A 57241-nucleotide genomic window follows, 5' to 3' on the forward strand; every position below is an offset into this window, starting at 1 on the left:
TCGGTGTGTTCGTTCCCCTTTGTTTGTGTGAACCCCAACCCTTGGGTCATGGGAAGGGTTTGGACCGGGTGATCTATCACCGGGTCCAACGGTCGACCGTAGTGGGTGTCAGACGCCGTTGGTGTTGATGAAGCGCGGCCCGTAGAAGACTGGCTCATTCAGATCGGTGTAGCGGCCAAGAGCCTTGCACTCGTCCGGGTACAGACGTTCGAGCGCCTGTACGGCGGTCTCCGGAACCTGGTGGCGCATGATGTTGAAGCAGGACCGTACGCGCATCTGGTCCATCTGCGTCACCGCGGCGCCGAGGGAGGGCCACCATGTCTCGACGGGGCCGTTCCAGGCCCGGTCCAGGGCGTCCATCATCAGGGTGTAGGCGTCGTCGAATCCCTCGAGCTCCTTGCGGACCTCGGCCGCGTCGGGGTCGAAGGCCAGGAGCTTGGCGTATCCGTCGGCGGGGACGGCGAGGGTGTTGATGACGACCGGCCACACGATCTCTTCACCCCGGAAGAACTCGGGCTCGTTCTCCGGGGAGATCGTGAGCTCAGGGTCGGGTGTCAGGTAGCGGCGGCCGTAGCGCAGTTCGGCGAAGCGGGCGTAGTGAGAGCCTTCCTTCTGGAAGTCCTCACCGGCTGCGACGGTTCCTTCGCCTTCGCCTTCGCCCTGTTCGGTGATGATGTCGAGGCCGTGGTGGAACCTTTCCACCGGGTCGACGCCTTCCTCCGGGGTGAAGGTGAGGTAGCCCAGGTTGCCGCCGACCTGGTTGGCCGGGCCGCCTGCGTCGACCGCACGGCGCAACGCGTCCTTGTGGGTGTCGATGGCTTCCCGGATGGCGTCGTAGAAAGCACCGATGGTGGGGTAGGGGGTGCTGCGCTGGCGGGAGTTGAGCATGAACGCCGGGGCTTCCAGGCGCATGAAGTTCTCCAGCGAGCGCGGGGAGAGCTGGGCGAGGATGACCGGGAGGTCGGGAGCCACCCCACCGGGCAGGCCCCGCGTCGCGTACTTCGGCGCGAGCGTGCGGACACGCGGGCTGCCGCCGAGGGCGGCGACCATGTTGGCGGCGATGGCCATGTGGACCATCTCCTCCATCAGCACACTGCGGATGGTGTTGTACGAGGGGTAGTTCTGCACCTCCAGTGAGTACATGGCTGCGCAGTACAGCGGCATCGTCGAGTGCTCCAGGGCCACGGCGGTCTGAAGCGCTCCGCGTATCCAGTCGACGTCCCGCAGTGCGACGGGGGTGACCTGACCGGTCATGGGTGGCCTCCTGCCGGTTTCAGAGACTGTCGTCGGTCTTGGCCGGGAACAGCATCGGCTGGAACAGGTCCTGGAAGGAGGCCTCCAGTTCGGGGTGGTGGTAGAACTCGGGACCCTGCTCTTCGAAGATCGCGTCACTGATGCCGCCGTAGGTGTCGAACATCATCGCGACGATGGTGCCGACCTCCCGGCCGAAGTAGTGGGCGACCAGAGCGACGGTGCCGCCGTTGATGCCGTAGGAGCCGGTGAACGTCCAGATACGGGACGACGGGTTGGCCACCCACATGCGCCGGTTCTCCGGCACGTTGAAGCCTTCCTCGCGCATGCCGCGGCCGATCGCGGCGACGGAGGTGATGTGCTCGTCGTTGACGATGCCGGCGCGGACGATCGCCCCGACACCGGAGCAGTTCGCGGCGATTATCTTCCCGGCTTCGTGGTGCCGGCGAATCGCCTTCAGGACCCGCTCGTCGGAGAGGATCGCGCCGGAGCCGACGCCGCCGGGGATGTAGAGAATGTCGAACAGGTCGTCCTCGGTGAGAACGCCGTCGGCGACGACGTTGGTGCCCATCTGCATCTTGATCACGCCCGGCTCCAAGGAGACCAGCCGCACGTCGAGGTCGCGGGGAGCGGCTTCGCGCTGCCACGGGGCGATGGAGCCGTTCAGGACCATCGCCGTGCCCTTGAAGATCTCGGTCGGGGTGAGGCAGTCCTGCTCGGAGACGGACTCGTAGCCGAGAATGCCGATGGAGTTGATCTGTGTGGTGATGGTGCCGGGCACCTGCTGCGGTTCGGGCCGGCGTCCACGCATGGGAGTGGGAGTGCTCACGGTGTGTCACCCTTCGCTGAAGTGAGGCCGGAGGTGTCCGGTCGTGAACCGGCCCCCGTGTCCTGCACATTCACACCGGCCGGCGCCCGGGTTCAAATAAGCGCCTGGGCAGGGAGACATCACCGCCTCGTAGAACACCTGCGCCCTTATCTCGGGGCGCCCGGTTCCTTATTTGGATCTCCCCTCGCGCCTGCCTAGGTTCGTAATCGGCCGGGGACACCGAGCCACGAAGGGGGATCCATGTCCGAGCTGACGCAAGGCCAGATAACCACCCAAGACCCACAGCACGACTACGCCGTCCGTATCGACCCGGGCCCGCGGGACTTCTCAGCCCTCAACGAAGTCGTCCGCAAGGGCTCCCGGATCGGGAACGAGCGCCTGGAGGGCGACGACCACCTCAACGAGGTCATCCCCAAGCCGTGGGGAATGGAGTACCGCATCTACGTGGACGACTTCATCGACGTGTGGAACCTGAAGATCGAGCAGGGCCAGTCCACCTCGATGCACGTCCACCCCCGCAAGCTCACCTATCTGCTGTGCCTCGCCGGACAGGGCGTCACGGACACTCTCACCGAGCAGTACCCCGTCGGCGCCGGCACCATCCTGCGCATCGGCGGCGGCGCTTTCCACTCCACCCGCAGCGTCGGTCCCGGCCCCCTGTGGCTGGTGGAGGTCGAGGCCCCGCGCAACAAGTTCGACCTGATCCGGCTGCGCGACAACTACGCGCGGGAGAACACCGCCTACGAGACCGAGCACGCCGAGGCGCCGGACCTCCCGGCCCAGCCCGTCTCGTACCTGCCGCAGGCCCGGTTGCGGGAGAAGTCCCCCGGCGGTGAGTTCGCCTTCGGGATCCGCGCCGGCATGGACGTCTTCTACCGCCGCCAGCAGCAGGACCTCTTCCACGTCCCGCTCGGCCTGACCGGTGTCGTCACCGGAGAAGTGGACATCCTCGCTCCCGCCCAGGGCGATGCCCGCCGCCCGGCGCTCGATCAGTACTACCTCTCCCTCTCGCTCGCCTGACCAGCCCCCACTTTGCCCTGCATCTGCCAGAACGGAGTACACCCATGCCCAGCGCCGCGATCATCACCGGACCCGGCTTCCAGGACCACGACGTCGTCTACACCTACTACCGGCTCCTGGAAGAGGGCTGGAACGTGGACGTCGCCACCAAGAACGGCGCCGACGTCACCGGCAAGTACGGGATCCCGCTGCCGATGGACAAGACCGCCAAGCCGCTCGTCGCCTTCGACCAGCTCGACGCCGCGCACTACGACGCCGTCATCCTCACCGGTGGCCACGAGGCCCCCGACCGCGTCCGGCAGGACGCGAACGTCCTCGACTTCGTCCGCGCCATGGACAGGCAGGAGAAGGTCGTCGCCGGCCTGTGCCACGGCCCGTGGATCATGGTCTCCGCCGGAGTCCTCAAGGGCCGCACCGCCTGCGCCTACATCGGCCTGCGTGACGACGTCATCAACGCCGGCGCGAACGTCGTCGACTCCGACGTGATCGTGGACGGTCACATCATCACCTGCTCCTACTACGCCTACGTCGGCCGCTTCATGCGCAAGGTGTTCGACACCGTCGCCGACAAGGCCGGCAAGGCCGGGGTGGCAGCGGCATAGCCACGTTCCCCCGGAAGCCCGGCGCATCAGGAACCGGGGGAGCGCTGCCACTACCTGGGCGCGGGGCGCCGGGAGGCGAATTCCCCCGGCCGGAAATCCCGGCGTCCCGCGCGTCCACTCAAGCCCATATCTCGGGGGAGCCTCGTGCTGATACTCGACTTCGACGGCGTCATCGCCGACGCCTTCACCGAATGCGCCATCGTCACCTACTACGCCGACCAGGACCCTGAGCAGGTCGCGCTCATACCCCTCGAAGAGCTGGCCGCCGGCGTCCCCAGGGGATTCCTGAACCGCTTCGGCCTGGTGCGCAAGTACGCCCGGCTCCTGGAAGACTTCATGGTCGCCCGCGACCCACAGGCCGAAAGCATCACAGGCATCGGCGACTACGAAGCCCTCCTCGCCCACATCCCGCCCAAGCAACTCGCCTCACTCGCCAGAGGCGCCACCACAGTACGGGCCGCCCTGCGCGCGGCACAGGGCCCGGAGTGGCGGGCCATGCACACCCTCTACCCCGGCATCCGGGACCTGCTGGAACGCCACCGGGGAAGAGGAACCTCGATCGTCACGGCGAAGGACGCCGACTCGGTACGGGAGATCCTGGAGCACCACCGGCTCCAGGCCGCAGTGGTGGAGGTGATCGGCGAATGCTCCGACAAGCGCTCTGCCGTACTGGATCTGGCCGCCGGCGACGGCATCCAGCCCGATGCGGTCACCTTCATCGATGACCACATCACCAACGCCCTCGCCGTACGCGACACCGGCGCCCGGTCCTTGTGGGCCTGGTGGGGCTACCACACCCCGGATCACATCGACCGGGCCATCCAACGGCGCCAGCGCCGTGTCTACCTTCCCGAACTGGCCACCCTCACGGCCTGACCCTGAAAGGACCCTGTCATGCCGAAGGTTCTCTTCGCCCTCACGTCCAACGACCGGCTCGGCGACACCGGCCGCAAGACCGGTTTCTACGTGCCCGAAGTCGCTCACCCTGCCCAGGTCTTCGAGCAGGCCGGATGGGACATCGCGTTCGTCTCCGTCGAAGGCGGCCCGGCGCCGAAGGACGGTGTGAAGGAAGGCGACACGATATCCGCCGAATTCCTCGACAAGTACGCTGAGAGCCTCGCCGCCACACCTACGGCGCACGGGCTCAAGGCCGCGGACTATGACGCGATCTACTACGCCGGCGGCCACGGGACCATGTGGGACTTCCCGCACGCCACCGACCTTGCCCGGCTCGCCGCCGACATCTACAACCGTGGCGGTGTCGTCGCCGCCGTCTGCCACGGCCCCGCCGGACTCCTCCCCATCACCCTGGAGGACGGGCGCCCGCTGGTCGAGGGCAAGCAGGTGTCCACCTTCACCAACGAGGAGGAGGCTGCCGTCAGCCTCAGCGACGTTGTGCCCTTCCCCCTGGAGACCGCCCTCATCGACAAGGGCGCCAAGATCACCAAGACCGGCAACTTCGCCGAGCACGCGGTGGCTGATGGCCGCCTGGTCACTGGCCAGAACCCGGCCTCCGCGGCGAAGGTCGCCGAGCTGACCATCCGTCAGTCGACGGTCGCCACCGTCTAAGCTGCAAGGGACCGATAGAACGCCGCCGGTGGGCGGTGTCACTCCGCATGACCAGCGGAGCGACACCGCCCACCAGGACACGCAGAGTGATCATGTACGTTCAGAAATCACGGGGGATGGTTTGGACCACGCCGCCCGGCGCGTCGCATCCCCCTACCGGTCACGGGGGGCCGGACGACATGCAAATGGGATGGTTGCAAACCTTCATAGCCGTGTACCACAAGGGATCGTTCACCAAAGCCGCCGCACATCTGGGCATCACGCAGCCTGCCGTGACCCAGCAGATCCGCGGCCTCGAAGCGGAACTTGGCAAAGCTCTGTTCGACCGCACGCCGCAGGGCGCTGTACCGACCGTGGAAGGCGAGGCTCTCGCGCACGACATCGAGGGCCCCATCACCGGTCTGACCGCCGCGATCAGTCGGCACTTCGATGTCTCTCCGTCCAACCGGCCGATACGACTGGGCGGGCCGACAGAACTGATCATCACCCGCGTTATGCCCTCCATCGGCCGGCTTATCGCCGATGGGCTGGACATGAGGGTCACCCTCGCGGAATCCTCCAGGCTTCTCGACGACCTCAAGGCAGGTCACCTCGACATGGTGGTCTCCACCATCCAGCCACGCTGCCGCGGCCTGGACGGCACCGCACTCACCGACGAAGAGTTCGCCCTCGTCGCCTCCCCAGCGGTCGCGGACAGCCTCCCGGCCGGAAGCCTCGCCGTGGACGGGCCACGTGCGCTGGAGAAGCTGCCAGTGATCTCCTACGCCGAGAGCCTGCCGATCATCCGCAGCTACTGGCGCACCGTCTTCGACAGTCCGCCCCCCGGGCCGCCGGCCGCCGTCATCCCCGATCTGCGTGGGGTGATCTTCGCCGTCATCGCTGGGGCCGGGATCTCCGTCGTCCCTACCTACTTATGCGCCGAGGAGATCGCCGCAGGCAAGCTGGTGATGCTGGTGGAGCCGGAACTTCCGCCCATCAACACTTTTCACTTGGCCATCCGCTCCGGCACGCTCACGGATCCACGCCTCGCCCGGCTTCACGCTCACCTGATCACCGAAGCACCGAAATGGACTGACGTCCACAGCTGAACCACCCCGCACGAGCCGCAGCCGGCCAGCACGGTCCGGCAGGCGCTGCACCCCCTTCGGGGCGCTCGTGCGGACCGAGGGGGGCGCCCGGCGAGTGCCCGGCGCCCCCTCGTGGAGTGGTGTCGTCAGCTCGGGTTGGTTTCGATGACGGCCACCCGGTCGGTCTTGCTCTTCAGGGCCTGGCGCAGGGCGCCGTAGACGTCCTCGGGGGTGACGGGCGTCTTCTTGCCGTTGGCGCGGGTGATGAGCACGCCGTCGAACGTCTGGCCGTAGAGGCCCTTGAGGGCGTTCAGGTCGGGCTTGTCGACCAGCTTGCCGCCCACGGCCGTGACACCGAGGAACTTCCAGAGCGATTTCTCCGGGCTGAACGCGATGCTGTGCGCCGGGTCCGTCTGCACGGTCACCTTGGCCGACATCGCCGGCTCGGCGAACTCCTTCATGATCCGGTCGACCTCGGCCTTGGCGACCGTCGGCTGCTGGGTGGTCGTCGGCACGTTCACCGCGGTGGCGGTGCCCGTCTCCACCTGGGTGCGGTACGCCGCCTGCACCGCCTCGGTCGACTTGGCGACGTCGATGCCCTTGCCCGCCTTGCCGTAGACCGGCACGGCCCTGCCGGACTCGAACTCGATCGTGCCCTCGGTCACCGATCCGGCGCCGCCCGCCGCGTCCTCCAGGGCGGCGTGCAGCTTCTCCTCGTCGACCGGCATGACCGGGTCGACCACCCGCTTCTGGCCGAAGAGCGAGCCGATGACGGAGACCGGGTTGTAGTCGCTCGTGGCCGCCGCGCTGGCGGTGGCCTGCGAGTCGAGCTGGAGCCCGGCCTGGTCGGGCTTGAGGGAGACGGTCTCGCCGCCCACCGTGAGCTTCAGCGGCTTGCCCGCGCGGGCGGCGAGGGTGTCGTCCAGCTTCTCGACGGCGTCGTCGCGGGTGCCGCCGCCGATGTCGACGCCGAGCACGGTGGTGCCCTTGGGCACGTCGGAGCGGTTCATCAGCAGGCCGGCGCCGTAGGTGACACCGGCGACCACGACCAGGCCGCCGACGAGCAGCGGCAGCTTGCCGCGCCCCTTCTTCTTGGCGGGCTTGGCGGAGCTCGCCGGGGGCGTGGAGACCGGTTCGGGCAGCTTGGGGGGCGTGTGCGGCAGGGGTCCGTCGCCGCCGGGGCCCTGGAACGGCGCGGTGCGCTCGCTCGGCACGACGGGGATGCCGCTGGTGACGGTGTTGCCAGAGATGTTGTCCGGGTTGCCGTAGCCCGGAGTGCCCGGCTCGGGGGCCGGCTTCTGCGGGGTGAGGATCGCGGTGTCGTCGCTGAGCCCGCCACCGGGGCCGGTACCGGGGCCCTGCGTCCTGCCGGGGGCGCTGGGCCCTCCAGGTCCCCGTACGCCGGTCGGCGCGGGCCCGCGCTGTGCCGGGGGCGCTCCGGGCCCCGCGGCCGCCCCGGGGGCGCCGAAGTCGCCGAGATCGCCGAGGTCGCCCACCGGGGGCGGCGAGAGCCGGCCCTCGCCGGTGACCGGGCCGCCGGTCGGACCCGCGGGGCCCGAACCGCCGCCGTAGGGGGACTGCCCGTTCGGGCCTGCGCCCTGGGCGCCCGGTCCGTCGCCGGAGAAGTACGGCAGGTCGTCGCGGCGCGGCTCGCCGCCGGGGCCGGTGCCGGGGCGGGCGCCGTTGCCGCCGAGCGGTCCGGCCGCCAGCGCCTCGGTCACGTCGAAGGAACCGGTGCCTCCGCCGTGGCCGGGCGCCACGGGACCGCCGGTCGCCCCGGGGAGACCGGCGCCGTTCGTGGAGCCGGGCCGGGCGCCGCCGGGCACGTTCATGGAGCCGACGACGCCACCGGGACGGCCGCTGCCGCCCCCCGGCCGCGCACCGCCACCCGGCCGCGCACCGGCACCGGGCGCCCCGCCACCGGACGCGCCCGCGCCGGGTGTGCCGGCCGGGGCACCGGTCGCGGGGGCCGAACCCCCGGGCAGACCGGCGCCGTTGGTGGAGGCGCCGCCCTGAGTGCCCTTGCCGGGACCGGACTTGCGGGGCGCGAACCAGTCGCTGGTCGGCTTCTCCTCGGCGGGCCCGGCGGGCTCGGCGGGAGCCTCGGGCGCGCTCGTGGGCGCTGCCGCGCTCGGCGCGGGCTGCTCGGCCGTCGTCTCCGCGTCGCCCGCGCCGCGCTCGGCGTCCGTGACGGGCTTGCGGACGACGACCGGCGGGATGGGCCGCGACCCGGGGATGTTGATCCGGATACGGGTCGTCAGCGTCGTCTCGGTCTTGCGCTCCTCCGGTCGCGCGGCCGAACGGCCCGCGTCCGCACCGGCGTCGGAAGCCGTGGGTGTCCCGTAGGGCGGGGTGCCCGACGGGTACGCGGCTCCGCCGCGCCCGTGGGGCCCGGAGGACGAACTGTCAGTTTCACGACTCAAGGCAGGTTCTCCCGGTTGGCTCCGCCGCCCGTCACCCCTTCAGAGCGGGCGGCTCGGCGGCGCGCACCACCATACTGGCCACTTCTCACGCGTATCCCGTGACCGCCGGGGAAACCCACACCGGACTCGCACGCGCGCACAACGGCGAAGTAGTACGTCACTTGCCATGTCGGACAGCGTCGCCGTCCGGTTGCCGTACCGGCGCCAGGGTGGCGCACATCACAGCAACGGCGATCCCGCCGAGCAGGAAGAGATAGGAGCCGCTGCCGGCGGCGAACACGAAGTCGCCCTCCGGACGGCTGGTGGTGAGCAGCACCACGGCGAGCGCCCAGCCCGCGGCCGGCGCGACGGCGCCGCCCCGGCGTCCCACGGCACGGCCCGCCCCGAGACAGAGCCCGGCCTCGGCGGCCAGGGCCAGCAGCAGCCCGCCGGGGAACCAGGCCGGCTGCAGCAGCGCCCCGGCGACGCCGATGACGGCGCCGAGTACGAAGAGCCCCACGTAGAGGGCGGCGCGGCCGAGCGAGGGCGGGCGCAGGGGCTGGGCCAGCGCGGAGGTGGTCGGCGGGGTGCGTCCGCTCACGACGCCTCCTCGTTCTCGATGGCGCTGATCCCGGCGAAGAGATCACTTTCGACCCCGGCACCGCCCCGCTCGCCGCGCACCAGCTCGTAGTACTCGGTGGTGAGGACCGGCTGGGCCAGGTCGTTGGAGAGGACGAAGTACGGTTCGGCGACCGTGATCTGCGTGGCGTGGGCGCGCATCGCGGCGGCCTTGGCGGCGGCGTACGCGGTGCCCTCGCCGCGGATCTCGGTGGTGATCTTCCCGTCGTCGACGACGCCCGGGACGTCCTCGACGCCGGCCGCCCTGTCGAACGGCGTGCCCGGCAGGTCGGCACGGAGGCGGGTGAAGCCGTCCTCGGCGAAGGAGCGCGGGACGCGGTTCCAGTACACCTTCTCCACCGGGCAGCCCGCCTCGGCCGCCAGTTCCACCGACCGCATGGCGATGCGGTGGGCCTGGATGTGGTCGGGGTGGCCGTAGCCGCCGTCGGGGTCGTAGGTGACGAGCACCTGGGGGCGTACCTCGCGGATCACCTCGACGAGGAGTGCGGCGGCCTCGTCGAGGTCCGCCTGCCACAGGCAGCCGGGGTCGTCGTTGTCGGGCAGGCCCATCATCCCGGAGTCCGCGAACCGGCCCGGCCCGCCGAGCAGCCGGAAGTCCTCGACGCCGAGCGCGCGCATGGCGTCCGCCAGCTCGCCCCTGCGGTGTCCGCCCAGGGCGGCACCGGACAGGTGCGAGAGCTGCGGCGGGATGACCTCCCCCCGCTCACCGAGGGTGCAGGTCACCAGCGTCACGTGGGCGCCTTCGGCGGCGTACCTGGCCATGGTGACGCCGTTGTTGATCGACTCGTCGTCCGGGTGCGCGTGCACCAGCAGCAGACGCCGGGCGGGCTGTTCCTTCATGCCCCCACCCTATGAGGCCCGCCCGTCAGAAGTTGATGCTGCCGATCATCCCCGCGATGTTCGTCGTCAGCTCACTGATCGTGGGCGCGACGGTCGAGGAAGCCAGGTAGAAGCCGAGAAGCATGCACACCACCGCGTGCCCCGCCTTCAGACCGGATTTCTTGACCAGCAGGAAGACGATGATCGCCAGCAGCACAACCGCCGAAATCGAGAGTGCCACGGCGGCTCACCTCCAATAAGCCCAGGGACATGAGGGGGTCGGTCGCAGTCGGAGCTTGGGACAGTGCACGCAGATAAATCCACGCGGCGGGCACCTGGTTGATACCCACTATGCGCTAGTGATCATAACTATCCGTGCGCGCGCATCTCTCGGCGCACGGCCGCACAAGGGGGCGCATGGCCAATATGGTCGAGGCATGACGACCGAGTCCGACTCCTTCCCCAAACGGCACGCCCGCACCCAGCGGTTCACGCTCGGCGCGCCGCGTTCGTTCACCGTGGCGCCCGACGGTTCACGGGTCGCCTTCCTGCGCTCCGGCACCGGCACGGACCGGGCCAACTCCCTCTGGGTTCTCGACATCGACGAGGGCACGGAGCGCGTCGCCGCCGACCCGCGAGCCCTCCTCGGCGGCGCCGAGGAGGCCCTGTCGCCCGAGGAACGGGCACGGCGCGAGCGCAGCCGTGAGGGAGGTGCGGGCATCGTCGGCTACGCCACCGACTCGGCGGTCGAGCTGGCCTCCTTCGCCCTCTCCGGGCGGCTGTTCGCGGCCGAACTGCGGGCCGGCACCGCCCGCGAACTGTCCACGCCCGGACCGGTCATCGACCCCCGCCCCTCCCCCGACGGCCGGCACATCGCCTACGTCGCGCGGGGCGGCCTGCGGGTCGTGGGCGCCGAGGGGGACGGGGACAGGGCCCTGGCCGAGGCGGACGGCGAGGGCGTCACGTACGGGCTCGCCGAGTTCGTCGCCGCCGAGGAGATGGGCCGCAGCCGGGGCTTCTGGTGGAGCCCGGACTCGGACCGGCTGCTGGTGGCGCGGGTGGACGACACGCCCGTGCAGCGCTGGTGGATCTCCGACCCGGCCCGCCCCGAGCGTGATCCACAACACGTGCCGTACCCGGCGGCGGGCACCGCCAACGCGGACGTACGGCTGTTCGTCCTCGGCCTCGACGGGGGGCGCACGGAGGTTCTGTGGGACCGGGCACGGTACCCGTATCTGGCGCGAGTGCACTGGTCAGCGTCGGGTGCGCCGCTCCTTCTCGTACAGGCGCGCGACCAGCGCAGCCAGTTGTTCCTGGCCGTGGACACCGTCTCCGGGACGACCCGGATGGTGCACGCCGACGAAGATCCAATTTGGCTGGAACTCTTCCCCGGCGTGCCCTGCTGGAGCCCGTCCGGACAGTTGGTGCGGATCGCCGACGAGGGCGGTGCGCGCGTGCTGGCGGTCGGTGAACGGCTGCTGACCGGGGGCCAGTTGCACCTGCGGGCGGTGCTGGACGTCGGCGACGACGACGTGCTGGTCTCGGCGTCGGCGGGCGCGGAGGCGGCCGATCCGGAGACGGGCGAGGTGCACGTCTACCGGGTGAACGAACTCGGCGTGGAGCGCGTCTCGCAGGAGCCCGGCGTGCACACGGCGGTGCGCTCCGGGGACGTGTCCGTTCTCGTCTCCGCGACGCTGGAGCGGCCGGGGGCCCTGGCGCGGGTTCTGCGGGACGGCAAGACGGCGGCCACCGTCACCTCGTACGCCGAAGACCCCGGTTTGTCCCCGCGCGTGACCCTCACCCGAGGGGGCGCACGCGCTGTCCCGTGCGCCGTGCTTATGCCAACGGACTACCACGGTGACACCCTCCTCCCGGTGCTCCTGGACCCGTACGGTGGCCCGCACGGCCAGCGGGTGGTCGCGGCGCACAACGCCCACCTCACCTCGCAGTGGTTCGCCGACCAGGGGTTCGCGGTGATCGTCGCCGACGGGCGGGGCACGCCGGGACACTCCCCCGCCTGGGAGAAGTCCATCAAGGACGACGTGGCCGCGGTCGTGCTCCAGGACCAGGTCGACGCGCTCCAGGCACTCGCCGCCGACTTCCCGCTGGACCTGAACCGAGTCGCCGTGCGCGGCTGGTCCTTCGGCGGCTATCTCGCGGCACTGGCGGCCCTGCGCCGGCCCGACGTCTTCCACGCCGCGGTGGTCGGCGCGCCGGTCACCGACCTGCGGCTCTACGACACCCACTACCAGGAGCGGTACCTCGGCGACCCCGGCGAGCAGCCGGACGTCTACCGCCGCAACTCGGTGATCGACGACGCCGGACTGGTGGACGCCGCCGAGCCGCACCGCCCGATGATGGTCATCCACGGGCTGGCGGACGACAACGTGGTGGTCGCGCACTCCCTGCGCCTGTCCTCGGCCCTGCTGGCCGCCGGGCGCCCGCACGAGGTGCTGCCGCTGTCCGGCGTCACGCACATGACCCCGCAGGAGTCGGTCGCCGAGAACCTGCTGCGGCTCCAGGTCGACTTCCTCAAGCGGTCGCTGCCCGCGCCGTCGTAACGTCGTCCCTCACCCGTCCGTCTCCGGCGGAACCACCTGCTTCTCCTCCGCGAAGTGGCACGCCGAGTCGTGGGCCGCGGGTCCGGTGGCCGAGCGGAACTCCGCGGGGACGGCGAGGGCCGGCACCTCCAGCGCGCACCGCTCCTTCGCCTTCCAGCAGCGGGTGCGGAAGCGGCAGCCGGATGGGATGTTCGTCGGGGACGGGACGTCGCCGGCCAGGATGATCCGCTCCCGGTGCTCCCGGGCCTCCGGGTCGGGCACCGGTACGGCGGACAGCAGGGCCTGGGTGTAGGGGTGGGTCGGGTGGTCGTAGATCTCGGCGTCCCGGCCGGTCTCCACGATGCGGCCGAGGTACATCACCCCGACCCGGTCGGAGATGTGGCGGACGATCGACAGGTCGTGCGCGATGAAGATGTAGGACAGGTCGAACTCGTCCTGGAGGCGGCCCATCAGATTGATCACCTGGGCCTGGACGGAGACGTCGAGGGCCGAGACCGGTTCGTCGGCGACGATGATCTCCGGGCGCAGGGCGAGGCCGCGCGCGATGCCGATGCGCTGGCGCTGGCCGCCGGAGAACTGGTGGGGATAGCGGTTGATGTACTCCGGGTTGAGGCCGACCACGTCCAGCAGGTGCTGGACCCGGGCCCGCCGGTCGCCCTTCGGCGCCACCTCCGGGTGGATGTCGTATGCCTCCCCGATGATGTCGCCGACCGTCATGCGGGGGTTGAGGGAGGTGTAGGGGTCCTGGAAGACCATCTGGATGTTGCGGCGCACCGCCTTGAGGGCCTTCCCGGACAGCTTGGTGATGTCCTCGCCCTTGTAGCGGATCTCGCCGGCCGTCGGGCGCTCCAGGTTGACCAGCATCTTGGCGACCGTGGACTTGCCGCAGCCGGACTCGCCGACGATGCCGAGGGTCTCGCCGCGGTCGAGGTGGAAGTCGACGCCGTCGACCGCCTTCACCGCGCCGACCTGCTTCTTGAAGAGGATGCCGGTCGTCAGCGGGTAGTGCTTGACGAGGCCGGTGACCTGAAGGATCGGCTCAGCCATGCAGGCACTCCCTCCAGAAGTGGCAGGCGCTGCCCCGCTCCGCGTCGGACTCGGTGACGTCGTACAGCGGTGGTACGTCGGTGCGGCAGACGTCCTGGGCCATCGGGCAGCGCGGGTGGAAGGCGCAGCCGGGCGGGATGCGGGTGAGGTTGGGCGGCAGGCCCTTGATGGCGTACAGCTCCTGGCCCTTCTGGTCCAGGCGCGGGATCGACTCCAGGAGGCCGCGGGTGTAGGGGTGGGCGGGGTTCTTGTAGATGTCGTGGACCGGGGCGGTCTCGACGATGCGGCCCGCGTACATGACGGCGATCTTGTCGGCCACGTCGGCGACCACGCCCAGGTCGTGGGTGATGAGGATCAGGCCCATGTGCAGCTCGCGCTGGAGTTCCGCGAGCAGGTCCATGACCTGGGCCTGGACGGTGACGTCGAGGGCGGTGGTCGGTTCGTCGGCGATGATCAGCTTGGGTTCCAGGGCCATCGCCATGGCGATCATGATGCGCTGGCGCATGCCGCCGGAGAACTGGTGCGGGTACTGCCGCACCCGCTCCTTCGCGGCCGGGATGCGGACCCGGTCCATCAGCTCGACGGCCTTGGCGTGCGCGTCCTTGCGGGACATGCCGCGGTGCACGGTGAACATCTCGGCGAGCTGGGCGCCGACGGTGAGGACGGGGTTCAGCGACGACAGCGCGTCCTGGAAGATCATCGCCATCTCGGCGCCGCGGACCTTCCTGCGCTCCTCCTCCTTCAGCTTCAGCAGGTCCCGGCCCTCGAAGAGAACCTCGCCCGAGGTGATCCGGCCCGGCGGGATGTCGAGGATGCCCATGATCGTCTGGGCGGTGACGGACTTGCCGGAGCCGGACTCGCCGAGGACGGCCAGGGTCTCGCCCGCGTCCACGCCGTAGCTGACGCCGTTGACGGCTCTGGCGACGCCGTCCCGGGTGTGGAACTCCACGTGCAGGTCGCGCACTTCGAGCAGCATGGCGCCGGCTCACCTCAGCTTCGGGTCGAGGGCGTCGCGCACCGCGTCGCCGAGCATGATGAACGCGAGGACGGTGATGGCCAGCGCGCCCGACGGCCACAGCAGGGCGTGCGGGGCGTTGCGGACGTAGGGGGCGGCGGCGGAGATGTCGATGCCCCAGGAGACGCTGGGCGGCTTCAGGCCGACGCCGAGGAAGGACAGGGTCGCCTCCAGGGAGATGTAGGTGCCGAGCGCGATGGTCGCCACGACGATGACCGGGGCGACGGCGTTGGGCGCGATGTGCCGCAGCAGCAGCCGGGAGTTGGAGGCGCCGAGGGCACGGGCGGCGTGGACGTAGTCGTTCTGCTTGGCGGTGATGACGGAGCCGCGGGCGATGCGGGAGATCTGCGGCCAGCCGAGCAGCACGATGAAGCCGATGACGGGCCAGACGGTGTTGCTGGTGATCACGGAGAGCAGCACCAGGCCGCCGAGGACGACCGGGATCGCGAAGAAGATGTCGGTGATCCGGGACAGCACCGCGTCCCCGCCCCCGCCGAAGAACCCGGCGAGCCCGCCGAGCACGCTGCCGAGGACGGCGACCCCGAGCGTGGCGAGGACGCCGACCGTCACCGACGTACGGGCGCCGTAGACGGTGCGGGTGTAGACGTCGCAGCCCTGGCCGTTGAAGCCGAAGGGGTGGCCGGACTGGGAGCCCTCCTGCGCCTTGGCCAGGTCGCACTTGAGGGGGCTGCCGGACGCGATCAGCGACGGCCAGATGGAGATGACGACCAGGAAGAGGATCACCAGGGCGGAGATGATGAAGACGGGGTTGCGGCGCAGGTCGTGCCAGGCGTCGGACCAGAGGCTGCGGGGCTTGTCGTGCGGGCTCCCGCCGTCCGGGCCGGGGGCCTTCTCCAGCGTCACCGCCTCGCTCGCGCCGAGGTCCATGGTGCCGCCCATGCCGGTGCCGGCGATGGCGCGTTCGGGCTCGTACGGCTCCTGTTCAGGCATAGCGGATCCTCGGGTCGAGTACGGCGTACAGGAGGTCGACGACGAGGTTGGCGACGAGGAAGACGAGGACCAGGACGGTGACGAAGCCGACGACGGTCTGCGTGTTCTGGCGCAGGATGCCCTGGTAGAGCTGGTAGCCGACGCCGTGGATGTTGAAGATCCGCTCGGTGACGATGGCGCCGCCCATCAGGGCGCCGATGTCGGTGCCGATGAAGGTGACGACGGGGATCAGGGAGTTGCGCAGCAGGTGCCGGGTGATGACCCGGTGGCGCGGCAGGCCCTTGGCGATGGCGGTGCGGACGTAGTCGGAGCGCCGGTTCTCCGCGATGGAGGTGCGGGTCAGCCGGGTGACGTAGGCCAGGGACACCGAGGCGAGGACCAGGCCGGGGACGATCAGCTCGTCGAAGGGCGCCTCGGAGGAGACGGCCGGGTCGATCCAGCCCCACTTGACGCCGAGCAGGAGCTGGAGCAGCAGGCCGGTGACGAAGGTGGGCACGGAGATGACGACCAGGGTGAGCAGCAGCACCCCGGTGTCGACGGGGCGGCCGCGGCGCAGGCCGGTGACGACGCCGAGGACGATGCCGACGACGATCTCGAAGAGGATCGCGATGATCGTGAGCCGGATGGTGACCGGGAACGCCGTCCCCATCAGCTCGGTGACCGGCTGTCCGTTGAAGGCGGTGCCGAAGTCGCCGGTGAAGACGTTGCCCATGTAGGTCAGGTATTGCTGCCACTCGGGCTTGTCGAGGCCGAACTCCTTCCGCAGCTGGGCCGCGGTGGCCGGGTCGCACTCCCGGTCGCCGCAGAGCCCCGCGATGGGGTCGCCCATCACGTTGACCATCAGGAAGATCAGCAGCGTGGCCCCGATGAAGACCGGGATCATCTGGAGCAGCCGCCGGACGACGTAGCGTCCCATGGCGCCCCCTCAGCTCACCTTGATCTCGTTGTACACCGGGACGCTGAACGGGTTGAGTTCCACGTTGGAGAGCCGGTCCGAGTAGCCGGCGCTGCCGTTCTGGTACCAGAGCGGGATGGCGGCCATGTTGTCGCGGACGACCTCCTCGGCCTGCTGGAAGGTCTTGATGGCCTCGGCGGTGTCGGTCTGGCCGTTGGCCTTGTCGACCAGGTCGTCGAACTCCTGGTTGGACCACTTGCCGTCGTTGGAGGAGGCGTTGGTGTAGTAGAGCGGCTGGAGGAAGTTCTGGATGAGCGGGTAGTCCATCTGCCAGCCGGCACGGAAGGGGCCGCTCATCTTCCGGTCGGTGATCTGGTTGCGGAAGTCGGCGAAGGTGCCGACGGGGTTGCCGACGCAGGCACGGTCGTTGTCCAGGGCGTTGTTGATGGAGTTGCAGACCGCGTCGATCCACTGCTTGTGGGAGCCGGTGTCGGCGTTGTACGTGATCTTGACCTGGCCGCCGGGGAGCCCGCCGCCGTCCCTGACCAGCTTCTTCGCCTCTTCGGGGTTGTAGTCGCAGGCGTCGCCGCAGAGGCCGGCCTTGTAGCCGCCGTCCTCGCCGAGGACCGGTGAGGTCCAGTCGGTGGCCGGGGTGCGGGTCTGCTGGAAGATCGTGTCGGTGATCTGCTTGCGGTCGATCGCCATGGACAGGCCCTTGCGGACCTTCTCGGACCCGGACTTGTTCCAGTCGTCGTCGTAGTACGGGAAGGCGAGGGTCTGGATGATGCCGGCCGGGGTGTTGATGTACCGGTCGCCGAGGTCGCTCTCGACGTTCTTGAGCTGGGCGGCCGGGACGTCGTCGACGAGGTCGAGGTTGCCGGCCATCAGGTCGGTGTAGGCCGTGTTGTTGTCGGTGTAGACCTTCAGGTCGACGCCGCCGTTCTGGGCCTTGTCGGGACCCGGGTACTGCTCCCAGGTGCGCAGGGACATCTGGGAGCCGCGGGTGTAGTTGTCGACCTGGTAGGGGCCGTTGCCGACGGGCTTCTTCAGCCAGGCGTCGTGGTCGTCGAAGAACGACCGGGGCAGTGGCGCGAAGGCCGGGTAGCCGAGGGTGTCGGGGAACGTGGAGAACTTCTGGCTCAGCTTGATGGTGAAGGTCAGCTCCCCGGTGACCTTGAGCCCGGAGAGCGTGTCGGCGCTCTGCTCGCCGCCGTCCTCGGGGTGCACCTTGTCGTAGCCGTCGATGTACGCGAAGAAGTAGGCGTTGCGCTGGTTGTTCCTCAGGCTCGCGCCGTAGTTCCAGGCGTCGACGAAGGACTGGGCGGTGACCTTCTCGCCGTTGCTGAAGGTCCAGCCGTCCTTGACGGTGACGGTGAAGTTCCGCGAGTCGGAGGTCTCGATCTTCTCGGCGAGCATGTCCTGCGCCTCGCCGGTCTTCGGGTCGTACTTCTTCAGCCCGCGGAAGATCATGTCGAGGACCTTGCCGCCCTGCACCTCGTTGGTGTTGGCCGGCTCCAGCGGGTTCTGGGGGTCGCCCCACGAGGAGCTGAGCACGGCGCCGCTGTCCCCACCGCTGTCCCCGCCCCCGCCGCCGCAGGCCGTCGCCGCGAGGGCTACCGCCGCCGCGCACGCGGCCCATCTGGCGTGCGTCGCTCCGCGCATGGAGTGCCTCCTCGTGCCCTGACTCGTCCGCTGGTGCGTTCCCGGTCAGCTTCGGGGGGCTGGCGGCACGGCGCACACCCGTACGGTCCGTACGGGTTGCGGATGTCCGCCGGACGGGTGCCGGCGGTGGGCGGGCACGACGAAGGCGGGGCCGGAAGTGGTGCTCCCGTCCCCGCCTCTGTCGCCGGTTCAGCTCTTGGAGACCGCCGCGCCGCCGTCGGCGCCGTCCTCCATCGCCTTCAGACCCGGGTCCATGACGATGTCCACGTCGCGGGCCTCGGTCGTGGGCTCCTCCGGGAAGTGGCAGGCCGTCAGGTGGCCCGAGCGGTTGCCGGAGAGCTGCACCAGCGGCGGCTCCTCGGTGGCGCACTTGTCCTGCGCCTTCCAGCACCGGGTGCGGAACCGGCAGCCGGACGGCGGCGCGATCGGCGAGGGGACGTCGCCCTCCAGGCGGATCCGCTCCCGCTTGTCCGCGTCCAGGTCCGCCTCCGGCACGGCCGACAGCAGCGCGTGCGTGTACGGGTGGCGGGGCCGGTTGTAGAGCGAGTCGCGGTCCGCGATCTCCACGACCTTGCCGAGGTACATCACCGCGACGCGCTGCGAGAAGTGCCGCACGATCGCCAGGTCGTGGGCGATGAACACGAACGCGATGCCCATCTCCCGCTGCACTTCCTGCAGCAGGTTGACCACCTGGGCCTGGATCGACACGTCGAGGGCCGAGACCGGCTCGTCGGCGACGATGAGCTTCGGCTGGAGGGCGACGGCGCGCGCGACGCCGATGCGCTGACGCTGACCGCCGGAGAACTCGTGCGGGAAGCGGTTGTAGTGCTCCGGGTTGAGACCGACGATCTCCAGGAGCTCGCGGACGCGCTTCTCCCGGCCGCCGGGCGGGTTGATCCCGTTGATCTCCATCGGGCCCGAGATGATCGTGCCCACGGTCTGCCGCGGGTTCAGCGACGCGTACGGGTCCTGGAAGATCATCTGGATCTCGGACCGGATCGGCGCCAGCTGTCGCCGGTTGGCGCGGGTGATGTCCTGGCCCTTGTACTCGATCGTGCCCTGCGTGGGCTCGTAGAGACGGGTCAGCAGCCGGCCGGTGGTCGACTTGCCGCAGCCGGACTCGCCGACGAGGCCCAGGCTCTCGCCGGGGTAGACCTCGAAGTCGACGCCGTCGACGGCCTTGACGTGGCCGACGGTGCGTTTGATCGGGAAGCCGCCCTTGATGGGGAAGTGTTTCGTCAGGCCCCTGACCTGGAGAAGCGGCGCGGTGTCGCCGTCCCGCTGCTGCGGGAACGAGTCGGCCACCGCCGTGGTGGTCTTGGTGTTGTCGCTCATGGTGATGCCCCAGTCGCCGGTTTCCGCTCAGCCCAGCCGGGGCTGAATCTTCTCGATGAACACCTGCTGCCGCTGGTCTCCCGTCAGGTGACAGGCGGCGGCGCGGCCCTCGGGGAGCACCGGACGCTCACCGGAGCACCGGGTGCCGGAGACCAGGTCGGTGAAGCCGCACCGCGGGTGGAAAGCACATCCCGAGGGCGGGTTCATCAGCGAGGGCGGCGCCCCCGGGATCGGCATCAGCGGCTCGTCGATGTCCGAGGAGAGGCTCGGCATCGATCCCAGCAGACCCCAGGTGTACGGGTGCTGCGGCGACTTGAGCACCTCGCGCACCGAGCCGCGCTCGACGGCCCGGCCCGCGTACATGACCAGGATGTCGTCGGCCATGTTGCCGACCACACCGAGGTCGTGGGTGATCATGATGATCGCGGAGCCGAACTCCTGCTGGAGGTCCTTGAGCAGGTCGAGGATCTGCGCCTGCACCGTCACGTCGAGGGCCGTGGTCGGCTCGTCGGCGATCAGCAGGTCCGGGTTGCAGGAGAGCGCCATGGCGATCATGGCGCGCTGCCGCATACCGCCGGAGAACTGGTGCGGGTAGTCGTCGACCCGCTTCTCCGGGTTCGGGATGCCGACCTTCTGGAGCAGGTCGATGGCGCGCACCCGGGCGTCCCTCTTGGACGCGCCGTTGTGCTTCATGAACGGCTCGCCGATCTGCCGGCCGACCGTGTAGTACGGCGACAGCGCGGTGAGCGCGTCCTGGAAGATCATCGCCATCTTCTTGCCGCGCAGCTTCTCCAGCTGCTTCTCACTGGCGTCGGTCAGCTCCTGGCCGTCCAGGGTGATCGAGCCGTCGATGGCGGTCTTCCGGCGGTCGTGCAGGCCGAGGACGGCCAGGTTGGTCACCGACTTGCCGGAGCCGGACTCGCCCACGATGCCGAGGGTCTTGCCGCGCTGCAGGTCGAAGGAGAGTCCGTCCACCGCCTTGACGACGCCGCCCTCGGTGGAGAAGTGGACCTTGAGGTCGCGCACCGAGAGAAACGCGTCCCCCGCGGCGGCGGCCGGGGCCTCTTCGGGCTTGGTCTGAGTGGTCACGGTGGTTCTCCTAGGACAGGCGCACGCGCGGGTCGATGACGGCGTACAGGGCGTCCACGATCAGGTTGAAGACGATGATGAGCGCGGCGCTGACCAGCATGACGCCCATCAGCATCGGCAGGTCCTTGTTGGTGACGGAGTCCAGCGCGAGCCGGCCGACCCCGGCCAGGCCGAAGGTAAGCTCGGTCACCATGCCGCCGCCCATGAGGGCGGACAGGTCGATGCCGAGGATGGTGACGATGGGGACCAGCGAGCCGCGCCACGCGTAGCGGAAGAAGGTGTAGTTGCCCGACATGCCCTTGGCCCGGGCCGCCTTCACATGCTCTTCCTGTAGCTGCTCGATCATCGACGAGCGGCTCATGCGGGTGTAGTTGGCGGTGAAGATGGTCGCCATGACGAGCCATGGGATCAGCAGGCCCGCGAACCAGCCGGCCGCGTCCTCCGAGATCGGCACGTACTTCGGCTTGTCCAGCCAGCCGGTGCTGTAGACCAGGGCCAGCAGCACGAGCGGGCCGAGGAAGTAGATCTGCAGGGAGCTGATGACCAGCGAACCGGAGCTGAACACCTTGTCGATCCACGTACCGCGGTTCCTGGCGGCCAGCATGCCCGCACCGAGACCGACGATGAGGAAGACCACGAGGCTGCCGAGCGTCAGCGACACGGTCAGCGGGAAGCGGTCCATGATCGTGTCCCAGACGTTCTGGTCATTGGCGAACGAGACACCGAAGCACGGGGCGTCGCAGTGTCCGACGGCGAAGTCACGGCCGGTGAAGATACCGATCAGGAAGTTCCAGTACTGGACCGTGACCGGCTGGTCGAGGCCCATGTTCTTGTGGATGATCTCCAGCGCGTCCGGAGTGCAGTTCTTGCCACACGCCAGCAGGGCCGGGTCCTGCGGGATCGCGAAGAACATGAAGAAGGTGAAGGCACTGATCAACACCAGGATCAGCACCGCGCCGAAGGACCGGCGAATGAGGAATTGAAGCATGGCAGACAGCTGCTCTCAGGACTGCGGCAGTCGGATGGGGAGGTCTGGAGGGATCCGGGCCCGGTGGGGGCGCTCCGCCGCGCGCCCCCACCGGTTTCCCGACCGAACGGACTACTTCTTGAGGAAGATCCGGGTCACGTCCACGTAGCTCGAGTCCGAGCTGTAGCGGATGCCGCCGATGTTCGAACCGAAGATCTGGAAGACCTTGGTGTAGTACAGCGGGGCGGCCGGGTTCACTTCCTTGGAGATGTACTCGTTCAGCTCGGCCCAGGCCTTGGTGGCCTCCGCCGGGTCGGCGACCTTCTGGATGCGCTTGATCTCGGAGTTCACGTGGTCGTCGTTGATGTGCGAGTAGTTCGACGCGCCGTCCTGGATCTGCGTGCCGTCGTACACCGGCGGGATGACCGTGGAGGCGGACGGCCAGTCCTGGCCCCAGCCGGTCATGTAGAGGTCGTAGCCGTTCTTGACCTTGCCGACCTGCTCGTACCAGGTGGCGGAGTCGATCTCCTTCTTCTGGATGTCCAGACCGATCTTCTCCAGCGCGGTGGCGATCAGGACGGCCTGCTTCTGGCGGACCGGCGTGTTGCCGTAGGCGTAGACGAGGCTCTTGCCCTCGAAGCCGCCTTCCTTGATCAGCTTCTTGGCGGCCTCGATGTCACCGTTCGGCTTCTTGGCGCGGTTGAACGGGTCGAACTCGCCGTCGTAGCCCGGAGTCGTGGGCGACATCAGGGAGTTGGCGACCTCACCACCGTAGGCGCCACCGTCGGCCTTGAAGACCGAGTCGGAGGGCAGCGCCAGGGTGATCGCGTCACGGAGCTTCTTGTCCTTGATGCGGTCCAGGTTGAAGTTGAGCTGCCACACGTAGGGGGCGTAGCCCTGGATCGTGCGGTTCTGCATCGCCTGCTTGTCGCCGACGACCTTCTGGAGCTGGGTGGTGGCGACCTGACCCGTGAACATCATCGCGTTCTTGGCCTCGCCCTGGTCGGCGAGGAGGGTCTTGGTCTGGTCCTCGTCGTCGTGGTTCATCGAGATGTTGAACCCGTCGACGTACTGGTGGCGCACCGAGTCGGACTTGGGGTCCCACTGGGTGTTCTTGACCAGCTTCATCGACTTGCCCGGCTTGAAGTCGGCGATCTTGTACGGGCCGACGGCGACGGGGGCGGAGTCGTACTTCTCCTTGGTGTCCGTCTCCTCCGGCACGACGCTGTAACCGGGCATGGTCAGCATCTGCGGGACGTCCGGGCGGGCTTCCTTGAAGTGGAAGACGATCGTCTTGTCGTCCGGCGTCTCCAGGACGGTGTCGGGCAGGTGCTTGCCCTTGTCCGGACCCGAGTAGGCGTCGCGGTAGGTGGTGCCGTCACCGGACAGCCACTGCTGGAGGTAGGTCGGGCCGTCGGTGATGTAGTTCGAGTACAGGCGCTCGACCGTGTTGCGGATGTCCGCGGCGTTGATCGGGTTCCCGTTCGCGTCCTTCAGGTTGTCCTTCAGGGTGTACGTCCAGGTCTTGCCGCCCTCGGAGGACTTGCCCGCGTCGGTGGCGAGGTCGCCCACGACGGTCAGGTTGCCGTTCTCGTCCTCGCTGTACTGGGTCAGGCCGCGGAAGATGAGGCGGCTGAGCAGCTTGCCGTCCGAGACGTAGATCTGACCCGGGTCCAGGTGGGAGAAGTCCGCCTCCTGGTAGACGGTGGCGACGCCGCCCGCCTTCGCGCCCTCGACGTCGGGAGCCGGACCGGTGGACGCCGCGGCGTCACCGATCTTGACCGGCTTCGACTGCGACTTGGCGTCCTCCTTCTGCTTGCTGTTGTCCTTGGAGGAGCTGTCGCTGCCACCACCGCAGGCGGTGAGAGTCAGTGCGCCGGCGGCGACCGCGACGATGGCGGCCGTGGCGGTGCGGTTACGGAAGATGCTCATAGGGACGAATCCACCTGCCTGTGAGTAGTGAGCACTGCTGGTACTTGGCCGGGGCCGGGCTGAGCGGCACCGAACCGGCCGGGCGAGGATGTGGGGGGATATCCCCTGGATCTCAGCGGTTCGTCTTGGGATCGAAGGCGTCCCGCACCGAGTCACCGAGGAGGTTGAAGGCCACAATGAAGATCACCATGGCCACTCCGGGGAAGAGCATGTAGTACGGATCCTGCTCGACGATGTTGGCGCCGATGGCGAACATCCGTCCCCAGTCCGGCGTGGGCTCGACGTACCCCACGCCCACGAAGGACAGGAACGCGATGCTGAGGATGGTGCTCGGCAGCGTGAGCGTCGCCTGTACCAGCGTCGGAGTGACGATGTTGGGCAGCAGTTCCTTGCGGAGGATGCGCCAGGGCGAGGCCCCGGAGATGCGCGCCGCCTCGATGAACTCCCGGTCGCGCAGGGACATCGTGGCGCCGCGGACGATGCGGGCCATGCTCATCCAGCCCAGGAAGGACAGCACGATGATGATCGCGGCGGCGCGCACGTAGGTGGGCGTCTCCTTGTCCGGGGCGACGAACACCGTGGTGATGACGGGCATCGCCGCGACGAAGAACAGCTGGCTGGGCAGGGCCATGAAGAAGTCGGTGATCCGGCCGAGCCAGTAGTCGATCTTCCCGCCGAAGTAGCCGCCGGCGAGACCGATCAGGACACCCAGCACCGTCATGATGAGGGTGGCGGCCAGTGCCGTGGCCATCGAGTTGCGCATGCCGTACAGCAGCTGGGTGAACACGTCCCGGCCCAGGCCCGGTTCGATACCGAACCAGAAGTCGCCGTCGATGCCGCCGAACGGCGCGGCGGGCATGGTGAACATGTCCAGCAGCTCGGGGTTCTCCTGCCCGTACAGCGTGTACGGGTCCTTGCCGTACACCATCGAGATCAGCGGCGCCGCCGCCGCGATCACGAAGAAGAACAGGACGACGAAGGCAGAGATCACACCGGCGCGGTCGCGCTTGAAGCGCGCCCACATCAACTGTCCGGGCTTGCGCCCTTCCGGTTCCTTGGTCTCCGGGGCGTCACCCTGCGGCGCGCTCTCTTTGTCCAAGACGGAAGAGGCTTCAGCACCCTCAATCTCGATTGGACTCGTCATGATTCGTCCATTTCACAGGTTGGAGGTCGTCGGGAGTGCACGAGGTCCGACGGCCTTCGCACGGCGTACGTCTTTCGCAGCGCGCGAGGGGAACAACGACTCAGGGGCGGCACCGCCCCCTGGAGAACCCTGGCTCGCGGTCGGAACCACCGACCGACGGCACGCGTCGTCAAGGAAGTTGGCGACGCCTGGCCGCTGCCGCATCAACCGTGACGGCACGGAACGTACCCGCGGGGCCTACACCTGCCATCGGGAACGATGCGACCCATATGGCGCTTGTGGCACCTCGCATGGGTTCCTCCTCATGAATCCGCTGGTTCACCGCAAAGAGGAGCACACGACACATCCCGGCCACTCACCGGTGACCGGAGATCGCCTGGCGCCCTCGCGCTCGCGAGCCTGCGCCCCGTCAGCGCGTGACCCGTTTATCCGAGCTCTACGCGCCTAACTATCTGCCATCCTCCGGGGAACGAACCACAGGTTCGAGGTCTCGGTTCGATCACAGATAGGGGCCAGATCTTTCAAAATCCGGACAAAGGGTTTGGTGCGAGATCGCTGCGAAACGGACTTGTTACACATCTAACGGGAGTCACTGTCCGTATAACGGACGTCCGCGCGACGGAAATTGATTGCGTGTGACCCTCGGGAGGTGCAAGCTGACAGACAGCTCTGTCTCGCGTCGGACTCGACCCTCGTCCTTGAGCGCGATGCCCCGGGTGCTCCCGCGCAGGTTAGTGCCGGCCGGCCCGCCCGGAGTCGGCCCGCGGCAAAATCGAGGGTTTTCCCTACCTCATTCTCTCGGCCTCTTCTCTTCGGCCATACGAAACGGCACCGGACACCACGTGAGCCGTGGTGTCCGGTGCCGTTCCGGTGCTGTTCCGCGTCGGGAGATCAGCCGTGCTTGGCGCGGCTCGCGGCGCGGGCGCGCTCGCGGGCGTCCAGGTTCACCTTGCGGATGCGGACCGCCTCCGGGGTCACCTCGACGCACTCGTCGTCGCGGCAGAACTCCAGCGACTGCTCCAGCGAGAGCTTGCGCGGCGGGACGATCGCCTCGAACGAATCGGCCGAGGCCGACCGCATGTTGGTGAGCTTCTTCTCCTTGGTGATGTTGACGTCCATGTCGTCGGCGCGGGAGTTCTCGCCGACGATCATGCCCTCGTACACCTCGGTGCCGGGGTCGGTGAAGAGCACGCCGCGCTCCTGGAGGTTCGTCATCGCGAACGCGGTGACGGCACCGGAACGGTCGGCGACCAGGGAGCCGTTGTTGCGGGTCGTGAGGGTGCCGAACCAGGGCTCGTGGCCCTCGTGGATGGAGTGGGCGATACCCGTGCCGCGGGTCTGGGTGAGGAACTCCGTCCGGAATCCGATCAGACCGCGGGAGGGCACCACGAACTCCATGCGGACCCAGCCCGAACCGTGGTTGGACATGTTGTCCATGCGGCCCTTGCGTACGCCCATGACCTGCGTGACGGCGCCCATGTGCTCCTCGGGCACGTCGATCGTCATGCGCTCGACGGGCTCGTGCGTCTTGCCGTCGACCTCCTTGGTGACGACCTGCGGCTTGCCGATGGTCAGCTCGAAGCCCTCGCGGCGCATCTGCTCGACCAGGATGGCCAGCGCCAGCTCACCGCGGCCCTGCACCTCCCAGGCGTCGGGGCGCTCGGTGTCCAGGACGCGGAGCGAGACGTTGCCGATCAGCTCGCGGTCCAGGCGGTCCTTGACCTGGCGGGCGGTGACCTTGCGGTCCTTGACGGCCGCCTTGTTGTCCGCGCCCTTGCCGGTGGCGCCGCGGCCGACCAGCGGGGAGGTGTTGGTGCCGATGGTCATGGAGATCGCGGGCTCGTCCACCGTGATCAGCGGCAGCGGGACCGGGTTCTCCTGGTCGGCCAGGGTCTCGCCGATCATGATGTCCGGGATACCGGCGACCGCGCAGATGTCACCCGGGCCGGCCTTCTCGGCGGGCTTGCGGGTGAGCGCCTCGGTCATCATCAGCTCGGAGATCCGCACGTTGGACACGGACCCGTCGCGCTTCATCCAGGCGACCGTCTGGCCCTTCTTCAGCTCGCCCTGGTGGACGCGGAGCAGGGCGATACGGCCGAGGAAGTTGTCCGCGTCCAGGTTGGTCACGTGCGCCTGGAGCGGGGCGTCCTCGTCGTAGACCGGGGCGGGGATGTAGTCGAGGATCGTCGAGAAGAACGGCTCCAGGCTGGTGGAGTCCGAGGGGACCGTGCCGTCGTCGGGCTTGGTGAGGGAGGCGACGCCGTCCCGGCCGCACGCGTAGACGATCGGGAACTCGATCTGCTCCTCGTCGGCGTCCAGGTCGAGGAAGAGGTCGTAGGTCTCGTTGACGACCTCGTCGATCCGGGCGTCCGGACGGTCCGTCTTGTTGATGCACAGGATGATCGGCAGCCGCTGGCTGAGCGCCTTGCGCAGCACGAAGCGGGTCTGCGGCAGCGGACCCTCGGAGGCGTCCACGAGCAGGACGACGCCGTCGACCATCGACAGACCGCGCTCGACCTCACCGCCGAAGTCGGCGTGGCCGGGGGTGTCGATGATGTTGATGGTGATGACGTCCCCCCCGTCCTTCGGGTGGTACTTCACCGCCGTGTTCTTGGCGAGGATCGTGATGCCCTTCTCACGCTCCAGGTCGTTCGAGTCCATCATGCGGTCGTCGACGCCCTCGAGCTGGTGGGCGGCGAAGGCACCGGCCTGCTTCAGCATTCCGTCGACGATGGTGGTCTTGCCGTGGTCGACGTGGGCGACGATGGCTACGTTGCGGATGTCGTGGCGCGTGGCCATATGAGGCGTACTCCCGGAGGGTGTGTGGACGGCCCTCGCGTACGTCCGTGTCACGCGGGCCTGCCGGGCGGTACATGCCACGGCCTCACCCAATGGTACGGGGCCCCGGGGACTGGGGCTTGCCGGGAGGGTGGGGGCGGGCCTCAGGACGAGGGCGTGGCCGAGGGCCGGGAGCCGTTCGCGCCCTTCTTGAGGAAGCCCATGTCCTGGTAGACCGGCGTCTCGAAACCGAAGGCACCCGCGTTGGCGAGGTTCTTGCGGGCCGCGATCAGCTGGGGCCGCTGGTAGAGCGGGATGGAGCCGGCCGCCGCCCAGATCCGCGAGTCGGCCTTGCGCAGCAGGTCCCGGGCCTCCCCCTCGTCCAGGGTGCCCATGGCCCGGTCGAAGAGCTGGTCGACCTGGTCGGTGCCGACCCGGGTGTAGTTCTGCGCGACGTTCAGGGAGCCGTCGGCGGCCGGGACGGGCTTGGCGTAGATGGGGCGGGCGTCGGTGGCGGGGAAGGCGGAGGCGGGCCAGGAGTAGAGCGCCAGGTCGTACTCGCCGGAGGCGATGTGGTCCTTGAAGTAGCTCGCGTCCGGCACCTTGGTGATGTCGGTGCCGACGCCGATCTTCTCCAGCATGTCCGAGACGCGGTCGGCGACGGTGCGCAGCGCGTCGGAGCCGGGTCCCGAGGGGAGCACGAAGCGCAGGGTGAGCGCCTTGCCGTCCTTGGCGACGGGGGCCTCGGCGGCGGCCGGGGCGGCGGTGCCCTTGGGGGCGTAGGCGCCGGGGGCGCCGCCCTGCGCGGTGTTCTTTCCGCTGCCGTCGTCCTTGGCGTCGTCCTCGGTGTCGCTCTCGCCGTCGTTCTTGCCGTCGTCGCCGGAGCGGTTCTTCTCGTCCTCGCCGACGATGTACGTCCCGTCGTCGCCGTCCTCGGACTTCTTGCCGTCGCCGTCCTTGTCGCCCTCGGCGCCTGCCGCCTTCTCGCCCTCCTTGGGCTTCTTCACCGGGCCGCCGGGCACCCATCCCGCGTCCGCGAGCAGGGCCCGGGCCTCCTTGGCGTTCTGCTCGCCGAGCGCGCCGCTGCCGTCGGCGTAGGCGGGCTGGCCGGCCAGCGCGATGTGGCTGCCGACCGGCTCGGCCGGCAGGCCCAGCGGACCCAGGACCGCCTTGGCCAGCTTCCCCCGGTCCAGGGCGCGGGCCACGGCCCGGCGGACGCGCTCGTCGGCGAGGGGGCCGTCGGCGCCGTTGAGGGCGAGCTGGGTGTAGGCGGGCTCCAGGGACTTGCGCACCTCGAAGCCGCTCAGCGCCCGCTGCCTGCGTTCCCGCTCGGCCAGCGCCTCCTCCCGCTCCTCGCGGGCGAGGGTCTCCTCCTCGGCGGCGTCCTCGTCGGAGCCGTTGGCGATGGCCCAGGAGCGCAGCGCCCGCGCGGCCGACCTGCCCTGCGGTCCCGCGGCGGGGCTGCCCTCCGGGCCCATCAGCGGAGTGCCGGTGCCGGCGTCGCGGGGGCCGGCGGCCACGGCGACCTCCTCGGCGGTGTCCGGGTCGATCTCCGCGAGGTCGAGCTCGCCCGCCGCGAGCTGGGAGACCCGCTTCTCGCGGGGGACGGCGCGCAGCACGATCTGCTCCAGCTTGGCCGGCTCGCCCCACCAGCGCGGGTTGCCGGTGAGGACGACCTCGTCCTCCTTGGTGTCGACCTCCTTGACCGCGAAGGGCCCTGCGGTGACCTTGAGCTCCCGCCGCGCGCCGTCGTTGAAGGCGTCGGGGGTGCCCATGACGTCCTTCGGGTACAGCGGCGTGAACAGGGACTTCCAGTCGGCGTAGGGCCGGCTGAAGGTGACCTTGACCTCCAGGTCGTCGCCGCCGCGCTCGATCTTCTCGATGCGGTCGTAGCCGGCGTTGCGGGCGGTCCAGTACGCGCTGTCCTTGCCGGACAGGGCGCGCCACTGGGCGGCGAAGTCGGCGGCGCCGATCTCCCGGCCGTCGCTCCAGACCGCCTGCTGGTTCAGCTTGTACACGACGACCTGTTTGGGCTCGGTGTCGACGACCTCGGCCGACTCCAGGTAGTCGGCGTTGCGGACCGGGCGGCCGTTCTCGTCCATCCGGTACATCGAGGGCAGCACGGCCTGCGCGACGCGGGTCGTGGTCGCGTCGGCGTCGGCCTGGAAGGCGTTCAGGGTCTCCGGCACGGAGTCCGCGGCCCAGCGCAGGGTGCCGCCGTCGGAGATCCGGGCGCGGGCCGCGGCGGCGATGTCCTGCTCGGCGAGCGGCTTGCCCGACGGCTCCTCGGAGGTGCAGCCGGCCAGCGCGGGGACCGCGAGCGCGCCCGCGGTGAGGAAGGCGACCGAGCGCATCACAGCGCGCGGTCCGACGCCGACGTGGGACATCTCTGCTACCTCCGGAAAGCCGCGGGCGTTATGATCGCTTTTGGCGGTATATGGAGTTGATCATTTGTATTTCAGCCGTATGTGGCCACTGAAGGGGAAAGGATTCGGCAACGGAGGGCGACACGTCGGCAACGGCCGGTAACGTCACTCGAGTGGAGCAACACACCCAGAAGTGCATCCACACGCCTCGGCCAATCGGTGCACATCCCTTCCCACCGGCCGGTGTGACGCGCAACACTCGCAGGCGCATGAACGTCGCCATCCAAGGCCGGCCCCTGGCCGCGACCGAAGGAAGTGAGGTCACGTCATGTCCGTGCACGATGAACTGACAAGGATCCAGCACACCCTCGACGACCTGTCCCGCTCGGTGGGCCGCCTGGAACAGCAGGTCGGCAGCGACGGCCTGGAGATCCGCCGCGTCCGCACCGACGCCGAGCACCTGCGCGAGAGCGTCGCGCTGCTGCGGGCGGCCGCCGCCTCGCCGGGCGCGCCGAAGCGGCCCGACCTCGTCACCATCTCCGACGATCCGTACGACCTCTCGCTGTGGACGGACACGGACGACGAGGGACTGGGCGCCCGCGACCGCCACGCCCCCTGAACCCGCCCCGACGACCGGAGTCGCCCAGTGGCCACTGGAACCGAACCTCCAGCCACCGAACCCCATCCCCAAGGCGGCGGCGTCCACACCCCGACGCGCGCCGCCATCCGCGCCCCGCACCTGCGCACCGACCGCTGGTGGCTGGCACCGGCCGCCACCGCCGCGGGCCTGCTGGCCTTCGTCGTCTACTCGACCTGGCGGGCCTTCGCCAACGCGGACTACTACGCGGCCCCGTACGTCTCGCCCTTCTACTCCCCCTGTCTGGCGGAGAACTGCGAGCCGATGCGCGGCGGGCCCAACTGGGAACTGTTCGGCGGCTGGTGGGGCATCTCCCCCGCCATCATCATCCTGATCTTCCCGCTCGGCTTCCGCCTGACCTGCTACTACTACCGCAAGGCCTACTACCGCGGCTTCTGGGCCTCCCCGCCCGCCTGCGCCGTGGCCGAGCCGCACAAGAAGTACACCGGCGAGACCCGCTTCCCGCTCATCCTGCAGAACATCCACCGGTACTTCTTCTACGCGGCGCTGCTGGTCGCCCTGATCCTCACCTACGACACCGTGCTCGCCTTCCGCGACGAGGACTACGCGTGGGGCCACATGGGCCTGGGCACCCTGGTGTTCCTCGCCAACATCGTGCTGATCTGGGCGTACACCCTCTCCTGCCACTCCTGCCGGCACATCGTCGGCGGCAAGCTCAAGCACTTCTCCCGGCACCCCGTGCGCTACCGGATGTGGCAGTGGGTCGGGAAGCTCAACGCCCGGCACATGCAGCTCGCGTGGGCGTCGCTGGTGAGCGTGGGGGTCGCCGACCTCTACGTGTATCTCGTCGCGTCCGGTGCCTTCGACGATCCGCGCTTCTTCTGATGAGTTCCGATGAGTTCCGATGAGTGAGGGCTTCTGATGTCCGTGGTCGACCGGCAGCAATGGGACGTCGTCGTGGTGGGCGCGGGCGGCGCCGGGCTGCGCGCCGCCGTCGAGGCCCGCGAGCGGGGCGCCCGTACGGCCGTGATCTGCAAGTCCCTGTTCGGCAAGGCACACACCGTGATGGCCGAGGGCGGCATCGCGGCCGCCATGGGCAACGTCAACTCCGGGGACAACTGGCAGGTCCACTTCCGCGACACCATGCGCGGCGGCAAGTTCCTCAACCAGTGGCGGATGGCCGAGCTGCACGCCCAGGAGGCGCCGCAGCGGGTGTGGGAGCTGGAGACCTGGGGCGCGCTGTTCGACCGTACCGAGGACGGCCGGATCTCCCAGCGGAACTTCGGCGGCCACGAGTACCCGCGCCTCGCCCACGTCGGCGACCGCACCGGCCTGGAGCTGATCCGCACCCTCCAGCAGAAGATCGTCTCGCTCCAGCAGGAGGACTTCCGCGAGACCGGCGACCACGAGTCCCGGCTCCGGGTCTTCCAGGAGTGCACGGTCACCCGCGTGCTCAAGGACGGCCGCCAGGTCTCCGGCGTCTTCGGCTACGAGCGGGAGACCGGCCGCTTCTTCGTGCTGGAGGCGCCCTCGGTGGTGATCGCCACCGGCGGCATCGGCAAGTCCTTCAAGGTGACGTCGAACTCGTGGGAGTACACCGGGGACGGCCACTCCCTGGCGCTGCTCGCCGGAGCGCCCCTGCTGAACATGGAGTTCGTGCAGTTCCACCCGACGGGCATGGTCTGGCCGCCGTCGGTGAAGGGCATCCTCGTCACCGAGTCGGTGCGCGGCGACGGCGGGGTGCTCAGGAACTCGGACGGCAAGCGGTTCATGTTCGACTACATCCCGGACGTCTTCAAGGAGAAGTACGCCGAGTCCGAGGCGGAGGGCGACCGCTGGTACGACGACCCGGACCACAACCGGCGTCCGCCCGAGCTGCTCCCCCGCGACGAGGTCGCGCGCGCGATCAACGCCGAGGTCAAGGAGGGCCGGGGCTCCCCGCACGGCGGGGTCTTCCTGGACGTGTCGACCCGGATGCCCGCCGACGTGATCAGGCGCCGGCTGCCCTCCATGTACCACCAGTTCAAGGAGCTGGCCGACGTCGACATCACGGCCGAGGCGATGGAGGTCGGGCCCACCTGCCACTACGTGATGGGCGGCATCGCCGTCGACTCCGACACGGCCGCCGCGCGCGGGGTGCCGGGGCTGTACGCGGCCGGTGAGGTGGCCGGCGGCATGCACGGCTCCAACCGGCTCGGCGGCAACTCCCTCTCCGACCTGCTGGTCTTCGGGCGCCGGGCGGGCCGGCACGCAGCCGAGTACGCGGCGGGCAGCGCGTCCGGCACGCGTCCGCGGGTGGACGACCCCCAGATCGACGCCGCCGCGGCCGAGGCGCTGCGGCCGTTCTCCGCCGAGGCGGAGGCGCCCGACGACGGCCCGCCGGAGAACCCGTACACCCTCCACCAGGAACTCCAGCAGACGATGAACGACCTGGTGGGCATCATCCGGCGGGAGCCGGAGATGAAGCAGGCCCTGGAGAAACTGGCCGAGTTGCGGGTACGGGCCCGCCGGGCCGGCGTCGAGGGGCACCGGCAGTTCAACCCGGGCTGGCACCTCGCCCTGGACCTCAGGAACATGCTGCTGGTCAGCGAGTGCGTGGCCCGGGCCGCGCTGGAACGCACCGAGTCCCGCGGCGGGCACACCCGCGAGGACCATCCGTCGATGGACCGCCGGTGGCGCCCGGCCAACCTGCTGTGCTCGCTCGCCGACCCGGCGGGCGGCCTGGGCGCGACGGACCCGGAGCGCGGCCAGATCACCCTGGAACGGCAGACCACCGAGCCGATCCGGCCCGACCTGCTCGCCCTCTTCGAGAAGGAGGAGCTGGTGAAGTACCTCGCCGAGGAGGAGCTGTCCGAATGAGCGGCTACAAGGCCCGCTTCAAGGTGTGGCGCGGTGACGTCGAGGGCGGCGCACTGAAGGACTTCGAGGTCGAGGTGAACGACGGCGAGGTGGTCCTCGACATCATCCACCGCCTCCAGGCCACCCAGGCCCCCGACCTCGCCGTGCGCTGGAACTGCAAGGCGGGCAAGTGCGGTTCGTGCTCCGCGGAGGTCAACGGCCGGCCGCGGCTGCTGTGCATGACCCGGATGTCCACCTTCACCCGCGAGGAGACGATCACCGTCACGCCCCTGCGCGCCTTCCCGGTCGTCCGCGACCTGGTGACGGACGTCGGCTTCAACTACACCAAGGCCCGCGAGATCCCGTCCTTCGTCCCGCCCGCCGACCTCGGGCCGGGCGAGTACCGGATGACGCAGGAGGACGTGGACCGCTCGCAGGAGTTCCGCAAGTGCATCGAGTGCTTCCTGTGCCAGGACACCTGCCATGTCGTGCGTGACCACGAGGAGAACAAGCCGGCCTTCGCGGGCCCGCGCTTCCTCATGCGCGTCGCCGAACTGGACATGCACCCGCTGGACGCGGCCGACGACACCGGCCTGGACCGCGGGCGCACGGCCCAGGACGAGCACGGCCTCGGCTACTGCAACATCACCAAGTGCTGTACGGAGGTCTGCCCCGAGGGCATCAAGATCACGGACAACGCGCTGATCCCCCTCAAGGAACGGGCCGTGGACCGCAAGTACGACCCACTGGTCTGGCTGGGTTCGAAGATCCGGCGCCGGTCCTAGATCACGGGTTCTGGCGGACCCAGCCCTCGCGGTACTCGTCCCAGTTCGTCTCGGTCGCCGCGAAGTCGATGTACGGGGCGACACCGAACAGCTCCCGGTCGCCGTCCGTCCGGGACAGTCCGAGCCGGACGCCGCGGACGGCGGCGGCGACGGTCTCGGCGTGGCCCCAGTGGTCGAAGTTGCTCTCGTAGTAGAAGGGCAGGCCCATCAGCAGGTGGGTGGTGGGCGGCGTGACCTCCAGGGCGAGGGAGGTCTGCTGGGCCACGTAGCCGCCGTAGGTGCCCTCCAGGGGCTGCGCGGTGTCGTACGACATCACGGCGATCTGGTCGACGCGTCGGGCGACCTGGCCGAAGAACTCCTGCGACCACCACTTGGGATGCTTGGTGAAGAGGCCGAAGACCGAGTGCAGGGCGGGGAGCGGGTCGATCTGGTGGGCGGCGACGGAGAGCTGGGCGTCGCGGGCCCGGGTGACGGCGCGTACGTCGTCCAGGAGGGAGAGGTAGTCCCGGTCTCCGGAGTGCAGCGGCTCCAGGTCGAGGTGGACGCCTTCGTAGCCCGCGTCCAGGACCTGGCGGGCCGAGTCGACGACGGCGGCGCGGGTGGCGGCCTTCTCCAGGCGCATGCCGTCGGGGCCCTCGGTGGCGAGGACGTCGCCGAGGAACGCCTGGACGCGGACGCCGGGCAGCTCGCGGTGCACGCCGTCGATCAGCCAGCGGGCCTTGGGGTACAGCGACTTCGGCAGGGTGCCGTCGTGCTCCATCGGGCCGGTGTGGACGTACAGGTCGCGGATGCCGGTGGTCTTGACGCGGCGGGCGAAGGCGGCGAGGTCGGCGTCGTCCTTGCGGCCGTCGACCCAGGCGTGGCCGAGCCAGATCGCGTCGCGGTTCCTGGTGTACGTGCCGTCGGCGGGGTCGCCCATGTAGTTGACGCGGAGGGCTGCCTCGGCGGTGAGGAGGGGGAGGAGCAGGACGAGGAGGACGGCGAGGGTGATGCGGCGGAGCCGTCTTCTTCTTTTTGATTTCCCACCCGCACCGCCCGTGCTGCCTTCGTCGTCGGGTGCGGGTGGCCCCTGTGGGGGCTGATCGCCGTTGGCGGCTGACGGGTCGGTGGGTGTCGGGTCGGTGGGTGTCGGGTCGGTGGGTGTCGGGTCGGTGGTCTGCGGTTCCGTGTGTTCCACGGGGGTCCCCTCCCTGCGGCGCGCGTACGCTCCGGACGTGTGCCTGCGGGGACGAGCCGGACCGGTGTTCCGGTTGCGGTCAGGGGTGCGGTCAGAACAGGCTCAGCAGGGCCTCCGCCGGGTCCGTGAGCTGGGTGTCGCCGCCCGGCAGGGGCAGTTCGAACCACACCGTCTTGCCGCGCGGCGTACGGCGGGAGCCCCAGGCCGCGCTGAGCAGCCCGACCAGTTGCAGGCCCCGGCCGCCCTCGTCGGTGTCGCGGGCGCGGCGCCGGCGGGGCTGGACCAGGCCGGAGTCCCAGACCTCGCAGACCAGGGTGCGGTCGAGCAGCAGGCGGAGCCTGATCTCGCCCTCGCCGTACCGGAGCGCGTTGGTGACGAGTTCGCTGACCAGCAGCTCCGTCGTGTCGACCAGCGGTTCCATGTCCCAGTCGAGCAGCTGGGAGCGGGCCAGCTCGCGGGCCCGGCCGACGCTGCGCGGCTCGCGCGGCAGGGTCCAGTCGCCGACGGACTCCGTGGGCAGGCCCTGGACGCGGGCCATCAGCAGGGCGATGTCGTCCTCGCCGTGGTGGCTGTCGAGGGTGTTGAGGACCTGGTCGCAGACGTCCTCAAGAGGCTGGGTGGGGTCGGTGAGGGCGCCCACGAAGGCCTGGAGTCCCTCGTCGAGGGGATGGTCGCGGCTCTCGACCAGGCCGTCGGTGTAGAGGGCGAGCAGGGCGCCCTCGGGCAGTTCGACCTCCACCTCCTCGAAGGGCTCCCCGCCGACGCCGAGCGGCAGGCCGGGCGGCACGTCCAGCATCAGCGCGGACTCGCCGGGCTCGACCAGGACGGGCGGCAGATGGCCGGCGTTGGCGAAGGTGCAGCGCCGGGTCACCGAGTCGTAGACGGCGTACACGCAGGTCGCCAGGTAGACCTCGGAGAGGTCGGCCTCGCGGGGGCGGCGGGCGGCCCGGGTGGCCTGCTGGACGCCTCCGGGCGCGCCGAGACCGCGCGCGATCTCGTCCAGCTGGGAGAGCACCTCGGCCGGTTCGAGGTCGAGCTGGGCCAGGGTGCGGACGGCGGTGCGGAGTTCGCCCATCGCGACGGCGGCGCGCAGACCGCGGCCCATGACGTCGCCGACGACCAGCGCGGTGCGGTGGCCGGGGAGTTCGATGACGTCGAACCAGTCGCCGCCGACCTCGCTGGCCCGGCCGGTGGCCGCTTCGCCGGGCAGGTAGCGGCAGGCGATGTCGAGTCCGGAGGCCTCGGGGTCGCCGGGCGGGAGGAGCGAGCGTTGCAGTATCAGCGCGCGTTCGTGCTCGCGCCGGTAGAGGCGGGCGTTGTCGATGCAGACGGCGGCGCGCGCGGCCAGCTCCACGGCGAGCTCGCGGTCCCGGTCGCCGAAGGGTTCGCTGCCCTTGGTCCGGGCGAACTGGGCGAGTCCGACGACCGTGTCGTGGGCGACCATCGGCACGGCGAGCGTGGACTGCACGAGGCTGCCGTCCTCGGCGGGGACGGTGCGCGGGCGGCCCGTGCGCAGGGCGTCCGCGCAGGGCGAGTTGAAGGGGTAGTGGTGGACGGCGCCGAGCTGGACGCGCTCGCCGGCACCGTGCAGGGGTGCGTCGGAGACGGCGCTGGAGTAGGCGACGCGGCGCAGCTCCGCGCTGCCGTCGGCGAGGCCGGGCGGGGTCTCGTCGCCGACCAGGAGGCCCTGGTAGAGGTCGACGGTGGCGAGGTCGCAGAAGCCGGGGACGACGACGTCGAGGAGTTCGCGGGCGGTGGTCTCCAGGTCGAGGGAGTTGCCGATGCGGGCACCGGCCTCGTTGAGCAGGGCGAGGTTGCGGCGGGCGGCGGCGGCCTCGCGGGCGGCGGCGCGGCGGGCGGTGATGTCGGTTCCCAGCCAGGCGACGCCGATGGGGCGGCCCGAACCGCTGTGTACGCGGTAGAGGTTGACCGACCAGTGGCGGCGTTCCTCCGAGCCCGGCACGAATCCCGTGACGTGCATGTCCGTGATGGAGTCGCCGCTCTCCAGCACCCGGCGCAGGGTCGCGGAGACCCGGTCGGCCTCGGCGCGCGACAGGTAGTCGTGGACGCCCTTGCCGCGGTGGTCGTCGGGCGTGCCGCCGAAGGTGGAGGCGAACCGCTGGTTGGCGCGGCGCACCCGGAGGTCGGGGTCGATCAGCAGGAAGCCGAACGGAGACTGGCCGAATATGGCCTGTGAGGCGGCGAGATCGGTCTCGATGCTGCGCAGGACGCGCACGTCTACGACGATGCAGACGGCGGCCTTCTCGCCGTCCTCCGTCCGCGTCGGCATGACGTACACCTCGGCGAGGCCGCGTGTTCCGCGTCCGGTCCCGGTCCCGGAGCCGCTGCCGGCGTCCGGCGCGCGGAAGGGGACCACGCCGGTCCACTCCCGGCCGTCGAGGATCTCGGCCATCTTGCGCTGGCCGCGCTCCCGCAGGTCGGGGTCGATGAAGGCGTCGATGGGGTCGGTGCCGACGGCGTGTTCGGCGGGGATGCCGAGCAGTTGCTCCGCGCGCAGGCTCCACTGGTCGACGAGCCCGTCGGGGCCGATGGAGAAGGACGCGACCTTGATGTAGTCGTAGATGGAGCCGGGCGGGCTGCTCTGCCACACCGCGTCACCGAGTGGCGCGTCTGCCGACGGGCCCTCTGACTCCGTGGGCCTCGCTGGTATCTCGCTCACGCGAACCGTCCCCTCCAGCTCACCGCGTCCGGCACCGGTCACCAAAGGCGGCTGCCCGCAGTATCCAGCACTACGGCGCCGCACAACACGGTGTTCACGATCACAGCACGGTCCCGATGGTTTTCGGTCCGGACCGCGCCAACACTTCCAGTCTTCTAACCAGCGGACACGGCATCGAATCACGCTGTTCCACAACTGCCACTGGCCTGAACCAGTTGTGGCCGTTCTGTCATCCCGGGAGTGTGAGTTCGAACCACACCGTCTTGCCCGCGTCCCCGGCCCGGGTGCCCCAGCGGTGCACGGAGGATGCCACCATCTGGAGACCGCGGCCGTCCTCGTCCTCGGGACTGGCGACGCGCTCGCGCGGCGGGTCGGGCAGCGGGTCGGAGACCTCCACCAGGAGGATCCCGGGCGGTGCGGCGGGGCGGCGGAGCAGGCGGACGCCTATGGGGCCGGTGGCGTGCCGCAGGGCGTTGGTCACCAGTTCGCTGACCAGCAGGATGGCGATGTCGCCGACACTGTCGAGGCCCCACTCGCGCAGGGCGCCGCGGACCTGCCAGCGGGCGGTCCGCACGGCGTCCGGCGCCGCGGGAAAGACCCACTCTGCACGGCCGCCCTCGCTGTCGATCACGCCGCTCACTTCCTGGCCGGCGATCCCCCACCCATGTCCGCTTTCATGGGGTTAATGGGCACATACCCTGGATTCGGGGTCGGTACCGCTCGGGAGGGCGCACTGTGTCACGAGCGGCGTGCGGGGCGCCCAGGGCGGCCCGTTCACGCACCCCGCGCGTCGGTCGCGCCCAGCCCCAGGTGCGCGAGCGCCCGCTCGACGGCCGGCACGTCCTGGTCGAGCCAGGGCACGTCCCAGATGCGGGCGGGGGTCAGCCAGCGCAGGGCGTCGTGGTCCTCGAGGGGTTCGGGGTCGGGGGAACCGGGGAGGAGCCGTGCGGTCCACACGTGCAGGACGAAGGGTGATCTCAGGGGCCACTGACCCGGGACGCGCTCCCCGGCTTCGACCGCCACTCCCAGTTCCTCGCGCAGTTCCCGCACGAGGGCGGCCTCGGGCGTCTCGCCCGCCTCGACCTTGCCGCCGGGCAGTTCCCAGCGTCCGGCCAGTTCGGCCGGCGCGCTGCGGCGCGCGGCCAGCAGACGTCCGCCGTCGACCAGGGCGGCGCCCACCACGATCCGTTCCGTCATGCGCCGGAGCCTACGGGCTGCCGGCCGGGCTCGTCGGCCCCGGTCAGTCCACCGCGCCCTTCCCGTTCGCACTGAGCCGCTCGACCCAGTAGAGCTGCTGGTGGCCGCGGCCGTCGAGGGTGTCCGCGATCTTCTGGGCCTCGGCCCGGGTCGCGTACCTGCCCACGCGGTAGCGATTGCCGTTGTCGTCCTGCCGGAAGACCAGCCAGGGAAGAGTGACCGTGCTGTCGTTCATCGCGCCCCTCCACTTCCCGCCCACGGCTCGCGCCGCGCCCCGCCCGCCAAGGAAACCCCGATCCGCATATGCCCGAGCCTACGCCCAACCTTCACGGAGCGAATACGGCTTTGCACAAAGAGGTACGCAACCAGCCAGAACGCAGGGGGCGCACGATGCGGAACGCGCCGTCTCCGCGCACCGATGCGTCCGGTCGGAGGCATGCCGAGGCCGACGGAGGCCACCTGCGGGAACGACCGGATTGACCGGATTCATACGCCCCGCGAGGGGCGGGACTGGACGGCCGTGCGGGCCGACGGGCACGGGACAGGGGCGCGGGAGGCGCACGGGAGGCGTGCGCCATCTCACACACCTGGAGGGCGCCCCAACTCGCCGGGCGGCGCAGCTGGTTGATGGGCGGGGGGCGCCGCCGGGGTGACGGGCGGGAGCCGCTGGCGGGTGATGGGCGGGGGCGCCGCCAGATGAGGGCCGAGACCGCGACCGGCAGGCGGACGGGCCGCCATCGGGTGGTGGGCGGGGGGGGACGCCATCAGGTGATGGGTGGGGGCGCCGCCGGATGACGGGCGGGGGCCGCGACCGGCAGGCGGACGGGCGGCGACGCCGACAGACTGACAGGGGCGCCATCGAGTGACGGCCGAGGCCCGTGACCGGCAGACGACCGGGGCGCCGCCGGCAGACGGACCGGGGCGCCATCGAGTGACGGCCGAGGGTCGCCGCCGGATGACGGGCGAGGCCCGTGACCGGCAGACGGACGGGGGCACCGCCGACAGACGGCAGGGGACGCCATCGGGTGACGGGTTAGGGCCGCGACCGCCAGACGGGCGGGCAGCGGCGCCTGCCGGCGGAAGAGGGCGCTACCTCACCGGCAGGTGGTAGGCGACCCGGTATCGGTCGGCGGGGACGACCACCTCTGCCGTTTCCACCGCGCGGCCCGAGGCGTAGAACGTGCGCTGGACGACCAGGACCACATGTCCGGGGACGCCGCCGAGGGCGAGCAACTCCTCGGCGAGGCCGGGGCGGGCGCCGACCTCCTCGGTGACGTTGTCGACGACGACATCGATCGCGGCCATCCGCTCGACGACGCCCATGCCGCCGAGCGGCCCCTCCTCGGGCAGCATCACGGGCGTGCGGCCGGTGAGGTCGAGCGGCTCCCAGGAGGTGGAGAGCATCATGGCCTCGCCTGCCTCCCGGAAGACGTACCGCGTGCACATCACGCGGTCGCCGGGCTTGATGGCGAGCCGCTCGGCCACGGCGACGCTCGCCTCGGCCTGTTCGCTGCGCGACTCCCACGTGCCGTGCGCGTCGCCGTCGGCCTGCTCCTGCCGGAAGGGGGTGGCGCCGCCCGCCGGCCGGTACCCGGAACGGGCGACACGGCGGGGCACGGGCCGCTCGCGCACGTACGTCCCGGAGCCGGAGCGGCCCTCGACCAGCCCCTCGGCCATCAGCACCTTGCGCGCCTCCAGGGCGACGGTGTCCGAGACGCCGTACTCCTCGCGGATCCGCGCCTGCGACGGCAGGCGGGTATGGGGCGGCAGCAGGCCGTCGGCGATCTTCTTGCGGAGATCACCCGCGACACGCAGATACGCCGGCTGCTCACCGAATGTCACTGGCCGCTCCCATCAGGTTGTACAGACAGCAACAGCGTGGCAACCGTAGGTTGTACCAAGCAAGCAAAGGCCAGAGAATCACTCGATGTGATGACTTGTGGCGCCCGGGGGCTTTACGCAGGCACTTTCTCCCCGTTATAGGAGCGGTCACACCTCCAGACCGGAGTCACCCCCGCCGCCGTCGCCACCGCTCCCGTACTCCGGCGGAGTGGTGGCCAGCCCCAGAGCCTTGCGGGCGGTGACCGTGGTGTCGGCGACGACGAGGTCGTAGCCCTTGCCGTAGTGCTCGTAGTACGCGTCGACGTCGGGGGCCTTCGCGGCCAGCGCCCACTCCTTCTGCGCCGCCTTCAGGTCCTCGATCAGCTCGGCGACCGGACGGTCGGCGCCGGCGGGCCAGTCGTGCCGGTCGAGCATCGCGATCTCACCCCTGAGCGCCTCCGACACCTGCCCCGCCCAGACCCGGTAGCCCGCGAAGTCGTCCTCGACGGTCTCCGCCTCGGGCACGTCGTCCATCGCCCGGTTGAGGTACCCCTCCGCCAGCAGGTACGTGTGCTGGTCCGAGTCGAGTCCGGCGCCGTCGTTGCGGAGCGAACCGGTCAGCGTGGCCCGCTCGTCCGTGTTCCCGAACAGGCAGGTGATCTCCCGGTCGCCGGTCCGCCAGCTCTCGGAGGTCGGGGTCAGGTAGTACACGTCGACGTCGGCCGGCAGCGCCCACCGGTCCATCGCGTAGGCGTCCTGGAGGGCGTAGCACTGGTCGTCCGCGGCCCGCGTGATCTTCGCGTCGCCGGGGAAGGAGCCGCCCGGCAGCTCGAAGGTGGCGAACACCTCGCCGTCGTGCTCCTCGTCGCAGGGCACCTCGTCGACGTCGTACGTCACGCCCTGGAGGGAGCCGCTGGGGGTGGTGAAGCACTGGCCCTTCTCCAGCCCGTATGCCGTGCCCTCGCCGCGCGCGGCGTCCCGGAAGCCGTCCCAGAAGTCGGCGGCGCCACCCGTGGAGAGCGAGACGGCCCACAGGACCAGCCCCACGGAGGACAGCACGGAACCGGCCACGGCGAACCCCTTGCCGCGCTCGCCCCGCTTCCTGATCTGCGCCAGCGCGACCAGGCCCAGCACGAGCCCGACCGCCGGCACGAAGCACAGGACACCGAGCACGAAGGCGGCGATCGCGAGCCCGTTGACCGACGGCCGCGCGGGGTACGCCCCGTAGGGGCCGTAGGGGTTCCCGGGATGCCCCGGATGCCCCCAGGCACCCGGATACGGCTGCGGGGGCGCCGGGTACGGCCCGGGCGGCGGCTGCTGTCCCGGCGGGTACGGCCCCTGGGAATGGGGCCCTTGGGGCCCGGGCGGCGGCGGTATGGACACGTGTACCGTGCTCCTGTTTCGGACGGTGACGCGAAGGCGCCGCGGAACTGCGGCCGGGCCCCACGCGGTGGCCGGCCGATCACTCAGCGCATGGTAAGCGACCGCCGCTTCGGCCTCCGCGCCGCGCTCCGGCATTCGCGCCTCGTCCCCGCGGCGGGCCGGGTCGCCGACCCGAAGCCCCGCCGCGAGGACGAGTTCGTTCACTGAGCTGCCGTCAGAGCACCGTCAGAACTCCGTCAGAACTGCAGGGCCCAGGCGTCGATCCGCCCGGTGTCCCACGACGCGTTGTCGCTGACGCGGAGCTTCCACGTGCCGTTCGCGGTCTCCGAGGAGGCGTTCACGGTGTACGTGGTGTTGATGTCGTTGGCGCTGCCGCCGGTGCCGTACGACTTCAGGGTGTACGCCGTGCCGTCCGGGGCGACCAGCTGGACCTGGAGGTCACCGATGTAGGTGTGGACGATGTTCACCTCGACCGCGAGGGCCGACGGCGCGTTGCCCGAGACGCCGGAGACGGTCACCGGGGACTCGGCGGTGGCGTTGTCCCGGATGGTGTAGTCGCCGGTGTTCTCGAAGCGGTCCCCGGTCGGCGGGGGCGTGTCGCCGTCGCCGACGTACAGCAGGCGGTTGGGCGAGCCGCTGCCGGGGTTCGAGACCACGCCGGTGGTGGCGGCGGACGTCAGCGCGGTCGCGACCTGCGCGGGCGTGGCCGAGGGATGGTCGGCGAGGTGGAGCGCGGCGGCGCCGGCGACGTGCGGGCTGGCCATGGACGTACCGGAGATGGTGTTGGTGGCCGAGTCGCCGCTGTTCCAGGCGGAGGTGATGGACGAGCCCGGCGCGAACAGGTCGAGGACCGAGCCGTAGTTGGAGTAGCTTGCGCGGGCGTCGCTCGACGTGGTGGCGCCGACCGTGATCGCCTCGGTCACCCGGGCCGGGGACTTGGTGGAGGCGTTGGTGGACTCGTTGCCGGCCGCGACGACGAAGGTGACGCCGGACGCGATGGCATTGCGCACGGCCGTGTCGAGGGCGCTGTCGGCGCCGCCGCCGAGGGACATGTTGGCGACGGCGGGCTTGACCGCGTTGCGGGCGACCCAGTCGATCCCGGCGACGACCTGGGCGGTGGTGCCGGACCCCGAGTTGTCGAGCACGCGGACGCCGACGATCTTGGCCTGCTTGGCCACGCCGTAGGCGCTGCCCGCGACGGTGCCGGCGACGTGGGTGCCGTGGCCGTGGCCGTCCTGGGCGGTGTTGTCGTTGTCGATGGCGTCGTAGCCGTAGGAGGCGCGGCCGCCGAAGTCGTTGTGGGTGATGCGGACGCCGGTGTCGACGACGTACGCCGTCACGCCCTGTCCGGCGCTGTCCGGGTAGGTGTAGGAGCTGTCCAGGGGGCGGTTGCGCTGGTCGATGCGGTCCAGGCCCCAGGACGGCGGGTTGGGCTGGGTGCCGGTGACGTGGAAGGTGCGGTTCTGGACGACGGAGGCGACGGCCGGGTCGGCGGCGAACCGTTTCGCCTCGGTCTCGGAGGCCTCGACCGCGTAGCCGTTCAGGGCCTTGGTGTAGGTGCGCTCGATGTCGGCGCCGTACTTCTTCGCCAGCGCGCGGCCCTCCGCGGAGCCGGACTTCGCCTCGTCCGCCTTCAGGGTCACGATGTAGCTGCCGGCGACCGCGTTCGCCGCGTCCGCGTACTGGACGGTGCCCTCCGCCGCGGTGGCGGGGAGCGCGGAGACGAGGCTCGCGGCGAGGGCCGCGGTGGCCACGGCGCCGACGGCGGACAGTCTTCGTCGGTTGGTGCGAGGGGGGTTGTGACGCAGCACTGCCATGTGAGGGGTCCTCCTCAGTCGGTGGTGCGTGGTGGGGTTCGTGCACGCCGAGCAGACCGCCCCCCGCGGCCATTGGGTCATGACCATGTCAAAGTGGGGCGGTTTTGGTGCGTCAGCCGAAAGATTGAGGCTTCCAGAGGAATTGCACAAGGGTCCTGCACGGATGTGCGGACCCCTGTGTCGTTTGAGCACCCGACTCGCCGACCGAGTCGACCGGCGCTCAGTCGTCGCTCAGTCGGCTTTGAGTCGGCTCTCAGTCGGCTCTCAGTCGTCGAACGCCGTGGCCCGGGTCTGCTTCTCCCACGCTTCGACGTCCCCCCGCACCTGGTCGAGATGGCCGAGGACCGCGCCGACCCCGTCGTCGCCGAGCGGCAGGCGCAGCGGGGTGTGCTCGGCCGCCAGGGCGGCGCGGATGACGGCCGCCGCCTTGGCGGGGTCACCGGGCTGGCTGCCGTCGCCGCCGGCCACCATCCCGCGGGTCTCGCCGACCTTTGCGTACACACCGCTGTCCGCGCTGGTCCCGGCGTTGCCGGCCGCGAACAGGCTGGTCCGGAAGGCGCCCGGCTCGACGATCAGCACCTTGATCCCGAACTCCCGGACCTCGTCCGCGAGCCCCTCGGACATCCCCTCCAAGGCGAACTTCGTGCCGCTGTACGCCGAGAAGCCCGCGACCGACATCTGCCCGCCCATGCTGCTCATCTGCACGATCGCGCCCGAGCGCCGCTCCCGCATGTGCGGCAGCACGGCCCGGGTCAGCGCGGCCGGCCCGAAGACGTGCACGTCGAACAGTGCCCGCAGCTCCTCCTCGCCGGTCTCCTCGAAGGCACCGACGTGGGTCCGGCCCGCGTTGTTGACGAGGACGTCGATCCGTCCGTGCCGCGCCACCACGTCCCGCACGGCGTCCCCGGCGGCGGCCGTGTCGGCGACGTCCAGGCGCAGCGCCTCCATCTGGTCCGGGTGCGCGGCCACGAGGTCGTCGAGCGCCTCGGGGCGCCGTGCCGCGCCGACCACCACGTCGCCGTCGGCCAGCGCCGCCTCGGCGATCGCCCGCCCGAAGCCGCTGCTCGCCCCGGTCACCAGCCACACCTTGTTCATGCCGACTCCCTCGTCACTCGTACGTCACTCGTGTCCGTCGCGTCCCCGCAACCACCGACCACCCTGCCGGGAAACCCGGTTGCCCGTCCAAGACCCACGCTGATAGCCAACGGGCATGACGACGGACGTACATGTGCGGGAGCTGCGCTACTTCGCGGCGGTGGCCGAGGAACTGCACTTCACACGGGCCGCGGAGCGGCTGTACGTGTCCCAGCCGGCGCTGAGCAAGCAGATCCGGGCGCTGGAACGGCAGCTGGGGGCCGAACTGTTCCGCCGTGAGCCGCGGGGCGTGTCGCTCACCGAGGCGGGCGCCGCGCTGCTGCCGCACGCCCGGCGGGTGCTGGCCGACTGGGGCGAGGGCGCGGCGGCGGTGGAGGCGGTCCGGGCCGCGCGTGGCGGCGCCCTGGTGGTCGGCATGAGCACCAGCCCCGGCCGGGACGGTCTGCTGCCGTCCATCCGCTCCCGCTTCACGGCGGCCCACCCTCAGGCGTTGGTACGGCTGCGGCAGACGCGCTGGGAGGACCCGACGGCGGGCCTCGCCGACGGTACGGCCGACGTCGCGTACGTGTGGCTGCCGCTGCCCGACGCCGACCGCTACGCCTGGACCGTGGTCGCCGAGGAGCCCCGTCTGGTCGCCCTCCCCGAGACCCACCCTCTCGCCGCGCGCCCGGTACTCGACTTCGCCGACCTGGCCGACGAGCCGTTCCTCGCCCTGCCGCCGGAGGCGGGCGTGCTGCGCGACTTCTGGCTGGCGATGGAGGAACGGCGGGCCCTGGGGGGTGCCGCCGCCCGGCCGCCGCGCATCGGCGCTGAGATCGCCGGCACGGAGGAGACGTACGAGGCGCTGGTCGCGGGCCTCGGCATCTGCCTCGTGGCCACGGGCAACGCTCCGCTGATCACCCTCGGGGGCGTGACCACCCGCCCGGTCCGCGGCCTGAGCCCCAGCCGTTACGCCCTGGCCCGGCGCCGGGAGGACGAGGGGCGGCCCCTGGTGCGGGGGTACGTCGAGGCGTACCGGAGGGTGCGGGCCGGGGGTGAGGCGGGGTGACGGGCTTTCAGGGCGTCGCGGTCTGTTCGTCGTTCATGCCCAGGCGGGCCTGTTCCTCCTCGACGATCCTGCGCGCCAGGTCCGTGTCGGACACGTCCACGGCGTCCGGCGTCGCCTCGGCCACCGCGCTGCGCCGGGCGTAGGCGTCGAAGAGGCGGGTCTTCTTCTCCAGGAGCCGCACCATCCGCTCGTCCACCCCGCCGGTGGCGAGGAGCCGGTGCACGCGCACCGGCCTGACCTGGCCCATGCGGTGGGCCCGCGCGACCGCCTGGTGCTCGATGGTGGGCTTGATCTGGGGCTCGCACACCACCACGACCGAGGCGGCCTGCATGTTGAGCCCGATGCCCGCCGCCTGGATCTGCGCCAGCAGCACCGCCGGGCCGGTCACCGCCGTGAACGCGTCTACGAGCGCCTGCCTGCGGGCGGGCGGCACAGCGCCGGTGAGCGGGCCGAACACCGGTCCGTACGGCCGGGGTTCCGCGCCGTCGGGAGCGCCGAGGGCGTCCTCGACCACGCGCAGGACGTCCCGGAAGTTGGAGAAGACCACGACCTTGAGCCCGTTCTCCCCGGCCTCCCGCACGATCTCCCGGAGCCGGCCGAGCTTGGCGGACTTCTCGGGGCGGGCGTACGCCGCCCTGCGCATCGCCATGAAGTTGCCCTCGCGCACGGCCTCCCGGTAGGCGTCCTCGTCGGCGGCGCTCAGTTCCTCCCACTCGTCCGTGTGCTGGAGGCTGGGCAGTTCGGTGAGCACGTCCTCCTGGTTGCGGCGCAGGTAGACGGGGGCGACCGCCTTGCGGAAGGCGACCGAGCCGGTCAGCCCGGTGCCGTCCTCCAGCCGGTCCGCCACCGCCGGGTCGAGCATCCGGACCAGGTTGCGGAACTCGGCGACCCGGTTCTCCATCGGCGTACCCGTCATGAACAGGACGTGCTCGCACCGGGCGGCCCACCGGTCGACCGCCTGCGACCGCAGGGCCTGCGGGTTCTTCACGGAGTGCGCCTCGTCCACGACGAGCATCGCCGGTGCGAGCGGCCCGGCCGACTCGGCGCCGTCCGGCCCGTCGTCGCCGCCCGGGTCCGGGAACCCGCGCAGGGAGTCGAAGGTGGTCACGGCGACGCCGCCGCGCTCACGCCAGTCGGCGAAGGCGTCCTGCCGGTCGGGGCCGTGCAGCGGGCGGACCGGCAGGGTGCTGCGGGCCTCGGTCTCGCGCGTCCAGTTGACCAGGACGCTGGCCGGGCAGACGACCAGGAAGTGGGTGTGCCCGCCGGCCGCGAGGTGCGCCATGGCCGCGATGGCCTGGATGGTCTTGCCGAGGCCCATCTCGTCGCCCAGGATCACCCGGCGCCGCGCGAGGGCGAACCGCGCGCCGAACGCCTGGTAGCCGCGCAGGGAGACCCGGCGCCGGGAGTCGTCGAGCCGCAGCCCGCGGACCCGCTCGGCGATGTCGTCGGGCAGGAACCCCTCGGCCGCGGCGGTGTCGGAGGCGTGTCCGGCGATCTCGCCCAGCACGCCGTAGTACTCGGCGGAGCGCAGCTCGAAGTCCGTCCAGGCCGCGAGGTCGCCCGCCGGTCCGCGCAGCAGGTCCACCGAGGCCTGGGCCAGCAGTTCGGGCGTGCCCGCCCGCTCGGCCTCCTCGGTGACGGACCGGATCTCCGCCACGGCCTCCAGCGCGCGGGCCTTCCTCGCCCGTCCGGCCAGCAGCAGCCCGATCCGCCCGGCGGCCGGACGGGCGTCGGCCAGCAGCGGGTCGAGCCGCCGCGTCAGCCCGGCCGCCGCGTCGAGCGCGCGCCGCGCCTCGGGGCCTGCCCCGACCAGCACGTGCAGGGCTGCGACCAGGGCGGTCGTGCGCGGTTCGGGCCGGTCCACGTCGAGGTGCACGGCGGCGGCCTCTCCGGCCGCCTCCGCCAACTGCCGTGCGGCGGCGATGATCTGATCGACGGTGCGCTGTCCCACGCCGGGGATCTGCCGCAGCCGGTAGGCGCCCGCGTCCAGGACCGCGCGGACCGTGCCGAGGCCGCTCTTCTCGACGGCCCCGAGCCGCAGCCGCCCGCCGGTGACGTCCTGCAACCGGGCCACGGGGATGGCGTCGAGGGCCTGCTCCACCGCCTCGTCGTGCAGCGGCTTCAGCGCCGCCCGGACCGCGTCGACGGCCCGCTCGTGGTCACCGGCCAGCGACCGGGCCGCCTCGTGCAGCCGCGTGCCGCGCGCGACCGCCTCCCGCTCATCGCGCCCCATCCGGTACCGCGCCCCCTCCCGGCCGCTCCTCGGCCGTCCCCCGGGCCCGCCGTTCAGCCGCTGTGCACATGTCAGCCGCTGTGCACATGCGCGCGCACTCCCTGCAGCCCGAACAGGACGAGCAGTTCGACCGCGCCCCCGTCGGCGCTGCCCAGCCAGTGCGGCAGGGACGTGTCGAACTCGGCGGCCTCACCGGAGGACAGCGTCAGGTCGCGCTCCCCGACCAGCAGCCGCAGTCTGCCGCTCAGCACGTACAGCCACTCGAAGCCCTCGTGCGTCTGCGGGGTCGGTTCGAGCGGCGCCGGCCGGCTCGGGATGATCATCTTGAACGCCTGGGTCCCGCCGGGCCGCCGGGACAGCGGCACGAAGACCATCCCGAAGCGCCGGACGGGCTTCAGGTGGATCCGCGGGTCACCCGTGCGCGGGGCGCCGACCAGGTCGTCCAGCGGGACGTCGTAGATCCGCGCGAGCGGCAGCAGCAGCTCAAGGGTGGCCCGGCGCTGTCCGCTCTCCAGCCGCGACAGGGTGCTCTCCGACACCCCGGTCGCCGTCGCCAGGTGGGCCAGGGTGATGCCCCGGTCCCGGCGCAGCGCGCGCAGCCTCGGGCCCACCGCGTCGAGTACGTCGTCCGTTCCGGCGTCCATCCGGCCACCTTGCCACAACGGCAAGTTTTCGTGCCAGCCAGCCGTGGGCCCGGTGAGACTGGCGGCATCACGACACGAGAGGGAGGAGTTCCGATGAGCGCCACCGACGAGGTCACGTTCTGGGACGGGCTCTACGCGGCCCGGCCCGCGGCGAACGACGCGCGGCCCAACCACCGGCTCGTCGAGGCGGTCTCCGAGGTGCCGCCCGGCGACGCGCTGGACCTGGGGTGCGGCAACGGCGGTGACGCGCTGTGGCTCGCCCGGCAGGGCTGGCGGGTGACCGCCGTCGACATCTCGGCGGTGGCGACGGAGCGGCTCGCCGCCCACGCCCGCGCGCAGGGCCTCGGCCACCTGGTCACCGCCGAACGGCACGACCTGCGCGCGTCCTTCCCCGAGGGCCGGTTCGACCTGGTCTGCGCCCACTACCTGCACACGCCCTTCGACCTGGACCGGGCGGCGCTCCTGCGCACGGCCGCGCACGCGCTGCGTCCGGGCGGGCGGCTGCTGGTCGTCGACCACGGCTCGACCGCGCCGTGGTCCTGGAGTCAGGACCCCGACGCCCGGTACCCGAGCCCGCGCGAGGTCGCGGCGGACATCGGCCTCGACCCGGCGGCGTATCCGGTCGAACGGGCCGAGTCCCCGCGCCGCCGCGCGACCGGCCCCGGCGGACGTACCGCGGAGGTCGTCGACCACGTACTGCTCATCCGGCGCGAGGCCTGACGCGGCGGCCGAGACGCAACTCATGACGGGGCGACGCCTGACGGAGAGACGCCTGACCGAGCGACGCCTGACGCAGCGGCCGAGAGCGTTCGGTCGCCCCACCCTGACCAAGGAGGTCACCATGCCCCCCGCCACTCGACGCGCCCGCCGCCAGGACACGCCGCCGCCCCGGACCGGGAGCAGCGAGGCCGAGACCCTGCGCGGGTTCCTCGACTACCTCCGGACCTCGGTCGCCGGCAAGGTCGACGGCGCCCCCGAGCCCCAGGTCCGTACCGCCGCCGTGCCGTCCGGCACGAACCTGCTCGGCCTGCTCCACCACCTGACCCACGTCGAGCGCGCGCTCTTCCTCGGCGCGGAGGTGCGGAACTGGCAAGCGACGTTCCGGGCCGCGCCGGAGGACGGCGTGGCCGAGGTCGTAGCCCGCTACCGGGAGACCGTCGAGCGCGCGAACGTGGTGCTCGACGCCTGCACCGACCTGGCCGCACCGCTCCCCCGGCACCGGCCCGGCAAGCCCGCCCCCAGCGTTCGCTGGGCCCTCACCCACATGATCGAGGAGACCGGCCGCCACGCCGGACACGCGGACATCCTGCGCGAGCTGATCGACGGCGCGACGGGGCGGTGATCAGCGCGTACGGCGGTCAGCGGTACGGCGGTTGCGCCACCAGGTGACCAGCCACAGGACGTTGATCCCGCCCAGCGTCACCAGCACCGCCACCGAGTCGGCGTTGCGGGCGAGGCCGTGCTCCGGCCCCAGTCCCCGCGCCGCCCGCACCAGCAGCGCGACGTCGAGGGGGATCGTGACGACGGCCATGAACGTCAGGCAGGCGGCGGTGCCGACCACCAGGACGACGCTGTAGAGCCGCACGGCCCGGCGTTCGTGCGGGGGCAGCCGGGTGCTCGGATCGTCGGCCCTGGTGACCCGGGGGGTCCGCGGACGGACACGCGGCGCCCGCACCAGCCGCCGCCACCGGTACCGGGCGTACGCGAGACCGTCGCCGTACAGGTCCCGGCAGCCGGTGAGGTCCTGGAGGACGAAGTAGAGGTCGGTGCGCGTGAAGACCATGCACTGGAAGGGCAGCGGCAGGAGGGCCAGCAGCAGGGCCGCGGCCAGCAGCCGGTGGGCGGTCGTGCCGGTGTCGGTCAGGGCGAGGGCCAGGATCAGGGACGAGGCGACGGACAGGTTGAGGGCGATGCCGGACAGGTAGGCCGTCAGCCGGTGGCGGCGCGGGGCGAGTTCGATACCGCTGATGTCGGTCTGCATGACGAGGAACTGGAGCCGGGTGCCCAGCCGCATCCGCCCCGGCACCCCCGCGGCACGGGCGGTGACCAGATGCGCCAGCTCATGGGCGAGCAGCAGCGTCCACCCGGCCGCCGCCCCACTGAGCAGCACCACGCTGCCGTGCGGGCTCCACAGCAGGTCGCGGTAGCCCGGTACCAGGTCGGGCCGGCGGAACAGGACGACGACGGCCGCCGTCAGCAGTACGCCAACGAGCACCGGCAGCGCCGGGTGCAGGGCGAGCCGGACCTGGTGCGGGCGCAGCCACGGCAGTGACGCGCGCGGCGGTGCGGCGTCCGGCACCGGACGGTCCCCGATCCGCGCCACGAAGCCCAGCGCGGTCAGATCCCTGACGAAGTCCGTGATCTCGAACTCCTCACCGGTCTCGGCGCGCAGGGTCCGGGCGGTACGGGCCACGCTGCACCCCTCGCCCAGGAGTTCCACCGCGCGTGCCCCGGCCGCCGGAAGCGCGACGAAGGTGCGGGTGCTCATGCGGCCGACGATCCACTCGTCCCGGTCCCGCCGTACCGCCAGGTCGTGCAGCCGGACCCGGGTCGACGGCTCGATCCGGGGCTGATCGTCGGCGGCGGTGTCCGTCACGAGGGGTCCGTGGGGGTGCCGTCCGTCTGACGCGCCCCGCAGGCCGGGCAGTCGGGACGCCGCTCGGCGCGCTGCTCGACCGGGTCGCCGGGCAGCATGAGGTTGAGGCCGAACCGGCATCCGGGCTCGATCCGCGGGATGCCGCACAGCAGCATCAGGGCGGCGTGCGCCAGCAGACCGCCGGACAGGCCCGCTGTGACCGCGTTGGCCGGATTCCACGGCATCCGGGGTGAGGCGACGTCCTCGTCCTGGCCGGGCGCGAGCCGCAGGTCGCGGCGCTCGATCTCGGCGTCGCGCAGGCACACCCAGCACGCGCCCCGGCCGGGCGTGAAGACCCCGACGCTGACGAGGGGCCCGCGATAGCCCGCCTCGGCCCACGCGGTGCCGGAGGCGAGGCAGACCCGGTTGGCCCAGCGGCGGATGGCGGCGGGCCGGTCGGCGGCCAGCAGCAGCGCGTCGTACCCGGCGTCTGCGGCGGGACCGCCGGTCAGGAGGTCGGCGAGGTCCGCCGGGCCGCGCACCTCGCGGCGCTCCCCGGTGACCGTCGTGTCCGGGTTCAGCGCGCGCAACGACGCGAGCACCGCGTCGATCTTGGGCGTGCCGAGGTCGTGTTCGCGGAAGAGCGTCTGCCGGTTGAGGTTGGACAGCTCGACGACGTCCGGTTCCACGCAGTGCAGCCGCCCCACCCCGGAGGCCACCAGGTCCCGCGCGGCGGCTCCGCCGGTGCCGCCGACGCCGACCAGCAGGACCCGGGCCCGGCGCAGCAGCACCTGCGGTTCCCAGGCGCTCGGCCGGGGCGTGAGGTCCATCCAGCGCATGAGGGTCATGCTCCGGCTGTACCGCTCGCGTTCCCGCTCGGACAGCTCCGCGGGCGGGTCGGCACCGGCGTCCTCGACGTACCCCGCCCCGGTCAGGTCCGCCATGGCCTGGGCGATGTCCGGTTCCGGCAGCCGGAGTCCGGGGTGGCGGCGGGCCACCTCGGCGACGATCTCGGTGGCGTCGCGCGTCCCGTCCATGGCCTCGACCAGCGTCCACACCCAGCCGTCGGGGTCGCGGACCTCGGCGCCGATGCCGTGGACGACGCTGCCGATCCGTACGTGGCCGTCCACCGTGCGGTAGGCCCGGTGCTCCGGCTTGATCCGGGGCCGCCGCATCGCGGGCACCGTCATTTTCGCGCCAATCTCGCCAGCCCCAACTACCCCGACAACAACGGACATTGACAACAGTGACCTGGTGAGCGAACGCTGACAAGAGCACACCGGACACGGTGCGCCACGATCCCACGGGGAGGAGACGGCATGGCGAACAAGATCGAGATCCGTCCGCTGGACAAGAAGGAGACCACCGGCGACAGCGGTGGCAACGGCGGTTCCTGACCTGGCACGCGAGTCGACGCGGAGCCGTACGCGATGAACCGCGCGACGAACGTGGCGACGCACCGCACGATGAACCGCTACCCCACGGTCGCGGAAGTCACCGAGTCGGCGCGGCGGCTGGTCTCCCGGTTCCCCGGGGCCTGCCGCCTGCGCCGTATCGGCGTGTCCCGCGCCGGACGGGCGATCGAGATGCTGTCCGTGGGGCACGGGCCGCGCCACGTCCTGGTGGTCGCGCGGCCGCACCCGGACGAGCCGGTCGGCGGCGCGACCGCTCTCGTACTGGCCGAGTGGGTGGCGCGGGGCGACGGGCGGTCCGCGGCGACCGACCCCACCCTCGTCACCTGGGACATCGTCCTGTGCCTCGACCCGGACGGCGCCGCGCTGAGCGAGGGCATCGAGGCGGCGACGGCCGGCCCCGACCACACCCTGGCCGGCTACTACCGGGCCGCCTTCCGTCCGGTCGCCGCGGAGCAGCCCGAGTGGGCGCCGATCGTCTCGCGGCAACTCCCCGAGAGCCGGGCCCTGTTCGACGTCATCGACGAGCGGCGGCCCCACCTCCAGTGCTCCCTGCACAACGTCGACGCGGGCGGCGGCTGGGTCCAGCTGACCCGCGACCTCCCCGCACTCGCCGCGCCCTTCGGGACCTCCGCGGCCGAACTCGGCATCCCGGTCCAGCACGGCACGTACGACGCCCTGTACTGGGACAACCCCGCTCCCGGGATCCACGTCCTGCCACCGCCGGACAGCGCCGCGCGCCTGGCGGCCGGGTCCGAGAACATCGGGCTGTCCACCTGGTGCGCGCCCCAGCGGTACGGCGGGGTCACAGCGATCGTCGAAGTGCCCATGTGGGCCACCGACCTGGCAGACGACCTCTCCCCGCACCCGGAGGCCGCACACGTTCTGCGGGACCTGTCCGGGCTGGTCCGCGAGAGCGGCCGACAGGTGACCGCCGTCTTCGACCAGGCTCGCGGATTCCTGCCCCCGGCCGAGGACGACCCGCCCCGGCGCGTACTGGAGTGGATGGCCGACGACCTGTACGACCTGGTCGCCGACTCCTGGAACCGGCTGGCCCGGCAGGCGGCCGACGCCTCCCGCACCGGCGGCCCCGCGCCCCTGACCAGGGCCGAGGTCTGCGCCCTCGACGTCGTCGCCCGACGTCAGCCACTGCGCGCGGCGGGCCTGCTGCTGCGACTCCTCGAGGCGTCGGACGACCGGGCCGCCCCGGGACTGCACCGGGAGCTGAGCGGCCTGTTCACCGCGTGGTGCGGTGACTTCGAGCAGGCGCTGCGGCTGCGCTGGGTGCCCGTGTCCCATCAGGTGGAACACCAGGCACGGACGGTCGTGGCGGCCGCCGAGAGCGCACTGGACACCGCGCTCACCCCGTAGGGGTCGCCTCAGGCCGGTCACCTCAGGCCGGTCACCTCGGGCCGGTCGCCTCAGGTCGCCGTCGTCGGGGCACCGACAGCGCCTCCGGTGGCGCTGCGGACGGCCCGCGCGACAAGACGCGGCGTGTCGGCGAACTCCCGGGGATCGGCGCCCGCCAGCAGCGCCGCCCCGATGCTCTCGTTGAGGACCCGCACGGCCGCCGCGACCGCGGCCGCGTACAGCAGCACCTGGAGGTCGTCGGCCTGCCGCCGGGTACGGAGGGCGATGACCTCGGCCATCTCCCGACGCGCCTGGTCGCGGGCCATCAGCCAGGCGGTGCGAACGGCCGGTTCGGTGCCGGCCAGCACGGCCATCCGCATCGCGAGCAGGTCGTCCAGCCGGTCCAGGTCGGTGGCGCCACGGCCGTAGCGGCGGACCTCCGCGGCGAAGTGCTCCTCCAGGGACAGGTGCGGAGGCCAACGGCGCAGCACGGACATCTCCCATGCCACGCCGCGCGTCACGATGGGTTCGGCGCAGCTCTCCTTGTTGCGGAAGAGGCGCCAGATGGTGCGGGTGGACAGGCCGACCACCCGGGCGATCTGGTCGCCGGTGGTCGCGTCCACGCCCTGCTCCCAGAAGAGGCGGGACGCCTCTCGGGAGACCTCGAGTCGCACCCGGTGGCGCCGGTGTGCGCCAACTCCGCCGACTCCGCCACCCTCGGCCCCCGCTGCCCCCGCCGCTCCCTCGGCGCCCTCGGCCGAGAACCTGCCGTCCATGCCCCTCGCCCCCGGCGGTCAGACGCGCCCGGCGGAGGGGGTGGCGAGGGTCTTGAGGCGCTTGTCGGAGAGGCGGGCGGCCCAGGCGACGACGAGGAGGCCGAGGCCCAGCAGGGGGTACCCCATGAGGATCTTGGCGAAGCCGAGGGACTCGACCGCGTCGGTCTCGTACAGGTACTGCTGGACGACGAAGCGGGCGCCGAAGATGGCGGCCAGGGTCAGCGTGGCGATGTCGTAGTACAGCCGCGAACGGCCGTCCGCGCGCCAGGCGTTGCCCTTGCCGGTGACGGAGTTCCACAGCACGCCCGCCAGCGGCCGGCGGACCAGCACGGAGGCCAGGAACAGCACGGCGCCGCCGAGGCTGGCCCAGATGCCGATGAGGAAGTAGTCCTTGGCGGACCCGGTGTACCAGGAGACTCCGGCCGCGACCGCGACACCGAACAGACCGCCGAGGGCGGGCTGCAGCGACTCCTTGCGCTTGAGGCGTTCGAGGGCGATGCCCAGCGCGACGGCGACGGAGGCGATGACGGCCACCTTGAGCCCTCGGTAGTTGTTGGCCAGGACGAACGCCACGACCGGCAGGGCCGCGTAGACGAGGCCCTTGGTGCCGCCCGCCTGCTCCAGTGCGGAGGGCTTGGCGTGGTTGTTCTCCACGGTGATCAGCTCTTCCGGTTCGTCGGGGGACGCACCTCGAACCTGTGCGTCACTTAATGACAGATTGGCATTAAGTGAGCAGCGACGCAAGCCTCGGTCTGGCATTTCGCGTCACTTAATGTCAATCTGGCACTTGAGGCAGAGCTGTGATCAAGGAGCAGAGTGATGACCGCGGAGACATCGACGGAGCGCGGCCGGGGCGGCATGAGCGAGCACCGGCGCCATCGGGTGCGCCTGGAGATCTCGCGAGAGGCCGCGCGCCTGTTCTGGGAGCAGGGGGTGGACGCCACCAGCGGCGACCAGATCGCGGCGGCGGTCGGCCTGTCCACCCGTACGATCTGGCGTCATTTCCGCAGCAAGGAGAGCTGCGCCGAGCCGATCGTGACGCAGAGCGTCCACTGGGAGATGTCCACCCTGCGCAACTGGCCTCCGCACCTCTCCCTGGAGGACCACTTCGCCGCGGAGGCGATCCGGTTCGGCCGCGAGGCCACCGCGCTGGAGCAGGCGGACACCGCGCTGGGCATCAGGATGATCCGCCTGGCCGACTCGGAACCGGCGCTCCGTACCGCCTGGCTCATGGCCTGCGACCAGGTGGAACGCGAGATGGCCGAGATCATCGCGACCCGCCTCGGCAGCGAGCCCGACGACTTGGACGTACGCCTGCACGCCGCGGCGGCCTCGGCGGCTCTGCGCGTCATCAACGAGTACATCGGCGCCGCCCTGCTGGACGGCGTGGACCCCAAGGAGTTCTCCGACGCCGCCGGCCTCATCGCGAACGCGGTACGAAGGGCGACGGGCGGGGCGGTGGGCGACCCGGTCGACGCCACGGGGACCTGACCCGACCGTCCCCGGTGTCGTTTCCGTCCAAGACGAGCCCCCGGGCCGCGCTCTAACGTGGCCTCAACAGCTCGCCGACCACCCTGAGGAGACAGCACCATGCGTGACTTGGTCTACACCGGCTTCATGTCGCTCGACGGCGTCGTCGACTCACCCGGCGGCGGGCCGAGCGAGGGGCACCGCAGCGGCGGCTGGGTCTTCAAGGACCTCGAGTTCGTGCCGGAAGCCTGGTCGCTGAAGGCCGAGGAGCTGGCCGACACGACGGCGCTGATGTTCGGCCGCCGCAGCTACGAGGCGTTCGCGCCGGTCTGGCCCGGCTCGGAGGACCACGCCGCCTACAAGGACATGCCCAAGTACGTCGTCTCGGCCACGCTGTCCGAC

At 71.0% G+C, this 57241-nt stretch carries 49 protein-coding genes (1 of these 49 running past the window's edge); 16 read left to right on the forward strand and 33 right to left on the reverse strand.

From position 1 onward, the window contains the following. Positions 1-108 precede the first annotated feature (108 nt). On the reverse strand, positions 109-1254 hold the full coding sequence (locus ACFC1X_RS34655) for a ferritin-like protein (protein ID WP_376361761.1): 1146 nt from the start codon (positions 1252-1254) through the stop codon (positions 109-111). A gap of 19 nt (positions 1255-1273) precedes the next feature. Beyond that, the gene (locus tag ACFC1X_RS34660) at positions 1274-2080 is read right to left on the reverse strand and encodes a DJ-1/PfpI family protein (RefSeq protein ID WP_376361764.1); all 807 of its coding nucleotides are present in this window, start codon (positions 2078-2080) and stop codon (positions 1274-1276) included. A gap of 240 nt (positions 2081-2320) precedes the next feature. Between ACFC1X_RS34660 and ACFC1X_RS34665 the strand changes: the two genes are divergently transcribed. The 5 genes from ACFC1X_RS34665 to ACFC1X_RS34685 all read left to right on the forward strand — a co-directional run bounded on the left by ACFC1X_RS34665 (position 2321) and on the right by ACFC1X_RS34685 (position 6359). Then, positions 2321-3100: a cupin domain-containing protein gene (locus ACFC1X_RS34665; RefSeq protein ID WP_376361767.1), complete on the forward strand. Its 780-nt coding sequence runs from the start codon at positions 2321-2323 to the stop codon at positions 3098-3100. Between the two features lie 44 nt (positions 3101-3144). Continuing rightward, positions 3145-3702, forward strand: coding sequence for a type 1 glutamine amidotransferase domain-containing protein (locus ACFC1X_RS34670; RefSeq protein WP_376361770.1), 558 nt, complete (start codon positions 3145-3147; stop codon positions 3700-3702). Between the two features lie 144 nt (positions 3703-3846). Then, complete coding sequence (locus tag ACFC1X_RS34675; RefSeq protein WP_376361773.1) at positions 3847-4578, forward strand: HAD family hydrolase; 732 nt, start codon at positions 3847-3849, stop codon at positions 4576-4578. Positions 4579-4596: 18 nt separating this feature from the next. After that, entirely contained in the window at positions 4597-5271 is a 675-nt protein-coding gene (locus tag ACFC1X_RS34680) for a type 1 glutamine amidotransferase domain-containing protein (protein ID WP_376361776.1), read from the forward strand. 92 nt (positions 5272-5363) lie between these two features. Continuing rightward, a complete protein-coding gene (locus ACFC1X_RS34685; protein ID WP_376361909.1) occupies positions 5364-6359 on the forward strand; it encodes a LysR family transcriptional regulator in 996 nt (331 codons plus the stop codon). Positions 6360-6484: 125 nt separating this feature from the next. On the opposite strand, the gene ACFC1X_RS34690 is transcribed toward ACFC1X_RS34685, so the two are convergent. From ACFC1X_RS34690 to ACFC1X_RS34705, 4 genes are all read right to left on the reverse strand, one after another. After that, positions 6485-8761, reverse strand: a complete 2277-nt coding sequence (locus ACFC1X_RS34690) for a hypothetical protein (RefSeq protein WP_376361779.1) — start codon at positions 8759-8761, stop codon at positions 6485-6487. Between the two features lie 157 nt (positions 8762-8918). Further along, the gene (locus ACFC1X_RS34695) at positions 8919-9341 is read right to left on the reverse strand and encodes a DUF6113 family protein (protein ID WP_376361782.1); all 423 of its coding nucleotides are present in this window, start codon (positions 9339-9341) and stop codon (positions 8919-8921) included. Beyond that, on the reverse strand, positions 9338-10219 hold the full coding sequence (mshB, locus tag ACFC1X_RS34700; RefSeq protein WP_376361785.1) for an N-acetyl-1-D-myo-inositol-2-amino-2-deoxy-alpha-D-glucopyranoside deacetylase: 882 nt from the start codon (positions 10217-10219) through the stop codon (positions 9338-9340). The genes ACFC1X_RS34695 and mshB overlap by 4 nt, the downstream gene beginning before the upstream one ends. Positions 10220-10244: 25 nt before the next feature. Then, positions 10245-10439, reverse strand: coding sequence for a hypothetical protein (locus tag ACFC1X_RS34705; RefSeq protein ID WP_029393692.1), 195 nt, complete (start codon positions 10437-10439; stop codon positions 10245-10247). A gap of 196 nt (positions 10440-10635) precedes the next feature. On the opposite strand from ACFC1X_RS34705, the gene ACFC1X_RS34710 reads away from it, so the two are divergent. Further along, the gene (locus ACFC1X_RS34710; protein ID WP_376361788.1) at positions 10636-12759 is read left to right on the forward strand and encodes a prolyl oligopeptidase family serine peptidase; all 2124 of its coding nucleotides are present in this window, start codon (positions 10636-10638) and stop codon (positions 12757-12759) included. A 9-nt stretch (positions 12760-12768) separates the two neighbouring features. On the opposite strand, the gene ACFC1X_RS34715 is transcribed toward ACFC1X_RS34710, so the two are convergent. From ACFC1X_RS34715 to ACFC1X_RS34770, 12 genes are all read right to left on the reverse strand, one after another. Next, the gene (locus ACFC1X_RS34715; protein ID WP_376361791.1) at positions 12769-13806 is read right to left on the reverse strand and encodes an ABC transporter ATP-binding protein; all 1038 of its coding nucleotides are present in this window, start codon (positions 13804-13806) and stop codon (positions 12769-12771) included. Then, entirely contained in the window at positions 13799-14782 is a 984-nt protein-coding gene (locus tag ACFC1X_RS34720; protein ID WP_376361794.1) for an ABC transporter ATP-binding protein, read from the reverse strand. Before ACFC1X_RS34720 ends, ACFC1X_RS34715 begins: the two co-directional genes overlap by 8 nt. Before the next feature lie 9 nt (positions 14783-14791). After that, the gene (locus tag ACFC1X_RS34725) at positions 14792-15772 is read right to left on the reverse strand and encodes an ABC transporter permease (RefSeq protein ID WP_376361798.1); all 981 of its coding nucleotides are present in this window, start codon (positions 15770-15772) and stop codon (positions 14792-14794) included. Continuing rightward, positions 15765-16688: an ABC transporter permease gene (locus tag ACFC1X_RS34730; protein ID WP_376361802.1), complete on the reverse strand. Its 924-nt coding sequence runs from the start codon at positions 16686-16688 to the stop codon at positions 15765-15767. The genes ACFC1X_RS34725 and ACFC1X_RS34730 overlap by 8 nt, the downstream gene beginning before the upstream one ends. Positions 16689-16697: 9 nt before the next feature. Next, complete coding sequence (locus ACFC1X_RS34735) at positions 16698-18329, reverse strand: ABC transporter substrate-binding protein (protein ID WP_376361805.1); 1632 nt, start codon at positions 18327-18329, stop codon at positions 16698-16700. 189 nt (positions 18330-18518) lie between these two features. Beyond that, a complete protein-coding gene (locus ACFC1X_RS34740; protein WP_376361808.1) occupies positions 18519-19664 on the reverse strand; it encodes an ABC transporter ATP-binding protein in 1146 nt (381 codons plus the stop codon). Between the two features lie 27 nt (positions 19665-19691). Then, a complete protein-coding gene (locus tag ACFC1X_RS34745; protein WP_376361811.1) occupies positions 19692-20753 on the reverse strand; it encodes an ABC transporter ATP-binding protein in 1062 nt (353 codons plus the stop codon). Between the two features lie 10 nt (positions 20754-20763). Next, complete coding sequence (locus ACFC1X_RS34750; protein ID WP_376361814.1) at positions 20764-21741, reverse strand: ABC transporter permease; 978 nt, start codon at positions 21739-21741, stop codon at positions 20764-20766. Positions 21742-21852: 111 nt separating this feature from the next. Next, the gene (locus ACFC1X_RS34755) at positions 21853-23652 is read right to left on the reverse strand and encodes an ABC transporter substrate-binding protein (RefSeq protein WP_376361817.1); all 1800 of its coding nucleotides are present in this window, start codon (positions 23650-23652) and stop codon (positions 21853-21855) included. 112 nt (positions 23653-23764) lie between these two features. Then, positions 23765-24796, reverse strand: a complete 1032-nt coding sequence (locus ACFC1X_RS34760; protein WP_376361820.1) for an ABC transporter permease — start codon at positions 24794-24796, stop codon at positions 23765-23767. An 891-nt stretch (positions 24797-25687) separates the two neighbouring features. Then, the gene (gene typA, locus ACFC1X_RS34765) at positions 25688-27595 is read right to left on the reverse strand and encodes a translational GTPase TypA (protein WP_376361823.1); all 1908 of its coding nucleotides are present in this window, start codon (positions 27593-27595) and stop codon (positions 25688-25690) included. A 143-nt stretch (positions 27596-27738) separates the two neighbouring features. Further along, positions 27739-29961 carry an ABC transporter family substrate-binding protein gene (locus ACFC1X_RS34770; protein WP_376361826.1) on the reverse strand — a complete coding sequence of 741 codons (2223 nt, stop codon included), beginning with the start codon at positions 29959-29961 and terminating at the stop codon, positions 27739-27741. 307 nt (positions 29962-30268) lie between these two features. Here ACFC1X_RS34770 and ACFC1X_RS34775 point away from each other — a divergent pair, with 307 nt between their 5' ends. The 4 genes from ACFC1X_RS34775 to ACFC1X_RS34790 are packed head-to-tail and all read left to right on the forward strand — an operon-like array spanning position 30269 to position 34161. After that, positions 30269-30559 (forward strand): hypothetical protein, encoded by a 291-nt coding sequence (locus tag ACFC1X_RS34775; protein WP_376361829.1) that lies wholly within the window; start codon positions 30269-30271, stop codon positions 30557-30559. A gap of 27 nt (positions 30560-30586) precedes the next feature. Further along, positions 30587-31423: a hypothetical protein gene (locus tag ACFC1X_RS34780; protein ID WP_376361832.1), complete on the forward strand. Its 837-nt coding sequence runs from the start codon at positions 30587-30589 to the stop codon at positions 31421-31423. Between the two features lie 36 nt (positions 31424-31459). After that, positions 31460-33397, forward strand: coding sequence for a fumarate reductase/succinate dehydrogenase flavoprotein subunit (locus ACFC1X_RS34785; protein ID WP_376361835.1), 1938 nt, complete (start codon positions 31460-31462; stop codon positions 33395-33397). Beyond that, positions 33394-34161 carry a succinate dehydrogenase/fumarate reductase iron-sulfur subunit gene (locus ACFC1X_RS34790; RefSeq protein ID WP_376361837.1) on the forward strand — a complete coding sequence of 256 codons (768 nt, stop codon included), beginning with the start codon at positions 33394-33396 and terminating at the stop codon, positions 34159-34161. The genes ACFC1X_RS34785 and ACFC1X_RS34790 overlap by 4 nt, the downstream gene beginning before the upstream one ends. A gap of 1 nt (position 34162) precedes the next feature. Here the strand turns inward: ACFC1X_RS34790 and ACFC1X_RS34795 are convergent, their stop codons facing one another. The 9 genes from ACFC1X_RS34795 to ACFC1X_RS34835 all read right to left on the reverse strand — a co-directional run bounded on the left by ACFC1X_RS34795 (position 34163) and on the right by ACFC1X_RS34835 (position 45331). Further along, the gene (locus ACFC1X_RS34795) at positions 34163-35338 is read right to left on the reverse strand and encodes a glycoside hydrolase family 18 protein (RefSeq protein ID WP_376361840.1); all 1176 of its coding nucleotides are present in this window, start codon (positions 35336-35338) and stop codon (positions 34163-34165) included. Positions 35339-35429: 91 nt separating this feature from the next. Further along, positions 35430-38018, reverse strand: a complete 2589-nt coding sequence (locus ACFC1X_RS34800; protein ID WP_376361842.1) for a SpoIIE family protein phosphatase — start codon at positions 38016-38018, stop codon at positions 35430-35432. A gap of 229 nt (positions 38019-38247) precedes the next feature. After that, a complete protein-coding gene (locus ACFC1X_RS34805) occupies positions 38248-38658 on the reverse strand; it encodes an ATP-binding protein (protein WP_376361845.1) in 411 nt (136 codons plus the stop codon). 134 nt (positions 38659-38792) lie between these two features. Next, positions 38793-39215, reverse strand: coding sequence for a (deoxy)nucleoside triphosphate pyrophosphohydrolase (locus ACFC1X_RS34810; protein ID WP_376361848.1), 423 nt, complete (start codon positions 39213-39215; stop codon positions 38793-38795). 43 nt (positions 39216-39258) lie between these two features. Beyond that, positions 39259-39474, reverse strand: coding sequence for a hypothetical protein (locus ACFC1X_RS34815; protein WP_376361850.1), 216 nt, complete (start codon positions 39472-39474; stop codon positions 39259-39261). A gap of 830 nt (positions 39475-40304) precedes the next feature. Continuing rightward, positions 40305-41057 carry a GntR family transcriptional regulator gene (locus ACFC1X_RS34820; RefSeq protein ID WP_064729647.1) on the reverse strand — a complete coding sequence of 251 codons (753 nt, stop codon included), beginning with the start codon at positions 41055-41057 and terminating at the stop codon, positions 40305-40307. A gap of 147 nt (positions 41058-41204) precedes the next feature. Continuing rightward, positions 41205-42419 carry a DUF4190 domain-containing protein gene (locus ACFC1X_RS34825; protein ID WP_376361853.1) on the reverse strand — a complete coding sequence of 405 codons (1215 nt, stop codon included), beginning with the start codon at positions 42417-42419 and terminating at the stop codon, positions 41205-41207. Between the two features lie 236 nt (positions 42420-42655). After that, positions 42656-44236, reverse strand: coding sequence for a S8 family serine peptidase (locus tag ACFC1X_RS34830; protein ID WP_376361855.1), 1581 nt, complete (start codon positions 44234-44236; stop codon positions 42656-42658). Between the two features lie 264 nt (positions 44237-44500). Beyond that, positions 44501-45331 carry an oxidoreductase gene (locus ACFC1X_RS34835; protein WP_376361858.1) on the reverse strand — a complete coding sequence of 277 codons (831 nt, stop codon included), beginning with the start codon at positions 45329-45331 and terminating at the stop codon, positions 44501-44503. Positions 45332-45446: 115 nt separating this feature from the next. On the opposite strand from ACFC1X_RS34835, the gene ACFC1X_RS34840 reads away from it, so the two are divergent. Beyond that, positions 45447-46379: a LysR substrate-binding domain-containing protein gene (locus ACFC1X_RS34840; RefSeq protein WP_376361860.1), complete on the forward strand. Its 933-nt coding sequence runs from the start codon at positions 45447-45449 to the stop codon at positions 46377-46379. 7 nt (positions 46380-46386) lie between these two features. Here the strand turns inward: ACFC1X_RS34840 and ACFC1X_RS34845 are convergent, their stop codons facing one another. Both ACFC1X_RS34845 and ACFC1X_RS34850 read right to left on the reverse strand, forming a co-directional pair. Beyond that, positions 46387-48612: a DEAD/DEAH box helicase gene (locus ACFC1X_RS34845; RefSeq protein ID WP_376361863.1), complete on the reverse strand. Its 2226-nt coding sequence runs from the start codon at positions 48610-48612 to the stop codon at positions 46387-46389. 71 nt (positions 48613-48683) lie between these two features. Beyond that, positions 48684-49256: a helix-turn-helix domain-containing protein gene (locus tag ACFC1X_RS34850; protein ID WP_376361866.1), complete on the reverse strand. Its 573-nt coding sequence runs from the start codon at positions 49254-49256 to the stop codon at positions 48684-48686. Between the two features lie 93 nt (positions 49257-49349). Between ACFC1X_RS34850 and ACFC1X_RS34855 the strand changes: the two genes are divergently transcribed. Both ACFC1X_RS34855 and ACFC1X_RS34860 read left to right on the forward strand, forming a co-directional pair. Beyond that, positions 49350-49976, forward strand: a complete 627-nt coding sequence (locus ACFC1X_RS34855; protein ID WP_376361869.1) for a class I SAM-dependent methyltransferase — start codon at positions 49350-49352, stop codon at positions 49974-49976. Positions 49977-50097: 121 nt separating this feature from the next. Then, positions 50098-50598 (forward strand): DinB family protein, encoded by a 501-nt coding sequence (locus tag ACFC1X_RS34860; protein ID WP_376361870.1) that lies wholly within the window; start codon positions 50098-50100, stop codon positions 50596-50598. Here ACFC1X_RS34860 and ACFC1X_RS34865 read toward each other — a convergent pair whose 3' ends face one another. Together ACFC1X_RS34865 and ACFC1X_RS34870 are read right to left on the reverse strand one after the other, a co-directional pair. Continuing rightward, positions 50599-51852, reverse strand: coding sequence for a hypothetical protein (locus tag ACFC1X_RS34865; RefSeq protein ID WP_376361873.1), 1254 nt, complete (start codon positions 51850-51852; stop codon positions 50599-50601). It abuts the gene before it with no gap. Beyond that, positions 51849-53021 (reverse strand): ThiF family adenylyltransferase, encoded by a 1173-nt coding sequence (locus ACFC1X_RS34870; protein WP_376361876.1) that lies wholly within the window; start codon positions 53019-53021, stop codon positions 51849-51851. Before ACFC1X_RS34870 ends, ACFC1X_RS34865 begins: the two co-directional genes overlap by 4 nt. A gap of 276 nt (positions 53022-53297) precedes the next feature. On the opposite strand from ACFC1X_RS34870, the gene ACFC1X_RS34875 reads away from it, so the two are divergent. Next, positions 53298-54614 carry a M14 family zinc carboxypeptidase gene (locus ACFC1X_RS34875; protein ID WP_376361912.1) on the forward strand — a complete coding sequence of 439 codons (1317 nt, stop codon included), beginning with the start codon at positions 53298-53300 and terminating at the stop codon, positions 54612-54614. A 50-nt stretch (positions 54615-54664) separates the two neighbouring features. On the opposite strand, the gene ACFC1X_RS34880 is transcribed toward ACFC1X_RS34875, so the two are convergent. Beyond that, positions 54665-55369 (reverse strand): TetR/AcrR family transcriptional regulator, encoded by a 705-nt coding sequence (locus ACFC1X_RS34880; protein ID WP_376361879.1) that lies wholly within the window; start codon positions 55367-55369, stop codon positions 54665-54667. A gap of 18 nt (positions 55370-55387) precedes the next feature. Beyond that, the gene (locus ACFC1X_RS34885; RefSeq protein WP_376361882.1) at positions 55388-56023 is read right to left on the reverse strand and encodes a DUF3159 domain-containing protein; all 636 of its coding nucleotides are present in this window, start codon (positions 56021-56023) and stop codon (positions 55388-55390) included. A gap of 165 nt (positions 56024-56188) precedes the next feature. Between ACFC1X_RS34885 and ACFC1X_RS34890 the strand changes: the two genes are divergently transcribed. After that, complete coding sequence (locus ACFC1X_RS34890) at positions 56189-56860, forward strand: TetR/AcrR family transcriptional regulator (protein WP_376361884.1); 672 nt, start codon at positions 56189-56191, stop codon at positions 56858-56860. Between the two features lie 99 nt (positions 56861-56959). Further along, positions 56960-57241, forward strand: the 5' portion of a protein-coding gene (locus ACFC1X_RS34895; protein ID WP_376361887.1) for a dihydrofolate reductase family protein. Its footprint extends 297 nt past the window's final position; the window shows 282 of its 579 coding nt (coding positions 1-282); it begins with the start codon at positions 56960-56962; its stop codon lies off the right edge, out of view.

The organism is Streptomyces sp. NPDC056128 (assembly GCF_042263835.1).
Classification (GTDB): Bacteria; Actinomycetota; Actinomycetes; order Streptomycetales; family Streptomycetaceae; genus Streptomyces.

Excerpts from the sequence above, each read along its gene's own strand:
- ACFC1X_RS34755 (WP_376361817.1), bottom strand. The coding sequence starts at position 23,652 with ATGAGCATCTTCCGTAACCGCACCGCCACGGCCGCCATCGTCGCGGTC.
- ACFC1X_RS34720 (WP_376361794.1), bottom strand. The coding sequence starts at position 14,782 with ATGCTGCTCGAAGTGCGCGACCTGCACGTGGAGTTCCACACCCGGGAC.
- ACFC1X_RS34845 (WP_376361863.1), bottom strand. The coding sequence starts at position 48,612 with ATGGGGCGCGATGAGCGGGAGGCGGTCGCGCGCGGCACGCGGCTGCAC.
- ACFC1X_RS34670 (WP_376361770.1), top strand. The coding sequence starts at position 3,145 with ATGCCCAGCGCCGCGATCATCACCGGACCCGGCTTCCAGGACCACGAC.
- ACFC1X_RS34665 (WP_376361767.1), top strand. The coding sequence starts at position 2,321 with ATGTCCGAGCTGACGCAAGGCCAGATAACCACCCAAGACCCACAGCAC.
- ACFC1X_RS34810 (WP_376361848.1), bottom strand. The coding sequence starts at position 39,215 with ATGACGGAACGGATCGTGGTGGGCGCCGCCCTGGTCGACGGCGGACGT.
- ACFC1X_RS34880 (WP_376361879.1), bottom strand. The coding sequence starts at position 55,369 with ATGGACGGCAGGTTCTCGGCCGAGGGCGCCGAGGGAGCGGCGGGGGCA.
- typA (WP_376361823.1), bottom strand. The coding sequence starts at position 27,595 with ATGGCCACGCGCCACGACATCCGCAACGTAGCCATCGTCGCCCACGTC.
- ACFC1X_RS34740 (WP_376361808.1), bottom strand. The coding sequence starts at position 19,664 with ATGAGCGACAACACCAAGACCACCACGGCGGTGGCCGACTCGTTCCCG.
- ACFC1X_RS34680 (WP_376361776.1), top strand. The coding sequence starts at position 4,597 with ATGCCGAAGGTTCTCTTCGCCCTCACGTCCAACGACCGGCTCGGCGAC.
- ACFC1X_RS34655 (WP_376361761.1), bottom strand. The coding sequence starts at position 1,254 with ATGACCGGTCAGGTCACCCCCGTCGCACTGCGGGACGTCGACTGGATA.
- ACFC1X_RS34860 (WP_376361870.1), top strand. The coding sequence starts at position 50,098 with ATGCCCCCCGCCACTCGACGCGCCCGCCGCCAGGACACGCCGCCGCCC.
- ACFC1X_RS34770 (WP_376361826.1), bottom strand. The coding sequence starts at position 29,961 with ATGTCCCACGTCGGCGTCGGACCGCGCGCTGTGATGCGCTCGGTCGCC.
- ACFC1X_RS34760 (WP_376361820.1), bottom strand. The coding sequence starts at position 24,796 with ATGACGAGTCCAATCGAGATTGAGGGTGCTGAAGCCTCTTCCGTCTTG.
- ACFC1X_RS34830 (WP_376361855.1), bottom strand. The coding sequence starts at position 44,236 with ATGGCAGTGCTGCGTCACAACCCCCCTCGCACCAACCGACGAAGACTG.
- ACFC1X_RS34790 (WP_376361837.1), top strand. The coding sequence starts at position 33,394 with ATGAGCGGCTACAAGGCCCGCTTCAAGGTGTGGCGCGGTGACGTCGAG.
- mshB (WP_376361785.1), bottom strand. The coding sequence starts at position 10,219 with ATGAAGGAACAGCCCGCCCGGCGTCTGCTGCTGGTGCACGCGCACCCG.
- ACFC1X_RS34715 (WP_376361791.1), bottom strand. The coding sequence starts at position 13,806 with ATGGCTGAGCCGATCCTTCAGGTCACCGGCCTCGTCAAGCACTACCCG.
- ACFC1X_RS34850 (WP_376361866.1), bottom strand. The coding sequence starts at position 49,256 with ATGGACGCCGGAACGGACGACGTACTCGACGCGGTGGGCCCGAGGCTG.
- ACFC1X_RS34785 (WP_376361835.1), top strand. The coding sequence starts at position 31,460 with ATGTCCGTGGTCGACCGGCAGCAATGGGACGTCGTCGTGGTGGGCGCG.
- ACFC1X_RS34875 (WP_376361912.1), top strand. The coding sequence starts at position 53,298 with ATGAACCGCTACCCCACGGTCGCGGAAGTCACCGAGTCGGCGCGGCGG.
- ACFC1X_RS34870 (WP_376361876.1), bottom strand. The coding sequence starts at position 53,021 with ATGACGGTGCCCGCGATGCGGCGGCCCCGGATCAAGCCGGAGCACCGG.
- ACFC1X_RS34725 (WP_376361798.1), bottom strand. The coding sequence starts at position 15,772 with ATGCCTGAACAGGAGCCGTACGAGCCCGAACGCGCCATCGCCGGCACC.
- ACFC1X_RS34750 (WP_376361814.1), bottom strand. The coding sequence starts at position 21,741 with ATGCTTCAATTCCTCATTCGCCGGTCCTTCGGCGCGGTGCTGATCCTG.
- ACFC1X_RS34735 (WP_376361805.1), bottom strand. The coding sequence starts at position 18,329 with ATGCGCGGAGCGACGCACGCCAGATGGGCCGCGTGCGCGGCGGCGGTA.
- ACFC1X_RS34710 (WP_376361788.1), top strand. The coding sequence starts at position 10,636 with ATGACGACCGAGTCCGACTCCTTCCCCAAACGGCACGCCCGCACCCAG.
- ACFC1X_RS34775 (WP_376361829.1), top strand. The coding sequence starts at position 30,269 with ATGTCCGTGCACGATGAACTGACAAGGATCCAGCACACCCTCGACGAC.
- ACFC1X_RS34890 (WP_376361884.1), top strand. The coding sequence starts at position 56,189 with ATGACCGCGGAGACATCGACGGAGCGCGGCCGGGGCGGCATGAGCGAG.
- ACFC1X_RS34730 (WP_376361802.1), bottom strand. The coding sequence starts at position 16,688 with ATGGGACGCTACGTCGTCCGGCGGCTGCTCCAGATGATCCCGGTCTTC.
- ACFC1X_RS34855 (WP_376361869.1), top strand. The coding sequence starts at position 49,350 with ATGAGCGCCACCGACGAGGTCACGTTCTGGGACGGGCTCTACGCGGCC.
- ACFC1X_RS34685 (WP_376361909.1), top strand. The coding sequence starts at position 5,364 with ATGTACGTTCAGAAATCACGGGGGATGGTTTGGACCACGCCGCCCGGC.
- ACFC1X_RS34840 (WP_376361860.1), top strand. The coding sequence starts at position 45,447 with ATGACGACGGACGTACATGTGCGGGAGCTGCGCTACTTCGCGGCGGTG.
- ACFC1X_RS34835 (WP_376361858.1), bottom strand. The coding sequence starts at position 45,331 with ATGAACAAGGTGTGGCTGGTGACCGGGGCGAGCAGCGGCTTCGGGCGG.